At 58.8% G+C, this 57,671-nt stretch carries 47 protein-coding genes and 2 pseudogenes (1 of these 49 cut by a window edge); 23 read left to right on the top strand and 26 right to left on the bottom strand.

Annotated features, from left to right (window positions below; all coding sequences use genetic code 11):
- Positions 1-10: 10 nt before the first annotated feature.
- The gene (gene pgl, locus AABC73_RS05905) at positions 11-724 is read right to left on the bottom strand and encodes a 6-phosphogluconolactonase (RefSeq protein ID WP_341522830.1); all 714 of its coding nucleotides are present in this window, start codon (positions 722-724) and stop codon (positions 11-13) included.
- Complete coding sequence (gene zwf / locus AABC73_RS05900; protein WP_341522829.1) at positions 711-2,180, bottom strand: glucose-6-phosphate dehydrogenase; 1,470 nt, start codon at positions 2,178-2,180, stop codon at positions 711-713. Before zwf ends, pgl begins: the two co-directional genes overlap by 14 nt.
- Before the next feature lie 218 nt (positions 2,181-2,398).
- On the opposite strand from zwf, the gene AABC73_RS05895 reads away from it, so the two are divergent.
- Positions 2,399-3,265 carry a MurR/RpiR family transcriptional regulator gene (locus tag AABC73_RS05895; protein WP_065835285.1) on the top strand — a complete coding sequence of 289 codons (867 nt, stop codon included), beginning with the start codon at positions 2,399-2,401 and terminating at the stop codon, positions 3,263-3,265.
- A gap of 314 nt (positions 3,266-3,579) precedes the next feature.
- Here the strand turns inward: AABC73_RS05895 and AABC73_RS05890 are convergent, their stop codons facing one another.
- From AABC73_RS05890 to edd, 11 genes are all read right to left on the bottom strand, one after another.
- Positions 3,580-4,638, bottom strand: coding sequence for an IS110 family transposase (locus tag AABC73_RS05890; protein WP_341524163.1), 1,059 nt, complete (start codon positions 4,636-4,638; stop codon positions 3,580-3,582).
- Between the two features lie 145 nt (positions 4,639-4,783).
- Positions 4,784-5,659, bottom strand: coding sequence for a D-hexose-6-phosphate mutarotase (locus AABC73_RS05885; protein ID WP_341522828.1), 876 nt, complete (start codon positions 5,657-5,659; stop codon positions 4,784-4,786).
- Between the two features lie 165 nt (positions 5,660-5,824).
- Positions 5,825-7,180, bottom strand: coding sequence for a carbohydrate porin (locus AABC73_RS05880; protein WP_341522827.1), 1,356 nt, complete (start codon positions 7,178-7,180; stop codon positions 5,825-5,827).
- Between the two features lie 116 nt (positions 7,181-7,296).
- Positions 7,297-8,457, bottom strand: coding sequence for a sn-glycerol-3-phosphate ABC transporter ATP-binding protein UgpC (gene ugpC, locus AABC73_RS05875; RefSeq protein ID WP_331150599.1), 1,161 nt, complete (start codon positions 8,455-8,457; stop codon positions 7,297-7,299).
- 2 nt (positions 8,458-8,459) lie between these two features.
- A complete protein-coding gene (locus AABC73_RS05870; protein ID WP_341522826.1) occupies positions 8,460-9,305 on the bottom strand; it encodes a carbohydrate ABC transporter permease in 846 nt (281 codons plus the stop codon).
- Positions 9,298-10,206, bottom strand: coding sequence for a sugar ABC transporter permease (locus AABC73_RS05865; RefSeq protein WP_341522825.1), 909 nt, complete (start codon positions 10,204-10,206; stop codon positions 9,298-9,300). Before AABC73_RS05865 ends, AABC73_RS05870 begins: the two co-directional genes overlap by 8 nt.
- A 172-nt stretch (positions 10,207-10,378) precedes the next feature.
- Positions 10,379-11,665 carry an ABC transporter substrate-binding protein gene (locus AABC73_RS05860; protein WP_341522824.1) on the bottom strand — a complete coding sequence of 429 codons (1,287 nt, stop codon included), beginning with the start codon at positions 11,663-11,665 and terminating at the stop codon, positions 10,379-10,381.
- 256 nt (positions 11,666-11,921) lie between these two features.
- Positions 11,922-13,328: an ATP-binding protein gene (locus AABC73_RS05855; RefSeq protein WP_341524180.1), complete on the bottom strand. Its 1,407-nt coding sequence runs from the start codon at positions 13,326-13,328 to the stop codon at positions 11,922-11,924.
- A gap of 75 nt (positions 13,329-13,403) precedes the next feature.
- Entirely contained in the window at positions 13,404-14,141 is a 738-nt protein-coding gene (locus tag AABC73_RS05850) for a response regulator transcription factor (RefSeq protein WP_331150603.1), read from the bottom strand.
- Positions 14,142-14,409: 268 nt separating this feature from the next.
- Complete coding sequence (locus tag AABC73_RS05845) at positions 14,410-15,390, bottom strand: glucokinase (RefSeq protein ID WP_341522823.1); 981 nt, start codon at positions 15,388-15,390, stop codon at positions 14,410-14,412.
- Positions 15,387-17,213 carry a phosphogluconate dehydratase gene (gene edd / locus AABC73_RS05840; protein WP_065835045.1) on the bottom strand — a complete coding sequence of 609 codons (1,827 nt, stop codon included), beginning with the start codon at positions 17,211-17,213 and terminating at the stop codon, positions 15,387-15,389. Before edd ends, AABC73_RS05845 begins: the two co-directional genes overlap by 4 nt.
- A 219-nt stretch (positions 17,214-17,432) precedes the next feature.
- Here edd and gap point away from each other — a divergent pair, with 219 nt between their 5' ends.
- From gap to AABC73_RS05775, 13 genes and pseudogenes are all read left to right on the top strand, one after another.
- Positions 17,433-18,434, top strand: coding sequence for a type I glyceraldehyde-3-phosphate dehydrogenase (gene gap, locus AABC73_RS05835; RefSeq protein ID WP_331149712.1), 1,002 nt, complete (start codon positions 17,433-17,435; stop codon positions 18,432-18,434).
- 203 nt (positions 18,435-18,637) lie between these two features.
- Entirely contained in the window at positions 18,638-19,156 is a 519-nt protein-coding gene (locus tag AABC73_RS05830; RefSeq protein WP_341522822.1) for a sigma-70 family RNA polymerase sigma factor, read from the top strand.
- A gap of 80 nt (positions 19,157-19,236) precedes the next feature.
- Positions 19,237-20,205, top strand: a complete 969-nt coding sequence (locus AABC73_RS05825; protein ID WP_341522821.1) for a FecR domain-containing protein — start codon at positions 19,237-19,239, stop codon at positions 20,203-20,205.
- Positions 20,206-20,323: 118 nt separating this feature from the next.
- The gene (locus AABC73_RS05820) at positions 20,324-22,933 is read left to right on the top strand and encodes a TonB-dependent receptor (RefSeq protein ID WP_341522820.1); all 2,610 of its coding nucleotides are present in this window, start codon (positions 20,324-20,326) and stop codon (positions 22,931-22,933) included.
- 249 nt (positions 22,934-23,182) lie between these two features.
- Positions 23,183-23,797, top strand: a complete 615-nt coding sequence (locus tag AABC73_RS05815) for a biliverdin-producing heme oxygenase (RefSeq protein ID WP_341522819.1) — start codon at positions 23,183-23,185, stop codon at positions 23,795-23,797.
- Positions 23,778-24,268, top strand: a pseudogene (locus AABC73_RS05810) (YbaN family protein). Before AABC73_RS05815 ends, AABC73_RS05810 begins: the two are co-directional and overlap by 20 nt.
- A gap of 132 nt (positions 24,269-24,400) precedes the next feature.
- Positions 24,401-24,757 (top strand): DUF5064 family protein, encoded by a 357-nt coding sequence (locus AABC73_RS05805; protein ID WP_341522818.1) that lies wholly within the window; start codon positions 24,401-24,403, stop codon positions 24,755-24,757.
- A 236-nt stretch (positions 24,758-24,993) separates the two neighbouring features.
- On the top strand, positions 24,994-26,502 hold the full coding sequence (locus AABC73_RS05800) for a sigma-54-dependent transcriptional regulator (protein WP_341522817.1): 1,509 nt from the start codon (positions 24,994-24,996) through the stop codon (positions 26,500-26,502).
- Between the two features lie 274 nt (positions 26,503-26,776).
- Positions 26,777-27,160 (top strand): glycine cleavage system protein GcvH, encoded by a 384-nt coding sequence (gcvH, locus tag AABC73_RS05795; protein WP_341522816.1) that lies wholly within the window; start codon positions 26,777-26,779, stop codon positions 27,158-27,160.
- A gap of 10 nt (positions 27,161-27,170) precedes the next feature.
- Positions 27,171-30,035, top strand: coding sequence for an aminomethyl-transferring glycine dehydrogenase (gcvP, locus tag AABC73_RS05790; protein WP_341522815.1), 2,865 nt, complete (start codon positions 27,171-27,173; stop codon positions 30,033-30,035).
- Positions 30,036-30,142: 107 nt separating this feature from the next.
- Positions 30,143-31,267 (top strand): glycine cleavage system aminomethyltransferase GcvT, encoded by a 1,125-nt coding sequence (gene gcvT / locus AABC73_RS05785; RefSeq protein ID WP_341522814.1) that lies wholly within the window; start codon positions 30,143-30,145, stop codon positions 31,265-31,267.
- Between the two features lie 392 nt (positions 31,268-31,659).
- Positions 31,660-31,872, top strand: a complete 213-nt coding sequence (locus tag AABC73_RS05780; RefSeq protein ID WP_003175786.1) for a cold shock domain-containing protein — start codon at positions 31,660-31,662, stop codon at positions 31,870-31,872.
- 99 nt (positions 31,873-31,971) lie between these two features.
- Positions 31,972-32,457 (top strand): RDD family protein, encoded by a 486-nt coding sequence (locus AABC73_RS05775; RefSeq protein ID WP_331149723.1) that lies wholly within the window; start codon positions 31,972-31,974, stop codon positions 32,455-32,457.
- A 145-nt stretch (positions 32,458-32,602) separates the two neighbouring features.
- On the opposite strand, the gene lptG is transcribed toward AABC73_RS05775, so the two are convergent.
- Both lptG and lptF read right to left on the bottom strand, forming a co-directional pair.
- Positions 32,603-33,664, bottom strand: a complete 1,062-nt coding sequence (gene lptG / locus AABC73_RS05770; protein WP_341522813.1) for an LPS export ABC transporter permease LptG — start codon at positions 33,662-33,664, stop codon at positions 32,603-32,605.
- Positions 33,657-34,778, bottom strand: a complete 1,122-nt coding sequence (gene lptF, locus AABC73_RS05765; protein ID WP_341524179.1) for an LPS export ABC transporter permease LptF — start codon at positions 34,776-34,778, stop codon at positions 33,657-33,659. The genes lptG and lptF overlap by 8 nt, the downstream gene beginning before the upstream one ends.
- Before the next feature lie 330 nt (positions 34,779-35,108).
- Here lptF and AABC73_RS05760 point away from each other — a divergent pair, with 330 nt between their 5' ends.
- The 4 genes from AABC73_RS05760 (at position 35,109) to AABC73_RS05745 (ending at position 40,588) form a co-directional block, all read left to right on the top strand.
- The gene (locus AABC73_RS05760) at positions 35,109-36,599 is read left to right on the top strand and encodes a leucyl aminopeptidase (protein WP_341522812.1); all 1,491 of its coding nucleotides are present in this window, start codon (positions 35,109-35,111) and stop codon (positions 36,597-36,599) included.
- A gap of 59 nt (positions 36,600-36,658) precedes the next feature.
- Positions 36,659-37,087, top strand: a complete 429-nt coding sequence (locus AABC73_RS05755) for a DNA polymerase III subunit chi (protein WP_341522811.1) — start codon at positions 36,659-36,661, stop codon at positions 37,085-37,087.
- Positions 37,088-37,094: 7 nt separating this feature from the next.
- Entirely contained in the window at positions 37,095-37,538 is a 444-nt protein-coding gene (locus tag AABC73_RS05750; protein WP_341522810.1) for a DNA polymerase III subunit chi, read from the top strand.
- A 203-nt stretch (positions 37,539-37,741) separates the two neighbouring features.
- Positions 37,742-40,588, top strand: coding sequence for a valine--tRNA ligase (locus tag AABC73_RS05745; protein WP_341522809.1), 2,847 nt, complete (start codon positions 37,742-37,744; stop codon positions 40,586-40,588).
- A 100-nt stretch (positions 40,589-40,688) separates the two neighbouring features.
- Here the strand turns inward: AABC73_RS05745 and AABC73_RS05740 are convergent, their stop codons facing one another.
- Positions 40,689-42,200, bottom strand: coding sequence for a hypothetical protein (locus tag AABC73_RS05740; RefSeq protein WP_341522808.1), 1,512 nt, complete (start codon positions 42,198-42,200; stop codon positions 40,689-40,691).
- A 147-nt stretch (positions 42,201-42,347) separates the two neighbouring features.
- Between AABC73_RS05740 and rlmF the strand changes: the two genes are divergently transcribed.
- Positions 42,348-43,373, top strand: coding sequence for a 23S rRNA (adenine(1618)-N(6))-methyltransferase RlmF (rlmF, locus tag AABC73_RS05735; RefSeq protein ID WP_341522807.1), 1,026 nt, complete (start codon positions 42,348-42,350; stop codon positions 43,371-43,373).
- A gap of 176 nt (positions 43,374-43,549) precedes the next feature.
- Here the strand turns inward: rlmF and AABC73_RS05730 are convergent, their stop codons facing one another.
- Positions 43,550-43,831 (bottom strand): HU family DNA-binding protein, encoded by a 282-nt coding sequence (locus AABC73_RS05730; RefSeq protein WP_020292090.1) that lies wholly within the window; start codon positions 43,829-43,831, stop codon positions 43,550-43,552.
- A gap of 396 nt (positions 43,832-44,227) precedes the next feature.
- On the opposite strand from AABC73_RS05730, the gene yejK reads away from it, so the two are divergent.
- On the top strand, positions 44,228-45,229 hold the full coding sequence (gene yejK, locus AABC73_RS05725; RefSeq protein WP_331153176.1) for a nucleoid-associated protein YejK: 1,002 nt from the start codon (positions 44,228-44,230) through the stop codon (positions 45,227-45,229).
- Between the two features lie 12 nt (positions 45,230-45,241).
- A complete protein-coding gene (locus AABC73_RS05720; protein ID WP_331153175.1) occupies positions 45,242-45,592 on the top strand; it encodes a glutaredoxin family protein in 351 nt (116 codons plus the stop codon).
- Between the two features lie 551 nt (positions 45,593-46,143).
- Here the strand turns inward: AABC73_RS05720 and AABC73_RS05715 are convergent.
- The 5 genes from AABC73_RS05715 to AABC73_RS05695 all read right to left on the bottom strand — a co-directional run bounded on the left by AABC73_RS05715 (position 46,144) and on the right by AABC73_RS05695 (position 51,857).
- A complete protein-coding gene (locus AABC73_RS05715; protein ID WP_341522806.1) occupies positions 46,144-48,354 on the bottom strand; it encodes a hypothetical protein in 2,211 nt (736 codons plus the stop codon).
- Between the two features lie 259 nt (positions 48,355-48,613).
- A complete protein-coding gene (locus AABC73_RS05710) occupies positions 48,614-49,540 on the bottom strand; it encodes a glutathione S-transferase family protein (protein WP_341522805.1) in 927 nt (308 codons plus the stop codon).
- An 84-nt stretch (positions 49,541-49,624) separates the two neighbouring features.
- Entirely contained in the window at positions 49,625-49,951 is a 327-nt protein-coding gene (locus AABC73_RS05705) for a GIY-YIG nuclease family protein (RefSeq protein ID WP_341522804.1), read from the bottom strand.
- Positions 49,952-49,994: 43 nt separating this feature from the next.
- Positions 49,995-50,480, bottom strand: coding sequence for a nuclear transport factor 2 family protein (locus tag AABC73_RS05700; protein WP_341522803.1), 486 nt, complete (start codon positions 50,478-50,480; stop codon positions 49,995-49,997).
- Positions 50,481-50,570: 90 nt separating this feature from the next.
- A complete protein-coding gene (locus AABC73_RS05695) occupies positions 50,571-51,857 on the bottom strand; it encodes a CynX/NimT family MFS transporter (RefSeq protein ID WP_341522802.1) in 1,287 nt (428 codons plus the stop codon).
- Between the two features lie 406 nt (positions 51,858-52,263).
- Between AABC73_RS05695 and AABC73_RS05690 the strand changes: the two are divergent.
- A pseudogene (locus AABC73_RS05690) lies at positions 52,264-52,401 on the top strand (DUF3077 domain-containing protein); the annotation flags it as partial.
- Between the two features lie 238 nt (positions 52,402-52,639).
- On the opposite strand, the gene AABC73_RS05685 reads toward AABC73_RS05690, so the two are convergent.
- The 4 genes from AABC73_RS05685 to AABC73_RS05670 form a co-directional block, all read right to left on the bottom strand.
- Positions 52,640-53,404 (bottom strand): amino acid ABC transporter ATP-binding protein, encoded by a 765-nt coding sequence (locus AABC73_RS05685; protein WP_341522801.1) that lies wholly within the window; start codon positions 53,402-53,404, stop codon positions 52,640-52,642.
- A gap of 10 nt (positions 53,405-53,414) precedes the next feature.
- Complete coding sequence (locus tag AABC73_RS05680) at positions 53,415-54,512, bottom strand: amino acid ABC transporter permease (protein WP_341522800.1); 1,098 nt, start codon at positions 54,510-54,512, stop codon at positions 53,415-53,417.
- A 10-nt stretch (positions 54,513-54,522) separates the two neighbouring features.
- Entirely contained in the window at positions 54,523-55,704 is a 1,182-nt protein-coding gene (locus AABC73_RS05675; RefSeq protein WP_341522799.1) for an amino acid ABC transporter permease, read from the bottom strand.
- 73 nt (positions 55,705-55,777) lie between these two features.
- The gene (locus AABC73_RS05670) at positions 55,778-56,806 is read right to left on the bottom strand and encodes an amino acid ABC transporter substrate-binding protein (protein ID WP_341522798.1); all 1,029 of its coding nucleotides are present in this window, start codon (positions 56,804-56,806) and stop codon (positions 55,778-55,780) included.
- A 480-nt stretch (positions 56,807-57,286) separates the two neighbouring features.
- Between AABC73_RS05670 and AABC73_RS05665 the strand changes: the two genes are divergently transcribed.
- Positions 57,287-57,671, top strand: the 5' portion of a protein-coding gene (locus AABC73_RS05665) for an alpha/beta fold hydrolase (RefSeq protein ID WP_065835007.1). 272 nt of this gene lie beyond the right edge of the window; only the first 385 of its 657 coding nucleotides appear in the window; it begins with the start codon at positions 57,287-57,289; its stop codon lies off the right edge, out of view.

Here is a 57,671-nt window from a genome sequence, read left to right as displayed (position 1 = left end):
GATCCTTTGCTTATGGGCACCAGTAAATCTCAAGGGAAGAGTCAAGGAAGGCGCGAACCGGCATTTCGGCGAGGTCATCACCGGCCAGGGCCGCGCGCAGGGTGTCGAGTTTGGCCTGGCCGGAAACGGACAGGATCGGCAAACGCGCCGAAGCCAGCAGACGGCGGGTCATGGTCAGGCGCTGATGCGGCACGGTCGGCGCCAGCATCGGCAAGCAACGACGTTCGCCATCCAGCCGCAAGGCTTCATTCAGGTTCGGGCTCTTGGGAAACAACGAAGCGGTGTGCCCGTCATCACCCATACCCAGAATCAGTACGTCGATGGGCGGCAATTCGGCCAGCGCCTGATCGGCAGCGTCAGCCGCTTCTTCAAGACTCTGGGCAACGCTGTACAAACCGAGGAACTTCGCCTTGGCCGCCGGGCCTTGCAGCAGATAGCGCTGCAACAGGCCAGCGTTGCTGTCGGCATGTTCAACCGGCACCCAGCGTTCGTCAGCCAGGCTGACCACCACTTTGGACCAGTCCAGCGGCTGCTCGGCCAGGCTCTGGAAAAACGCCACCGGGCTGCGACCGCCGGAAACCACCAGGGTTGCGACGCCGTTGCTGCTGATCGCCGTTTTCAGTTGCTCAGCCACGTTAGCTGCCAGCTCACTGGCCAGCAGCGCAGGATTATCGAACTCGCGAGCGACTAAGCCCGCTGGCAGTTCAAGGTCACATATCGCCATACCACGATCTCCCGTCACGAGTAATCAATGCAATGGAGCTCATCGGGCCCCACGATCCGGCGGCGTAAGGCTTGGGCGCATCGCCTGCCTTTTTCCAGCCGGCGATCAGCTGATCGCACCATTGCCATGCGTACTCAATTTCATCTTTGCGAACAAACAGGTTCTGATTGCCGCGCATCACTTCCAGCAACAACCGCTCATACGCATCAGGGACGCGCGCGCTGCGGTAGGTGTCGGAAAAATTCAGTTGCAGTGGGCCGCTGCGCAACTGCATGCCTTTATCCAGGCCTTGGTCCTTGGTCATCACTTGCAAGGAAATGCCTTCGTCCGGTTGCAGGCGAATGATCAGGCGGTTGCTGATCTGCATGCGCTGCTCGGGAGCGAAGATGTAGTGCGGCGGTTCTTTGAAGTGGATGACGATCTGCGACAGCTTGGCCGGCATACGCTTGCCGGTGCGCAGGTAGAACGGCACGCCGGACCAGCGCCAGTTGCGAATGTCGGCACGCAGGGCGACGAAGGTTTCCGTGTCGCTCTGGGTATTGGAGTTTTCTTCCTCCAGATAACCGGGCACCGGCTTGCCTTCGCTGTAACCGGCGATGTACTGGCCGCGTACGACCTGGGTCGCCAGACGTTCCGGGGTGAACGGTGCCAGTGCCTTGAGCACCTTGACCTTCTCGTCACGAATACTGTCGGCGGACAGGTCGCTGGGCGGGTCCATGGCGATCAGGCACAGCAGCTGCAGCAGGTGGTTCTGGATCATGTCGCGCAATTGCCCGGCCTGATCGAAATAGCCCCAACGGCCTTCGATGCCGACCTTTTCCGCAACGGTGATTTCCACGTGGGAAATATGATTCTGGTTCCACTGGGTTTCGAACAGACTATTGGCGAAACGCAGGGCGATCAGGTTCTGAACGGTGTCCTTGCCCAGATAGTGGTCGATGCGATAGATGCGGCTTTCCGGCAGGAACTGCGCCACGGCATCGTTGACCCGACGTGAAGACGCCAGGTCATGACCGATAGGTTTTTCCAGCACCGCGCGAGTGCGCTCGGTAAGGTTGACCGAGGCGAGGTTTTCGCAGATCGCGCCATACACCGACGCGGGCGTAGCGAAGTACGCGATCAGGACTTGCGCATCACCAACCCGCTCAGCCAGCGCCACGTAATCCTCGGCCTTGAGGAAATCCACGTGCAGGTAACTCAGGCGAGCCTGAAAACGCTCCACGTTCTCAGGCTCAAGTTCAGCCTCCGGAACAAAGCGGCGCAGGGATTTATCGATGTATGCCAAATGCTGCTGTTCGTCGCCCGGTTCGCGCGCCAACGCAAGGATTCGCGTGTCGGCATGCAGCAATCCAGCGCGGTCGAGTTGATAAAGGGCCGGGAACAGCTTGCGCACTGCCAGGTCGCCCAAGGCGCCAAACAAGGCAAAAGTGCACGGTTCAACCGTAATCGAGAGCATAATGTTGGTTCTTTTATCAAGTTAGGCTACAAATACCTTTTTTAAAGGCGTTACTCAAGGCCAAATGTAGTAATAACCACAACATCCCGTCTAAAACCATATTCCAGTGGTGATCAACACAGGCCCTCAGTACGATAGGCCACCTTTGCTACAGGCTAAAGGGCCTCGTGATAGCTCTCGCAAAACCCTGAGCAAAACAGCCGCGACAAGGACTTTGAATGGACCGCACACGAAACCTTCTGGAGATGATCCAGAGCCGACTCGAAGAGCTGAACAAGGCTGAGCGCAAGGTCGCTGAGGCGATTCTGCTCAATCCGCAGCAAGCGACCCGTTTCAGCATCGCAGCGCTGGCCCAGGCCGCCAAAGTCAGCGAGCCCACGGTCAACCGCTTCTGCCGCTCATTCAGCGTCAGCGGCTACCCGGAACTCAAGTTGCAGCTGGCACAGAGCCTGGCCAGCGGTGCCGCGTATGTGAGCCGCGCAGTCGAAGCGGATGACGATACCGAGGCCTACACCCAGAAGATCTTCGGCAGCGCCATCGCCTCGCTGGACAGCGCCTGCCAGCAACTGGACCCGGCGCTGATCAGCAAAGCCGTGGACATGCTGATTCAGGCTCGGCAGATTCACTTCTTCGGCCTCGGTGCTTCGGCGCCGGTTGCGCTGGACGCCCAGCACAAGTTCTTCCGTTTCAACCTGGCCGTGACCGCCCACGCTGATGTGCTGATGCAACGCATGATTGCCTCGGTGGCGCACACCGGGGAATTGTTCGTGATCATTTCCTACACCGGCCGCACCCGCGAACTGGTCGAAGTCGCACGCATCGCCCGCGCCAACGGCGCTTCGGTCCTGGGCCTGACTGCGGCGGGCTCACCCCTGGCCAAGGCCAGCACCGTCAGCCTGAACATTCCGCTGCCGGAAGACACCGACATCTATATGCCGATGACCTCGCGGATCATCCAGCTGACCGTGCTCGACGTACTCGCCACCGGCATGACCCTGCGCCGCGGCGTCGACTTCCAGCCGCATCTGCGCAAGATCAAGGAAAGCCTGAATGACAGCCGCTATCCGGTTGAGGATCAGGGTTAGGAGCCGTAGGAGCGACTTTAGTCGCGAGGGCGTCAATCGCCCTCCCGGCTGAAGCCGGTCCTATGTATGGACTCGCCCACACTTTCAACCTGCTTTTGAACACTGCTACCCGGTTGCATCTATGTATAAGGCCTGTTCGAGGAAGCGTTACGGCTTCTGGCCAACATTGGGTAAGCTCGCGGTATGCCGATTACGTTAAGGCCTCAAAGGGCCAGTAGGACCGCAGGCATCTATCCGCGACGGTCTGACCTGGGGTCAATGTTCTTCAGCAGCGGTTGAGGTGACTCAGCACCCCGGTGGCAGAACTCTGTTGATTAATGATTCATCGTCGCCTCCTGGCAACCTGCAGGCTGACGACGATAGGTCTGATTGTTTTGCAGCAGCACCCAGACGATGCGCAGGTTTCTATTGGCCAACCTTACGGCTGCTCCTTTTTGACCATGCTGACTTAGCCAGCGTCTTAGCCGGCGATCATCGGGATGCTCCGAATCAGGCTTCACCTGCCTTAACACGGCGTGCGCTCCTTGAATCGACAGGCTGCGAATATAGCCATCTCCGCGTCTGCAAATTCCTCCCAATCGGATTTTTTGCCCGCTGCTGTGCTGCTCGGGCACCGTGCCGAAGTAGGCAGCAAACATTCGGGCATTGGCGAAACGCTCAGGCTCAGTCTGTTTGGCCAGCAAGGCGGTGGCGATGATTGGGCCGATGCCGCGCACTGTCATCAGACGCTTTGCTGTCTCATCTTCGCGCGCTGCTGCTTCCAGACGGCCCGTCAGTACATCGATGCGCTCACCCAGATGGCTCCATTCGCCCAGCATTTCATCAATCAGCTCGCGCAACATATCCGGCAATGGCTGGATGGCATCTTCCAATATACGTGGGACATTTCGGCTGAGGGTCACCGCCCCTTGCGCCATGGCAATGCCCTGTTCCAGCAACAGCCCGCGTATCTGATTACCCATTGCAGTGCGCCGCCTTACATACCCTTGTCGAGCACGATGCAGAGCCTGCATGGCCAGTTGTGCGGTGCTTTTGACTGGCACTGGCGCAATGTTTACATCTCGTCCTGAACGCAATATCGCCAGCACATCGTTGCGATCATTTTTGGCACCGCTACGATGTTTGGCGACATGTTGCGCCGGTAAAATTCGCGCCTGATTGCCTTGTGCTTGCAACAGCCGCGCCCAAGCCTGCGCGCCAGGGCCGGTCTCCATCAGCACCGTCACGCCTGCCGGCAGTTTTTGTAAAAAGGCCACAAAGGTTTCGCGTGACTTGATCCGCTCTTCGTAAATGACCTGACCAAGGGCATCTTCCCCGGCCACCTGGAACACATTCTTGGCAAGATCTACCGCCACTGTCGAACAAGCCGACACGTCGGCTGAAGACAAGGCGTTATTTTTGGTCGTATGCTTTTTCATGGACTCGCCCTCGCTGTCGTTGGCTTCTTAAGAATGCCACCGTGGCGCTACAGACGCCTCGGCTTGGGCGAGTCCATCCAATTACAGGTTCTGCGCACACTCAATGCACCAGATAAGCCTGCAAACTCAACTCGGCGCGCTCGCCTGGCGCCAGGCTCAGGCTTTCGCTGCCGCCTGACGCAGCCTCGACGCAGACGAACCCGCCCGCTTCGCTGCCCGCCACGCCCATCAGCGGGCGTTTGCCGGGGTGCCAGACCACGGTGTTGGCGCTGTCGCCGGTATCGATACCCAAACGCCGTTGCCAGGCTTGATCCTGTAACTGCAAAGGTCCGGTGTGATCGAACACCCGCTGACAGCCGCCCGCCACGCGCAAGTCGCCTTCTTGCTGACACGCCTGCCGGCTGAGCTGATCGTAGCCTTGCGCGCCATCCAGGCCTTCAAGCGCTACTTCCTGTACATCACTGATCCGCCAATAGGCGTGCAGCGCATGACTGAACTGACAGGGCTCACTATCCTGATGCCGGGTGGTCAAACGCAATTCCATGCCCTGCCCCAGCTCGGCGTGCAGGTCGGCTTGCCAGTCCCACAGTTGCAGACGCCAATGCAGGCTCACGCCCGCCTCGCTTTCGCGGCTGTCGATCAGTTTCCAGTCCAGCAGCCGCGCCCAACCGTGCGCCGGCCATACGCCTTCGCTCGGATGACGGCCATACCAAGGCCAGCAGACCGGAACGCCGCCGCGAATCGCACCGACCTGTGGCCAATGCGACGCACACCACAACCAGGGCTTCTGGCCCCGAGGTTGAAAATGCAGCAACTGGCCGCCCTGACGGCTGAACACCGCCTCACATTGCGGGTGGTCGATGATCAGCACGTCACGTAGCTGATAACGCTCCCACTCGAACGTCGGCCTGGAGCGCCTGGAGGTGAAGAATCGCTGCAACGGATGCTCCAGCATCCCCGCTTCCTTGATGGTCATTGCGGTCCCGAAAAAATGTTTTGCTACAACCGTAGGACCGGCTTTAGCCGGGAGCGCGCGCTCCCGGCTAAAGCCGGTCCTACGCAATGAATTGAATCCAGAAAGCCACCCAAAAAAAACGGGCAGCCAGGCCGCCCGTAAAGCACACACGACCCTTGATCGTTGTTAAAACTTGGTCTGCAGTTTGATACCGGCCACCAGCGCGTTATCCACCTGATCGACACCGCCCGGAGACTTGATGTATTGCAGGTTGGGACGAATGGTCAGCCAGTCGGTGACGTGCACGCCGTAGTAGATCTCGGAGTTGTATTCGCTTTTCTGGATCGGCAGATAACCTGGGTTGTCGTAGTCGTCGATCCCGTTGACGGCGTTGATCTGCCTGGCGCGATCACGGACGTCTTCGTTGACGTGAATGCGCGAAACGCCGATGCCGATGTCATCCTTCGGACGCGCAGCAAACGGGCCTTTGAAGACCATGCCGACCTGCAGGAAGTTGTCGACGAAGTTGGTGTCCTTGTCATGCACGGTAGCGTTGGCAAACAGGCTCAGGCCCCGGGACTGATCGCCGCCGAAGTTCATGATCTTTTGCTGCGCCACGACCCACCAGCCAGTCTTCTCGCTACGCGACTTGAATTGGCCGCCGGTGAGGCCTTGTGGCTGGCCGTTGCGATCCTCGTAGACATCGTCAGCACTCGGGCTGCTGAAGTAGTAACCCAGACGGTATTCGCCCGGCAACGAGTTGATGGTCGGCGACCACACCACTTCCACCGGCACCAGGGTGCCTTTGGCGCCACTGCCGCTCAGCTTGAAGCCGTTGCCGGTTTCCAGGTACGAAGGGTTCTGTTCGTAGACGCCGATCTGGGCGAAGACTTCAGGCGTGATGTTGTACTTCACGCGCAAGGCCCACTGGCTGACTGGCCAGTTGTACCAGGTGTTCACATAGTTGGCGGCCTGAGTACCGCAGAAGGTCAAGTTCTGGAAGTCGCAAGGGAAGCTGCCGAAATCCTCGCCCTCGCCCATCCGCCCGGCCTTGATGTCGAGCTTGCCGTCGAAATAGGTCTGCTTGACCCACATTTGCGTCAGGCGCCAGGTCTGCCCGCGACCCCAGACTTCCTGCGAGGAACTGAGCGTGCCGACACGAGGATCGCCGAGTCGGTCATTGGAAATGTTGTTGCCGCTTCGTTCGGTGATGGCCAGTTTGAACTCCGCATTCTTCCAGCCAAGGACCTTCTCCAGATCCATCTGCACGCCGAGGGCGAACTGATCGCTGTACCGCGCCGTCTTGTCGTCGTTGTAGCCGCCATGCACGTTGGCGCCCATCTCGCCGACGTATTCCAGCGAGAAGTCATAGCCCTTGTCATACAGTTCCTGTCGCAATCCACCCCAATCGCCGGTCATGTGTTCATTGGCGTGGAACGGCTCGACAGCACTGGCGGTTCCCGTAAACGCCAACGCACTCAATACAGACAAACCACCGATAAGCTGGAACTGGTTAAGCGATTTATTGCGTAGCTTCTTCATCCCTTAAATCCTCGTTTTATTGTTATTAGCTTCTAACGGCATCGACATCGGTTGCTTCGTGTTTGCCGGCTGGGCGACCTGTTACGGCAGCGGTTACCCGGCTGACTGTGCTCGGTTCAATTGCGGTTGATCTGCGTGACATTGCCCGCGCGCCCGGCGGGTTGTGGCTGGCCCAGCACGCCAAGACGCTCGCCGGTGGCGGCGTCGAAGAGCATGACTTTGGCCGGATCGAACTGCAGGGTCAGGCTTTCCCCGACCTGAGGCGCGACGTCCGGCGCCAGACGGCAGCAGACCTTGCTCTGGTTCAGGTTGACGAACACCAGCGTGTCCGGCCCGGTAGGCTCGGTAACCTGGACTTCAGCGCGAATGGTCGGCAGGCCGTTGGGTTCGCCGGGCGCCAGAACGATCTGCTCGGGACGCATGCCAAGGATGACTTCGCGATCTTCAAGCCCGGCATCCGACATGCCCATGGGCAGTTCGCAACGGGCCTGACCGCTGTCGAGCAAGGCGAACAGGCGGCCATCCTTGCGTTGCAGGCGCAGGGGAATGAAGTTCATCGGCGGCGAACCGATGAAGCTGGCCACGAACAGGTTGGCCGGGTTGTTGTAGATCTCTTTCGGGGTGCCGAACTGCTGGATGATCCCGTCTTTCATTACCGCCACTTTGTCGCCCAGGGTCATTGCTTCGATCTGGTCGTGGGTGACGTATACCGTGGTGGTTTTCAGGCGCTGGTGCATCAGCTTCATTTCGGTACGCATCTCGACCCGCAGCTTGGCGTCGAGGTTGGACAGCGGTTCATCGAACAGGTAAATCTTCGGCCGCCGCGCCAGTGCGCGACCCATGGCCACACGCTGTTGCTGGCCGCCAGACAACTGGCCGGGCTTGCGATTGAGCAGGTGTTCGATCTGCAACAGCTTGGCGACCCGGGTCACTTCTTCGTCGATGGCGGCGGCGCTCATCTTGCGGATTTTCAGGCCGAACTCGATGTTCTGGCGCACGGTCATGGTCGGGTACAGCGCGTAGGACTGGAAGACCATGGCGATGTCACGGTCCTTGGGACTCATGCCGCTGACGTCGGCGTCGTCGATCAGGATCGAGCCGTTGCTGATGGTTTCCAGACCCGCGATGCAGTTCATCAGGGTGGATTTACCGCAGCCGGAAGGCCCGACCAGAATCAGGAATTCACCGTCCTTGATCTGCAGTTCGATGTTCTTCAGCGTGTCCGGAAGGCCAACGCCGTAGGTCTTGTTTACATTGCGTAATTCGAGCGTTGCCATGTTTACCCCTTGACCGCGCCGGCCGTGAGACCGCGCACGAAATACTTGCCTGCCACGATGTAGACCAGCAGTGTCGGCAGACCGGCAATCATCGCCGCCGCCATATCAACGTTGTATTCCTTGGCACCCGTGCTGGTGTTGACCAGGTTATTCAGGGCCACGGTGATCGGTTGCGAGTCGCCGCTGGAGAACACCACCCCGAACAGGAAGTCGTTCCAGATCTGCGTGGACTGCCAGATCAGGCAGACCATGATGATCGGCGTCGACATCGGCAGAATGATCTTCATGAAGATGGTGAAGAACCCGGCGCCGTCCAGGCGCGCGGCCTTGACCAGCGCATCCGGAATGCTCACGTAGTAGTTCCGGAAGAACAGCGTGGTGAACGCCAGGCCGTAGACCACATGGACAAACACCAGCCCGGTGGTGGTGCTCGCCAGGCCCATCTTGCCCAGCGTGAAGGACGCTGGCAGCAGGACGGTCTGGAACGGCAGGAAGCAGCCGAACAGCAACAGGCCGAAGAACAACTGCGAACCACGGAAACGCCAGAACGACAGCACGTAACCGTTGAGCGCGCCGATGGCGGTGGAGATCAACACTGCCGGCACGGTGATCTTGATCGAGTTCCAGAAATACCCGTCGACGGTTGCCCAGGCCTTGACCCAACCGATGGTGCTCACCACGGCAGGCCAACTGAGCAGGTTGCCGGTGCTGATGTCTTCCGGAGTCTTGAAGCTGGTCAGCAACATGACCACCAGCGGCACCAGGTACAGCAGGCACGCAATGATCAGGACCGCGTGAATCGCGATCCGGCTGAGGCTGACGGCAGGTGTTCCGATCTGATTACTCATGACGCTTGTTCCTCAGCTCGGAATACAGATAAGGCACGACGATGGCGAGAATCGCCCCGAGCATCAGGATTGCACTGGCCGAACCCATGCCCATCTGGCCGCGACTGAAGGTGAACGAATACATGAACATCGCCGGAAGATCGGAGGAGTAGCCGGGGCCGCCCGCCGTCATCGCGGCAACCAGGTCGAAGCTCTTGATGGCGATGTGCGCAAGGATCATCACGGCGCTGAAGAACACCGGACGCAGGCTTGGCAAAACCACTTTGAGGTAGATGGTCGGCAGGCTTGCCCCATCGATTTGCGCAGCACGGATAATCGATTGATCGACACCACGAAGGCCGGCCAGGAACATCGCCATGATGAAGCCCGACGCCTGCCAGACTGCAGCGATCACCAGGCAATAGACGACGCGATCAGGGTCAATCAGCCAGTCCAGCCGAAAGCCTTCCCAACCCCAGTCACGCAGCATTTTGTCCAGGCCCATGCCTGGGTTGAGCAACCATTTCCAGGCAGTACCGGTGACGATCATCGAGAGCGCCATCGGGTACAGATAAATGGTGCGGATAAAACCTTCGCGACGAATACGCTGGTCGAGGAATACCGCCAGGACTACGCCGAGCACCAGGCTGATACCGATGAACATGCCGCCGAACACCGCGAGATTTTTGCTCGCGACCCACCAGCGGTCGTTATCGAACAGGCGCTGGTATTGCGCCAGTCCGGCCCAATTGTAGGAAGGCAGAAAGGTCGAGGTGGTGAACGACAGGACAAACGTCCACAGGATATAGCCGTAGAAGCCCACCAGGACGATGAACATGCTCGGCGCCAGCACCAATTTAGGGAGCCAGCGCTGCAGGGCATCGAACGGCGAGGCTTTGCTGAATACAGCAATAGAACTCATTGGAAGCATCCACTTGGAACATGATTTTGAAACAGGGCTATCCAGGCCACAGTCGTGCGTGAAACCGGATGAGACGGTTTCATCAGCACGAACTGCGGCTGGGGTTAACGCGCGCCCCTTTATCTACAAGGGCGCGATCTACAAAGGCACGATCTACAAGAGCGCGAAACGATTACTTCGCAGATTTGACTGCCGCGCCGAGTTTCTTCGCCGCGTCGGCCGGGTCGGCTTTCGGGTCGTTGATGTAGTTGGTGACTACGTCAAAGAACGCACCTTGTACTGCCAATGTGGTTGCCATGTTGTGCGCCATGCTCGGCAGCAGCCCACCGGACTTGGAGTCCGCCAGGAAATCTTTGGCAGCGGTTTGCGCGCAAGAGTCGAAGCCCAGCTTATCCATGTTGTTCAGCATGTCGTTGCGAACCGGGATCGAGCCTTTGTTGATGCTGAAGACTTTCTGGAAGTTTTCACCCAACGCGACTTTGGCGATGTCCTGCTGACCCGCCAGCGTGCCTTTGTCTTTCTGCTTGAACACCGCCAGGGAGTCGATGTTGTAAGTGAAAGCCTTGTCGGTGCCCGGGAAAGCTACGCACTCGTAGTCTTTGCCGGCGACTTTCTTGGCCGCGGTCCATTCGCTCTTGGCCCAGTCACCCATGATCTGCATGCCGGCCTTGCCGTTGATGACCTTGGCGGCTTCCAGGTTCCAGTCCTGGCCTTTGCCGTCGGCATCCATGTAGCTGGCGACTTTCTTCAATTCGGTCAGCGACTTGACCATTTCCGGACCGGTCAATGCAGCGTTGTCCAGATCGACCAGGGCTTTCTTGTAACCGTCCGCACCCATTACCGACAGCACGACTGCTTCGAAAACGGTGCTGTCCTGCCAAGGTTGACCACCATGGGCCAGAGGGATGAAGCCTGCGGCCTTGAGCTTGTCAGCGGCTGCGTAGAACTCCTGGAGGGTGGTTGGATTCTTGGCGATCCCGGCTTTTTTGAACACTTCCGGGTTGATCCACAGCCAGTTGACGCGGTGAATGTTCACCGGGACGGCCACATAGTCGCCGTCATACTTCACGGTGTCGGAGACTTTCTTGTCCAGCAGACTGTCCCACTTTTCTTCTTTGGCGACGTCTTTGAGAGCGTCAGTGTCGAGAAGGCCGGTGGAGGCCCACTCCTGAATGTCCGGACCTTTGATTTGGGCAACGCCAGGCGGGTTGCCAGCGACCGCGCGGCTTTTCAGCACGGTCATGGCAGTGGAACCGCCACCACCGGCCACAGCGCCGTCTTTCCAGATAAAGCCGTCTTTTTCCACCTGAGCCTTGAGCACATCGACAGCAGCTTTTTCGCCACCGGACGTCCACCAGTGGACCACTTCAACGGAACCTTTGGAATCGGCAGCAAGCGCGCTCAGCGGCAACAACGAGGCGAGAGAAATGAGAGTAGCGAGACGGGAAATTGAATTCATCGATTTAACCTTTCTTGTTGTTATGCATGAGCAAGTCTGTGCTTGCGCTGCATGGAGTCTAACCAAGGGTTTTGAAAGAACAGTAACGAAGGGATGCGCAATGGTCACCGGATGGTTACATTCGCCAGTTGCTTTGGTGGGAGCGAACTTGCTCGCGAAGAAGCAGGTACATTCTTCACATCACGCATCTGAAATGCCGTCTTCGCAAGCAAGCTTGCTCCCACAAATTCAACCTCCCGTATGTCCTGTCCGGGACTCAATCAACCGTCCTCGGCAGATACAGCGTCACCCGCAACCCGCCGCCGCGCAGGTTTTGCAGGCTGACTTCGCCGCCGTGGCTGTGGGCGATGTTGCGGGCGATGCCCAGGCCCAGGCCGTAGCCTTGCTGCTGGCTGCCCGCGAGGCGGAAATGCGGTTCGAAGACCTGTTCCATCCGTTGTTCAGGCACGCCCGGCCCTTCGTCGTCGACATGCAGCACGAACGCCTTGGCGTTATCTTCGACCCGCAGATGCGCCTTGTGCCCGTACTTGATCGCGTTGTCGATCAGGTTGCCGATGCAGCGTTTGAGGGCCAGCGGTTTGCCAGGATAAGGCGCTTCGGCCTTGCCGTGCTGGGTGGCGCTGCCGTTGCCATTGGGCGGCAGGAACGGCTCCACCAGACAGTCGAGCACGTAGTTCAGATCCACCGGCTCGATGTTCTCGTGAATATCCGTGTCTTTCACGCATTGCAGTGCGCCTTTGACCAGCAACTCCAACTCGTCCAGATCACGGCTGAATTTGCGCTGCTGGGTTTCATCCTCCAGCAGCTCGACCCGCAGGCGCAGGCGTGTGATGGGCGTGCGCAAGTCATGGGAAATGGCGCTGAACAACTGGCCGCGTTCGGTGAGATAACGACTGATACGAGTACGCATGGCATTGAATGCGCGACTGACTTCCACCACTTCGCTACCGCCGCCCTCCACCACTGACTCCACTTCCGCACCCAGCGACATGTCCCGTGCAGCACGGGCCAGCCGTTTGAGCGGACGACTTTGCCAGTGCACCAACAGGCCAATGAACAACAACAGGAAACCGCTGGTCAGGGCGATGAACCAGACTTGCTGCAAGGGCAATTCCTGTTCTTCGAGGGTGGTGTAGGGCTCGGGCAGCAGCGAGGCGATGTACAGCCATTCGCCCCGCGCCAGCTCGATCTGGGTAACCAGAATCGGCGGATTGACCGGCTCCAGGCTCAGGGCGTAATGCGCCCAGGAGCGCGGCAGTTCATCGAGTTTCAGACCGCTGTTGAAAATCCGCAGATCTTCCGGACGTACGAACCAGACAGAAATATCCGGATCAGTCCCCAGATGCTGACGCAACACTTCATCGACCACATCGAGCACGGCCTGCTTGCGCGGCGTCGGTTCGAGAGTCTGCATGTCCAGCGGACGGTCATTGAGGGACACGACAAAGCGCGTGCCGCCCATGCTGCGCAACTGGTCGAGCACCAGCGGCCGATAGGCCAACGGCAACGAACGGAAATAACTGACACTGGCCGCCATGGAATACGCCAGGCTGCGGGCGCTGGTGATCAGGCCTTCCATTTGCGTCGCGCGCAACTGCGACAGCCAGATGACGCTGGACAGCGCCTGGGCCAGCAATACCGCCAGCAAGGTCAGCAGCAACATGCGGCCCAGCAGCGAACGCGGCAGCGGCAGCCGACGCTTCGGCGCGGCGTCGCTCAACATTCAGTAACCATATTTTTAATAACCGTTGCTGACCTGGGAAATGACGTTCGCCGCCAGCAGATAACCGCTGCCGCGCACCGTGCGGATCAGACGCGGCGACTTGCCGGTATCGCGCAGGCGTTGACGCAGACGGCTGACCGCCATGTCGACGATGCGCTCAAGAGGCATCAGCTCACGGCCACGGGTCGCGTTGCCGATCATGTCGCGATCCAGAATTTGCTGGGGATTGTCGAGAAACAGCTTGAGCAACGCGAAATCGGCGCCGGACAGAATCACTTCCTCGCCATCGTTGTGAAACAGCCGATGGCTGACCATGTCCAGCCGCCATTCATCAAACACCAGCACATCGCCACCGACCCGCTCTTGACCGAACTGCGCCCGGCGCAGCAGCGCCTTGATCCGCGCCAGCAGTTCACGGGGGCTGAAGGGTTTGCCGAGATAATCGTCCGCGCCCAACTCCAGACCGATCACCCGGTCGGCTTCGTCCGAGCTGGCGGTCAGCATGATGATCGGCACGTGGGGCTGGCGATTGTGCTGACGCACCCAACGACACAGGCTGAAGCCATCTTCGTCGGGGAGCATCACGTCGAGGATCAGCAGGTCACTGGGTTCTTCGTTGAAGGCCTGACGGAAATCCGCACCGTCGCCGACCGTCCGTACCTGAAAGCCCGAGCGGCTCAGGTAGGTTTGCAGCAATTCACGAATCTCCTGGTCATCATCAACCAGCAGGATCGATTTACTGACTGAGCTCACCTGGATCTTCCTTGTCGCAATGAATCGTTATTGTTTTGAGTAATGCTCCGAATTTGTAGGACCGGCTTTAGCCGGGAGGGAGTTCTCCCGGCTAAAGCCGGTCCTACGCAGACTGTGTGAAAACTACTGCGCTCGACAATACTGCGTTAAAAACAGGCGAAAAATGCTCATTTAGAACACCTAGACTCCGCTTTTTCGCCTGTTTTTGCCTTGTCTTGTCATCGCTCGTGACGTTTTCACACAGTCTGTACGGGTTCGGTGTTGGCTCCTACAACTCTTCACCATCCAGCACGTCACCAAACGCCTGCTGCAACGCAACACCCGCCCCCATCAAGCCCGGATACTCGGCAGTCACCAGCCAGACCGGCACACCATTGAAATACTCGCTCATCACGCCCTTCTCGGCGAACGCGCGCTTGAAGCCACTGTTCATGAAAAACTCGATGAAGCGCGGCACCACACCGCCGACGATGTATACACCGCCACGCCCGCCGACCGTCAACACGTTGTTCCCGGCCACCCGGCCAAGAAACACGCAGAACTGGTCGAGCACCGCAGCCGCCACAGGATCCCCGGCCACCGCCGCCGAGGTAATCGCTGCCGGCGACTTGAGCGTTGGCTCGATATCGTCCAGGGCGCAGCTGACCTGATACAGCAACAACAAGCCAGCGCCGCTGAGGATGGTTTCGGCGCTGACGTGTTCGTGATCGGCCATCAACCGCATCCACAACAAGGCTTCACGGGCATTGCCAATGGGCAGATCCACATGGCCGCCTTCACCGGGCAAGGCCATCCAGCGATTGACGCCGACGCTGAGCAGCGTGCCGACACCCAGACCGGTGCCCGGCCCGACCACGACGCGCGGCCGGTCAGCCTCGCTGATGCCGTGGCAGACCGTCAGGTACTCGTCATCTTTCAGGCAGGTCATGCCCAGGGCCATGGCCGTGAAATCGTTGATCAACAACAACTCATCGACTTTCAGGTCGGCGCAGAACGCCGACTTGCTCAACCGCCAATGGCTATTGGTGAACTGAAATTCGTCGCCATCCACCGGACCGGCAACCGCCAGGCAAACAAAACCGACATCGCCGCGCTGCAACTCCAGATCCTGAAGATAGACCTCGATGGCCTTCTCCGGGCTGACGTAGTCGATGGTCGGGAATACCCGGATGGAATGCAGCTTTTCGTCTTCCCAAATAGCAAAACGTGCATTGGTACCGCCAATATCACCGACCAGGGCCAACTTCACTTAAGCGTCTCCAGACTAGAGGTAAAGGCGCTGGCGCCCTTCTCTGCCGAGCTGAAGGCCATGCGCATGAAATTGAACAGCTCGCGTCCAGTGCCGACACTGTTGTCGAGCTGGCCGATAGCGGGTTCTCTGGCGGCCAATTCTGCCGGTTCGACCAGAACTTGCAACGTCCCTTTTACGCCATCGACGCGCACGATATCGCCGTCACGCAAAAGTGCCAAAGGGCCACCATCAAAGGCTTCCGGGCAGACGTGGATCGCTGCCGGGATCTTGCCCGAAGCGCCGGACATTCGTCCATCCGTCACCAGCGCGACTTTGAAACCCCGGTCCTGCAACACACCGAGGAACGGCGTCATCTTGTGCAGTTCCGGCATGCCATTGGAGCGCGGGCCCTGGAAGCGCATCACGGCGACGAAATCACATTCCAGCTCCCCAGCCTTGAACGCGTCGGCCAGATCCTGCTGGTCCTGGAAAACTTTAGCTGGGGCTTCAACGATCTGATGCTCAAGGGCCACGGCCGAGACTTTCATGACGCCACGGCCCAGGTTGCCTTCCATGACGCGCAAGCCACCTTCGGGGGAAAACGGCCGCGCGACCGGACGCAGAATATCTTCGTCCAGGCTTTCGATCGGACCTTCGCGCCAGACCAGCTTGCCATCTTCAAGGAAGGGTTCGCGGGTGTAACGGCTCAGGCCGCGACCCACCACGGTGTTGACGTCTTCGTGCAACAAGCCGGCTTCCAGCAGCTCGCGAATCAGGAACGACATGCCGCCCGCAGCCTGGAAGTGATTGATGTCCGCCTTGCCGTTCGGGTAGACGTGAGTCAGGGTCGGCACCACTTCGGAAAGGTCGGCCATGTCTTGCCAGGTCAATTGAATGCCCGCCGCCTGAGCAATCGCCGGCATGTGCAAGGTGTGGTTGGTGGAACCGCCGGTGGCGTGCAATGCGACGATGGAATTGACCAGCGAACGCTCGTCGACGATTTCGCCCAACGGCATGAAGTTGCCGCTCTGCATGGTCATGCGCGTGATCTGATGGGAAGCCTCGACGGTCAGCGCATCACGCAGCGGCGTGTATGGATTGACGAACGATGCGCCCGGCAAATGCAGGCCCATGACTTCCATCAGCAACTGGTTGGTGTTGGCGGTGCCGTAAAACGTGCAGGTGCCGGGACCGTGATAGGACTTCATCTCCGAATCCAACAGTTCTTCGCGGGTGGCCTTGCCTTCCGCGTAACGCTGGCGCACATCGGCTTTTTCCTTGTTGGAAATCCCCGAGACCATCGGCCCGCCCGGAATGAACAGGGTCGGCAAATGACCGAAACGCAACGCGCCCATCATCAGGCCCGGCACGATCTTGTCGCAAATGCCCAACATCAAGGCGGCGTCGAACATGTTGTGAGATAACGCGACGGCAGTCGACATGGCGATGACTTCACGGCTGGCGATGCCCAGCTCCATGCCCGGCTCGCCCTGAGTGACGCCGTCGCACATCGCTGGCACACCGCCAGCAAACTGGCCGACCGAACCAATGTCACGCAAAGCCTGTTTGATCTGATTCGGGAAATGCTCGTAGGGCTGATGCGCCGAGAGCATGTCGTTGTAGGAAGAAACGATGGCCACGTTGGCGGCGTTCATCATGCGCAGGGTGTTTTTGTCTTCAGGACCGCAGGCCGCGACGCCGTGGGCGAAGTTGGCGCACTGTAGCTTGCCACGCATCGGACCATCGCTCGCAGCGCTTCGAATCAGTTGAAGATAGCGCTGCCGTGTGTCGTGACTACGGGCGATCAGCCGTTCGGTTACCTCAAGGACGCGGGGATGCATGTGATGAACTCCAGGCTAACGTGTGTGGTCACCCGCTCGGACTGTTCCAGAAATCGAGGCGCGAGCCTTGTCTGTAAAAGCTTGATCTCGATCAACTGTACTGGTCTTACAGGCTTCTCGTTGTAGATAAAACAAAATATTGCCATTAAAAAGGCTTGTTTTCTATTTCTATGCGAATAATCTTGTAATTCCAACAACAAATTTACTGAGGACGGCTGTATGACTCTCCGTATTGCAATCAATGGTTTTGGCCGCATCGGCCGCAACGTCCTACGCGCACTCTATACCCAAGGCTATCGTCAGGACCTGCAAGTCGTCGCCATCAATGATTTGGGCGACAGCGAAATGAACGCGCACCTGCTGCGCTTCGACACGGTTCATGGACCGTTCGGCGGAACCGTTGAATGCGACAGCGAAAGCCTGACGGTCAATGGGGACCGAATTGCAGTCAGCGCCATTCGCAACCCGGCCGAACTGCCGTGGAAAGCGCAGAACATCGACGTGGTGTTCGAATGCACCGGCTTGTTCACCGATCGCACCAAGGCCGCCGCGCATCTGACTGCCGGTGCGCGCAAGGTCATTATCTCGGCTCCCGCCAAAGGCGCGGACGCCACTATCGTCTATGGCGTCAACCACGACACCCTGCGTCAATCGCATCAAATCATTTCCAGCGCATCCTGCACCACCAACTGCCTGGCTCCGGTGGCGCAAGTCCTGCACCGTGAACTGGGTATCGAAAGTGGCCTGATGACCACCATCCACGCCTATACCAACGACCAGAACCTGATCGACGTCTACCACACCGACCCGTACCGCGCGCGCTCGGCCACCCAGTCGATGATCCCGAGCAAGACCGGCGCCGCCGAAGCGGTTGGCCTGGTATTGCCGGAACTGGCAGGCAAGCTCACCGGCATGGCCGTGCGCGTACCCGTGATCAACGTTTCGCTGGTCGACCTGACGTTGCACCTGAATCGCGAAACCACGGCCGATGAAGTCAACGCGATCATGAAAGAAGCCAGCCAGCACTCGAAAATCCTCGGTTACAACACCTTGCCGCTGGTTTCCCACGACTTCAATCACAACCCGCTGTCGTCGATTTTCGATGCCAACCACACCAAGGTCAGCGGCAAGCTGCTCAAGGTTCTGGCCTGGTACGACAACGAATGGGCGTTCTCCAACCGCATGCTCGACAACTGCCTGGCGTTGCATAACGCGCAGTAACCCCGTCAAGCGAACCTGGTGGGAGCTAGCTTGCTAGCGAAGGCGATGTTTCAGGCGCCGAAGATGTGTCGGGTTTACCGACCTTTTCGCGAGCAAGCTCGCTCCCACAGGGAATGCGCGGACAGTCAGTGATAAACATGACTTGACCGAAGGTGTGGATGATAAGCATTATCATCCACTGCTTTTTCCGGTCGGGTATTCCCGTGAGTCAGTCGCGCTTAAACGAAGTATTCCTTTCCCAACGGCCGGTCCTTTTGCGCACGCTGCAAAGGATGGTCAGCAATCGCAGTACCGCTGAAGACCTGTTGCAGGAGACCTACCTGCGCGTGACGCGGGCCTTGAGCAGTCGCGCCATCGATCACCTGGAACCCTTCGTCTATCAGACCGCGCGCAATCTGGCGCTGGATCATCTGCGGTCCCGACGCATTGTGGCGCGTACCGTCGCCGACGACACACCTCAGGCGGACATCGACAACGTCGTCGCCCAGGCCACGACCCTGGAAGATGCCACTCACGCCACGCGTATGCTCGAAGGCCTCAATGAAAGCCTGAGCAAGCTGAGCCCGCGCCAACAACAGATTTTCACCATGAGCCGCCTCAACGGTTGCAGCTATCTGGAGATCGCCGAGCAGTTGGGCGTGTCGGCCAGCACGGTGCAAAAAGAACTGAAACTGATCATGGCGATTTGCATCGCGGTGGCGGCTAGACTTGACCACGTTTAGGTGTTGCAGCAGGCTGCGGGCAGCCCGTGTACCGGCATGCGGATCGGCAGCCGATCAACAAGAACTACCGAGAATCATCCGTGAAAGATCCTGACACCCTGCGCGCGCCTTCAGTCGCACAGGATGTACTCAACGACAGCGCGATGAATCAGGCCTTGAACTGGCTGATCGAGCTGGACAGCGACGACCCACAGCAGCAGGCGCGTTTTCAGGCCTGGCTGGCGGCCGACCCTGCTCATCGCAAAGCCTTCGAGCGGGTGCACTCGGTCTGGCATTCGCAACCGGTCGAACACGCTGCCGCCGCAATGGAGCCTGTGCGCCCGGCGGTCTGGCGGCGCCGCGCGCTGGCCTGCTGGAAGCCGTTGGCCACGGCGGCGCTGCTGCTGGTCGCGGTGTTTCATTTCAGCAATCTGGGGTTGCGCTTGCAGGCTGATCATCTGACCGTGGTCGGCGAGCGCCAGCGCTTGCAGCTCGAAGACGGTTCCCGGGTGTTGCTCAATACCAATTCGGCGTTTTCCAGCGACATCACCGACAAGACCCGCGTGGCGCACTTGCTGCAAGGCGAAGCGTTTTTTGAAGTGCCCGCCGCCAGTCAAAACCTGCCTCTGGAAGTCCGCGCGGGAACGGTGAGCATGCGTACCAGCGGCAGCGCGTTCGCTGTGCGCTATCTGGATGGCGTGGCGCAGATTCACGTCGAACGTGGCGCGCTCGACGTACGCACCCCGCAAAACAATGCGCAGACGGTCATCGCCGGGAACAGCATCAGCGTTGATTCCAATGGCGCAAGTCATCGGCAGAAGCTGGATCAGAACACCGATCTGGCGTGGGTTCAGGGCCGTCTGGTGTTCGATAACTGCCCGTTAAGCGAAGTGCTGGCTGAGTTGCGGCGCTATTACCCCGGCTGGATCGTCAACACCAACGACACGCTGGAACGCGTCGCCGTCACCGGCAATTACCGTCTCGACAACCCGCTTGAGGTGGTCCGCTCCCTCGCCCACATCACCTCCGCCAGCCTGCATGAGCTGCCGGCGGTAGTCATATTGAATTGATCCGGATTATTTTTACGCGATAACCGCTCGTCGCTCGTCTAGTCATAGCCAATGCAATTGATTCGTATTAACGAACCTTCTGCACACACTATTGCCAGCGAGCCAGGGAGCTTTATCGATGTCGTCCACGTTCACACCCGCCACAGGTTTTGCCACACCGTCCACTGCGGGACTGCAAAGTTTCACGCTTTCGGTGTTGACCCTCGCTGTGCTCGCTGCAAGCCCGATGGCTTTCGCCGCGACCCCGAGCCAGACCAGCAGCGCCGAAACCGCCAGTCGCAGCAGCGGCACTTACACTTTCGCCATCGAGCAACAACCCCTGGCTGCCGCGCTTAACGAGTTCAGTCGCATCACCGGCTGGCAAGTCGGCCTGTCATCCGCGCTGGCAACCAACGTCACCTCGCCCGGCGCGACCGGCAATCTGTCCGCGGGTAAAGCCCTGGAACGCCTGCTGGCGGGCACCAATCTGGGCTATCGCAACCTGGGCAACAACAACGTCGTGCTGGAAAAACGCACCGCTGGCGCCATCGCCCTGGAGCAGATCACGGTCAGCGCCACGCGTCAGGCCCAGGACGTCACGTCGGTGCCCAATAGCGTGACGGTTCAGGACCGCGCGGATCTGGACCGGCACAACGTCAATAACATTCGCGATCTGGTGCGCTATGAGCCGGGAGTTTCAGTGGGCGGCGCAGGCCAGCGCGCAGGCACCACCGGTTACAACATTCGTGGCATCGATGGCGACCGCATCCTGACCCAGGTTGATGGTGTCGAGGTCCCGGACGGTTTCTTCTCTGGCCCCTACGCCAACACCCATCGTAATTACGTCGACCCGGAAATCGTCAAGCGCGTGGAAATCCTGCGTGGCCCGGCGTCGGCGTTGTACGGCAGCAGCGCCATCGGCGGCGCGGTCAGTTATTACACCCTCGATGCCAGCGACATCATCAAGGACGGCAAGGACGTCGGCGCACGCCTCAAGACCGGCTACAGCTCCGCCGATGACAGCTGGCTGACCTCCGCCACAGTCGCCGGGCGCCAGGGCGACTTTGACGGCTTGCTGCATGTGAGCCAGCGCAATGGTCACGAGGCCGAATCCTACGGCAGCACGGGCGGCACCGGGCTGCAACGCACCGAAGCCAACCCGGAAGACGCGCGGACCACCAACGTCCTGGCCAAGTTGGGCTGGAACTACAACGACGGCTCACGCCTGGGCCTGACCTACGAAAAGTACAAGGATGACCGCGACACCAACCAGAAGAGCGCGGTGGGCGGGCCGTTCAACGCAGGCAGCGGTTTTGGCTTCTATCGGGCGCGGACCGGCAACGACACCATCACCCGCGAGCGCTTCGGCCTGGAAAACAGCTTCGCGCTGGACAGCCTGCTGGTCGATAACGTCAAGCTGAGCCTGAATTACCAGATCGCCAAGACCGATCAAAGCACCCTTGAGCGCTACGTGCCTGGCTCGCGGGATGTCTGGCGCTCCCGGGATACCTATTACAAGGAACGCCAGTGGATTCTCGACGCGCAACTGGACAAGGCGTTCAGCATCGCTGACACCGAGCATGTGCTGACGTACGGCACCACTCTCAAACAACAGAAAGTCACCGGTCAACGCAGCGGCAACGCGACCTGCGCAGCGGTGCTTGGCACGTGTCGGGTGATCGGCGCGCGCAGCCCGACGGCATCCGACAGCCTGACGCCATCGAGTGACTTCCCGGACCCGACCATCAACACCTACAGCCTGTTCGCCCAGGATCAGATCCACTGGAACGACTGGACCTTCCTGCCCGGTGTGCGTTACGACTACATCGACCTGAGCCCGCACATCACTCAGGAATTCCTCAATACGGTCAACCCAACCGGCGGCGGCCAGGTCAGTGACGAGAACAAAACCTGGCATCGCCTGTCGCCCAAGTTCGGCGTGACCTACGCCCTCAGCGAGCAATACACCTGGTTCGGCCAATACGCCGAAGGTTTCCGCACGCCAAGCGCCAAAGCCTTGTACGGGCGCTTTGAAAACCTGCAAACCGGCTACATCGTCGAGCCCAACTCCAACCTCGAACCCGAGAAGAGCAAGAGCTACGAAACCGGCTTGCGCGGCCATTTTGATGCGGGATCGTTCGACGTCGCGGTGTTCTATAACAAGTACCGCGACTTCATCAATGAAGACGCGATCCAGCCTGCGACTGCCACCCAGGCGGTGTTCCAGTCCAACAATATCAAGCACGCCACCATCAAGGGCGTCGAGCTCAAGGGTCGCCTGAATCTGGACACCTTCGGCGCGCCGGACGGCCTGTACGCCCTGGGATCGGCGGCTTACCAATACGGCCGCAACGACGACACCGGCGAACCGATCAACAGCGTCAACCCGCTCAAGGGCGTGTTGGGCCTGGGCTATGAGCAGGAGAACTATGGCGGCCTGCTCAGCTGGACTCTGGTCAAACGCAAGGATCGTGTAGACAGTACCAACTTCCACGCCCCGGACGGTTCGTCCAGCCAGTTCAAGACACCCGGTTATGGCGTGCTCGATCTGGAAGGTTTCTACAAAGTCACCGACGACGTCACCCTCAATGCCGGTCTGTACAACCTGACCGACAAGAAATACTGGCAGTGGGACGACGTGCGCGGCTATGACGGCGTGGGCGAAGCCGGCGTTACCAGCCCGGCGTCACTGGATCGCCTGACCCAGCCGGGACGCAATTTCGCCGTCAACGTGGTGTGGGATATCTGATCCACGGCCCACTCCCGGCACGCTCTGGTAGGAGGGGACTTGTCCCCGATGGCGTCGGACTGGTCAGCATCATTTCGACTGGCCCAACGCCTTCCCGGACAAGTCCGGTCCTACAGGATCGCGTCGAGGTCGAAATTGCAGGAGCCAACTTGTTGGCGAGGCGTCGTGCCTACAGATGCCTGTTTTTACGCAAATCACACTTGCCAATCGTCTTGTTAACAAGCCCGCCGCTTTCACAAGGAAGACCCGATGACTCCCGAAAATCAAACTCTGGCTCTGCGTTCGCAACGTTTGAATCAAGTGACCCACGCGCCCCACGAGCAACTGGATAAAGCGGTCAAGGCCAATGCGCCGTTCGGCACCCTGGCCAGCTACGCTCGCTTCGTGGTTGCGCAGTATCTGTTTCAGGCGGAACTCAAGGCGCTGTACACCGATCCTGACCTGATCCGGATATTCCCCGATCTGGCGAGCCGCTGTCGCGCCGAGCAGGCGATGGCCGATCTTGGCGACCTGAATACCGACATCCCTGCGCCGGTCAGTGGTGCGTTGCGCAATCCCGCCAAGGCGCGGGCGCTGGGCTGGCTTTTCGTCTCCGAAGGCTCGAAACTCGGTGCTGCGTTTCTGATCAAGCGCGCCGCCGCGTTGAACCTCAGCGACACCTTCGGCGCCCGCCATCTCGGCGAGCCCGCCGGTGGTCGTGCGCAAGGCTGGAAGACCTTCACGCGCATCCTCGACAGCCAGACGCTCAGCTCCGAAGAGGAAGCGCAAGCCGAGCAAGGCGCCATCGAGGCGTTCGAACGCTTCAACGTCCTGCTGCATCACGCCTACGCCACGGCACAGCCCGCTGCAATGGCCGCCACCTGAAAACCGGCCCGGCCTGTTAAGCTGGCCGGGATTTCCATGACAGCCATGTCCCCATCGACCACTGACGAGACCATGACCAGCAAACCTCCAGGGTCCAGAATTTCCCGCTGTCTTTTTGGCCTGCTCGCTTACACGAGCCTGGGCATCGGCCTGATCGCCATTTTTGTGCCTGGCTTGCCCACCACCGAATTCATCCTGCTGGCTGCCTGGGCGGCGACCAAAAGTTCGCCGCGCCTGAGCGCCTGGCTGGAAAACCATCGTCTGTTCGGCCCGATCCTGAGTAACTGGCGCAATGGCAAGCTGGTCGCGAGACAAGCCAAGATCAGCGCTACGGTCAGCATGCTGGTCTGCGCCATCCTCATGTTCAGCCTGATGCCCCACAGTTGGCCGCTGTATGCCGCAGTCGCGGGCATGAGCCTGGGCAATCTGTGGATCTGGTCGCGCCCGGAGCCTTCGGCCACGGCTCAGTGATGGCGCAAGGGTTTTGTCCCACGTCACGTCCGTGTTATTCAATATCGTCTATGGTTGCATCATTTCCTGCCGCTGAACGCTGGGTAGCCTGAACGGTCTACCCTTCTCTTTCGACTTTCCTGAGGCAATGACATGTTCGAGCCAGGCCATCTCCATATCAGCCGCACTGCACTGCAAGCCTCGGACTTCAGCTACAACATCCATATTCGTTATGAAGTCTGCGAAAACCCGGTGGAAGGCAAGTCCATGCACTTCGTCATGGAAGGCGATGTGGGCGGCAATACCTTTCAGGAAGAGTTTGAACTGCCGCGCGATATGGCCTTTAACTTCGCCCATGACGCAAACCGCATCGCCCTCAAACATGGCCTGCCACCCGCTGTAACGCTACCCCTGGCGATGCACAAGGACTACGACCTGATGTTCGAAGACGTGCGCCACAAGCTGCACGCCGAATCGGGCGATCCGGTGAAGCCGGAACATTTGACCTGACAACATCTGGAACAACCGTAGGACCGGCTTTAGCCGGGAGGCATTCTCCCGGCTAAAGCCGGTCCTGCGCAGTGACGGGGTAATTCAGACAGTTATGCGATGTACGATGCGAAAACATCGCCTTCGCGGGCAAGTCGCAAGCGCCGCCTGCTTGTTCCAACGTGTTTACCGTGGCTCGGCGAGCACTATTTACTGGCATAATCGCCCCCCTCGCGGCCCGGAATTCATAGCTTGCCATGCGCATCCACGTCAGCTTCATCGACCGAGTCGGCATCACCCAGGAAGTCCTGGCCATTCTGGGCGGACGCAACCTGAACCTCGATGCCGTGGAAATGGTGCCGCCCAACGTCTATATCGATGCGCCGACCCTGAGCCATCAGGTTCTTGAAGAACTCAAGGACGCCTTGTTCCGGGTGCGGGGTGTCGAGGCGATCACCGTGGTCGACATCCTCCCTGGCCAGCGCCGCCATCTGCAACTGGATGCCTTGCTCGCCGCCATGACCGATCCGGTACTGGCGCTGGACAGCGCCGGTCATGTGCTGCTGGCCAACCCGGCGCTAATTACCTTGATTGGCCGCGAACCTGCCGGTGAATCGGTGGCCGAGCTGTTCGCCGACCCGGCGCTGCAAAACGCCCTGCTGGAAAACGGTTTTCGCCTGCCGCTGCGTGAAGTCACCCTCAACGGCGAGGCGCTGCTGCTGGACGCAACGCCGGTCACCGATGCCGGGGCGCTGCTGACCCTTTATCAACCGAGCAGGATCGGCGAGCGTCTTTCCGCGCTGCACCATGATCACGCCGAAGGTTTCGATGCCTTGCTCGGCGAATCCCCGGCCATCCGCACCCTCAAGACCCGCGCGCAACGGGTGGCGACACTGGATGCGCCGCTGCTGATCCAGGGTGAAACCGGCACCGGCAAGGAACTGGTCGCCCGCGCCTGCCACGCCACCAGCGCCCGATACAGCGCGCCGTTCCTGGCGCTGAACTGCGCGGCGCTGCCGGAAAACCTCGCCGAAAGCGAGCTGTTCGGCTATGCCCCCGGCGCGTTTACCGGCGCGCAACGTGGCGGCAAGCCGGGGCTGATGGAGCTGGCCAACCACGGCACGGTGTTCCTCGACGAAATCGGCGAAATGTCGCCTTACCTGCAAGCCAAACTGCTGCGCTTTCTCAATGACGGCAGTTTTCGGCGGGTGGGCGGCGACCGGGAAGTGAAGGTCAACGTGCGCATCCTCAGCGCCACCCATCGCAATCTGGAAAAAATGGTCAGCGAAGGCACGTTCCGCGAAGACTTGTTCTATCGCCTCAATGTGCTCAATCTCGAAGTGCCGCCGTTGCGTGATCGCGGCCAGGACATTCTGCTGCTGGCGCGGTATTTCATGGAACAGGCGTGCGCGCAGATCCAGCGTCCAGTGTGTCGCCTGGCGCCCGGAACCTATCCGGCGCTGCTCAGCAACCGCTGGCCGGGCAACGTGCGCCAATTGCAGAACGTGATTTTCCGCGCCGCCGCGATCAGCGAAAGCAATCTGGTGGATATCGGTGATCTGGACATCGCCGGCACTGCGGTTGCCGGAGTCAATGAGGGTGAGGTCGGCAGCCTGGAACAGGCCGTCGAACAGTTCGAAAAGTCGCTGCTGGAAAAGCTCTACGGCGAACACCCGTCCACGCGCCAGTTGGCAGCGCGGTTGCAGACTTCACACACCGCGATTGCCCATCGGCTGCGCAAATACGGGATTTCCGGAAAGGGTTGATCCCACTGACAGCTCACGTACCGATTTCAATACACTCGTAACGATATCGCTACGACCTCGGCATATCCATGCCCGCCTGGCCCTTGCGCAAACAAGCCATTGCCAGCGACCTCAAACTGTAGCGATTTCGCTACACCAGACCTGTGCCCGATCTGGCAAAAAACCTGCAAACCCCCGATTTCATTGACCCAAACAACCTTGGCCGCAAACTTGCTTAGTACAAGCTCATTACGCTCGCGCCTGGCACGAGCCTTTGTCCCCTTGAGGAGTTTTTATGAGCGAGTTGCGATTCACCGTTGACCACGAATGGCTGCGTGCCGAAGCCGATGGCAGTGTCACGGTTGGCATCACGCCTTATGCGCAAGAATCCCTGGGCGACGTGGTGTATGTGCAACTCCCGGAATTGCAGGCTTATCGTCAACACGCCGAGGCTTCGGTCGTAGAATCGGTGAAGGCCGCGAGCAGCATCAATATGCCGCTTGATGGCGAAGTGGTCGAGGTCAATTCGGCCCTGAACAGCACCCCGGAACTGGTCAACGAAGACGCTTTGGGCGCAGGCTGGTTCTTCCGTTTTATCCCGCAAGACGCCAGCGCCATCGATGGCCTGCTGGATCAGGACGCCTACGACCGCCTGATCAAAGCCAACGCTGAAGCCTGAGGAGCACGACATGACTGACCGTATCGAATTGAGCACCGCCAACGAATTCATCGCCCGTCACATTGGCCCGCGCGCCGCTGACGAACAGGCCATGCTCGCGACCCTGGGTTTCGACTCGCTGGAAGCCCTGAGCGCCAGCGTCATCCCGGAAAGCATCAAGGGCACCAGCGTACTCGGCATGCAACCGGGCTTGAGCGAAGCCGATGCCCTGGCGTCGATCAAAGCCATTGCCAGCAAGAATCAGCTGTTCAAGACCTACATCGGCCAGGGTTACTACAACACCCACACACCCGCGCCGATCCTGCGCAACCTGCTGGAAAATCCAGCCTGGTACACGGCCTACACGCCGTATCAGCCGGAAATTTCCCAAGGCCGTCTGGAGTCGCTGCTCAACTTCCAGACCCTGATCAGCGACCTCACCGGCCTGCCGATTGCCAACGCCTCGCTGCTCGATGAAGCCACTGCCGCCGCTGAAGCCATGACCTTCTGCAAGCGCCTGAGCAAGAACAAAAGCAGCCATCAGTTCTTCGCCTCCAGCCATTGCCACCCGCAAACCCTCGACGTGCTGCGCACCCGTGCCGAGCCGTTAGGCATCACGGTTGTGGTGGCGGACGAAGCCGAGTTGAGCGATGTCAGCGCGTTTTTCGGCGCCCTGCTGCAATACCCTGCCAGCAATGGCGACCTGTTTGATTACCGCGAACTGGTTGAGCGCTTCCACGCAGCCCATGCACTGGTCGCCGTGGCCGCTGACTTGTTGGCCCTGACCTTGCTGAGCCCGCCGGGTGAATTCGGCGCCGACGTCGCCATCGGCAGTGCCCAGCGTTTCGGCGTGCCATTGGGTTTCGGTGGCCCGCACGCGGCTTACTTCTCGACGCGCGATGCGTTCAAACGCGACATGCCAGGCCGTCTGGTCGGCGTATCGGTGGATCGCCACGGCAAGCAAGCCTTGCGTCTGGCGATGCAGACCCGCGAGCAACATATTCGTCGTGAAAAAGCCACGAGCAACATCTGCACCGCACAAGTGCTGCTGGCCAACATTGCCAGCATGTACGCCGTGTACCACGGCCCGCGCGGCCTGACACAAATCGCCAATCGCGTGCATCAACTGACGGCGATCTTCGCCAAGGGCCTCACTGCGCTGGGCCTGAACGTCGAGCAGGAATTTTTCTTCGACAGCCTTACCCTGAACACCGGCGCTGATACTGCCGCGCTGCACGCCAAGGCGCGCGCCCAGCAGATCAACCTGCGGGAAATCGACGCCCAGCGCCTGGGCCTGTCGTTCGACGAAACCACCTCGCAAGCCGCCGTTGAAAGCCTGTGGGCAATCTTCGCGGGCGAAGGCCAGAGCCTGCCGGACTTTGCAGCGCTGGCTGCCAGCGTTGAGTCGCGCCTGCCACGGGCGTTGCTGCGCCAATCGGCGATTCTCAGCCATCCGGTGTTCAACCGTTATCATTCTGAAACCGAGCTGATGCGCTACCTGCGCAAACTGGCCGACAAGGACCTGGCACTGGATCGCACCATGATCCCGCTGGGTTCGTGCACCATGAAGCTCAACGCCGCCAGCGAAATGATCCCGGTGACCTGGGCCGAGTTCGGCAACCTGCACCCGTTCGCGCCTGCCGAGCAGAGCGCCGGTTATCAGCAACTGACCGACGAACTGGAAGCGATGCTCTGCGCCGCCACCGGCTACGATGCGATTTCCCTGCAACCGAACGCCGGTTCCCAGGGCGAATACGCAGGCTTGCTGGCGATCCGCGCCTATCACCAGAGCCGTGGCGATGAGCGCCGCGATATCTGCCTGATCCCGTCTTCGGCACACGGCACCAACCCGGCCACCGCCAACATGGCGGGCATGCGTGTAGTCGTAACCGCCTGTGATGCACGGGGCAACGTCGATATCGAAGACCTGCGCGCCAAGGCCATCGAGCACCGCGACCACCTTGCGGCGCTGATGATCACCTACCCGTCGACCCACGGCGTGTTCGAAGAAGGCATCCGCGAAATCTGCGGCATCGTGCATGACAACGGCGGTCAGGTTTACATCGACGGCGCCAACATGAACGCCATGGTCGGCCTCTGCGCACCGGGCAAGTTCGGTGGCGATGTGTCCCACCTGAACCTGCACAAAACCTTCTGCATTCCCCACGGCGGTGGCGGCCCAGGTGTTGGCCCGATTGGTGTGAAGTCGCACCTGACGCCATTCCTGCCAGGCCACGGCACCATGGCGCGCAAGGAAGGCGCGGTGTGCGCGGCACCTTTCGGCAGCGCGAGCATTTTGCCGATCACCTGGATGTACATCAGCATGATGGGCGGCGAAGGCCTCAAGCGGGCGTCGCAATTGGCGATCCTCAATGCCAACTACATTTCCCGTCGCCTGGAAGAACACTATCCCGTGTTGTACACCGGCAGCAGCGGCCTGGTGGCTCACGAATGCATCCTTGATCTGCGCCCGCTGAAGGACAGCAGCGGCATCAGCGTCGATGATGTAGCCAAGCGCCTGATCGACTTCGGTTTCCACGCCCCGACCATGTCGTTCCCGGTGGCGGGCACCTTGATGATCGAGCCGACCGAAAGCGAATCCAAGGAAGAACTGGACCGTTTCTGCGACGCCATGATCAAGATCCGCGAAGAAATCCGCGCGGTGGAAAACGGCACCCTGGACAAGGAAGACAACCCGCTGAAAAACGCCCCGCACACCGCTGCGGAAATCGTTGGCGAGTGGACTCACCCGTACAGCCGTGAGCAGGCGGTATATCCCGTCGAATCGCTGATCGATGGCAAATACTGGCCGCCGGTTGGCCGCGTCGACAACGTGTTCGGCGACCGCAACCTGATTTGCGCGTGCCCGTCCATCGAGAGCTATCAAGAGGCGTAATTTTCTGATCGGGCCGTAGGAGCGGCTTTAGCCGCGAGATAAGCACTCCCGGCTAAAGCCGGTCCTACGGACGTCTGGCGCCTCGCCTCTTCAAAAGGAAATCGATCATGACCACCGAACAACTGCTCACCACCCCGCTCCACGCCTTGCACCGCGAGCTCGGTGCCAAAATGGTGCCGTTTGCCGGCTACGACATGCCGGTGCAATACCCCGCCGGCGTGATGAAAGAACACCTGCACACCCGGGAAAAAGCCGGCCTGTTCGATGTATCGCACATGGGCCAGATCCGCTTGACCGGTGCCGAAGCCGCCAAGGCGCTGGAAGCGCTGGTCCCGGTGGACATCATCGATCTGCCGGTCGGCATGCAGCGTTACGCGATGTTCACCAATGAAACCGGCGGCATCCTCGACGACCTGATGGTCGCCAACCTGGGCAACGACCAGCTGATGCTGGTGGTCAATGCCGCGTGCAAGAACGAAGACCTCGCCCACCTGCGCAAACATCTGGCTGGCCACTGTGAAATCCAGCCGTTGTTCGACGAGCGCGCCCTGCTCGCCTTGCAGGGTCCGCAAGCCGTGACGGTCCTGGCGCGCCTGGCGCCGGAAGTCGCGACGATGACCTTCATGCAATTCGCCAGCGTTACGTTGCTGGGCGTCGAGTGCTATGTCAGCCGCTCCGGTTACACCGGTGAAGACGGTTACGAGATTTCGGTCCCGGCCGATCAGGCCGAGGCGCTGGCGCGTCGCTTGCTGGCAGAACCGGAAGTCGCCCCGATTGGCCTTGGCGCACGGGATTCGCTGCGCCTGGAAGCCGGTCTGTGCCTTTACGGCCACGACATGAACACCGAGACCACGCCCATCGAAGCCGGCCTGCTTTGGGCGATCTCCAAAGTGCGCCGTGCCGATGGCGCGCGTGCTGGCGGCTTCCCTGGCGCGGAACAGATTTTCGCCCAGCAGCAATCGGCTCCGGCCCGTAAGCGCGTCGGCCTGCTGCCGCAAGAGCGCACCCCAGTGCGTGAAGGCACGGAAATCGTCGATGCCGACGGCAACGGCATCGGTACCGTTTGCAGCGGTGGTTTCGGGCCAAGTCTGGGCGGCCCGTTGGCCATGGGTTATCTGGACAAGGATTTCACTGCATTGGAAACCCCTGTTTGGGCCATCGTGCGTGGCAAGAAAGTACCCATGGTAGTGAGCAAAATGCCTTTCGTGGCACAACGTTACTTCCGCGGCTAATTACTGCCGTCAAAAAAATGTGGTTGTATAACTTTAGACCGCTTAGTTATACAACTGCATAGCACTGTTTAAATCAGCACCGTTAGAGCCCATGCAGCGCACCCTAAAAGTGCGTATGAAAGTTAAAAACTATCGATTCTGTCTTTTTGGTTAATAATTTAAAACAAGCCTTTTGGCCCAGCAAAACCGGGCCTCCGCGGGGGCTTGTTTTTGTTACAAGAGATAGCGTAGAGTTTCCTGACTGTGTTTGCATAGGTCGCTGGAATCGGGACCTGGGCAGTAGCTCTGAGTTTTGCTACATCCCGCTCTACGTTTCTTACTTCCTGCAACCAGCCCCAGTTCTTTCATGAGAAAGAAGCTGTCATTAATTTCAAGTTCCAGGGAAAAAGAAAATGTCTCAACGTCAGAGCGGTACCGTCAAGTGGTTTAACGACGAGAAAGGTTTTGGTTTTATCACTCCAGAAAGCGGACCGGATCTGTTCGTGCACTTCCGCGCTATTCAGGGCAATGGCTTTAAAAGCCTTAAAGAAGGTCAGAAGGTGACTTTCGTTGCAGTGCAAGGCCAGAAAGGCATGCAAGCGGATGAAGTTCAAGCGGAAGCTTAAATCTCTTCGTTAAAAAAGCCCCTGATACTGACATCAGGGGCTTTTTTATGGGCGTAATTCCGTAAAATGTCGGTCCTCCCCATGCCCGAGAGCTTTGCCATGTCCAAACATCTGCTGCGACCGCAAGGTGAATTTCCGGCTGCGGGCCTTGGCCGACGGCTTGCAGCGATCTGCTACGACGCCCTGCTGTGCTTTGCGCTACTGATGATGACCGCGTTTATCTACAAGCTGGTGCTGATGGCGTTCGTGGGCGAAGCCAAACTGCGCGCATTGTCCGAATCAGGTTCCCTGGATGGCGACCCGTTGCTGTCGACTATCTTGTTCTTCGTCCTGTTCGGCTTCTTTGCCAAGTTCTGGACACATTCCGGGCAGACCTTGGGCATGCAGGTCTGGGGCATCCGCGTGCAGAACGCCGACGGTACCGGCATCAGCCTGTGGCAAGCGTTGCTGCGCTTCGTGGTATCCATCGCTTCGTGGCTGTGCGTCGGGCTTGGCTTCATCTGGTCGCTGTTCGACAAGCAAAAGCGCAGCTGGCATGACATGTATTCGAACAGCCAACTGGTGCGGATTCCCAAGCAGAAGTGAATCCAACGCAACACAACCGTGGGAGCGAGCTTGCTCGCGAATGGGCCGGAACATCCAAAGTATTTCCGGCACCCAAAAAACCGCCTTCGCTAGCAAGCTAGCTCCCACCAAGCCAAGTTGGCTCCTACAGCGAGAGGACGATTCGCTACCCAGCCCTACGCAGCAGGACGATCCCGGCCAGCGCGCACACCGCCGCCGGCACCAGCACCGCGAACAATGGCGAGAAGCCGAAGACCAGGCTCGACGGCCCAAGCAGGTCCTGGGCGATACGGAAGGTGAAGCCCACCAGCACGCCGGTAAACACCCGTTGCCCCAGTGTCACCGACCGCAGCGGTCCGAAGATGAAGGATATCGCCATCAGCACCAGCGCCACGGTGACCAGCGGTTGCAGCACCTTGGTCCAGAACGCCAGCCAGTAACGGCCACTGTTCAGGCCCTGATCGGCGAGATAGTGCGCATAACCCCACAAACCGCTGATGGACAGGGAATCAGGCGGCAGCACTACGGTGCTCAGCAGTTGTGGGCTGAGGGCCACGTCCCAACGCTCTTGCGGGGTATTGATCACTTCGGTGCTGCCGTCGCGGAAGAACGTAGTCGTAACGTCTTTCAGCTCCCAGTAATCGGTCTTGAAATTAGCCTGCTTGGCGAAGCTGGACGTCAGCATATGGCGCTGATCGTCGAAGCGATAACGCGTCACGCCATACAGCAAGCCATTGGGCTGCACGGTGTTGATGTGAATGAATTCCTCGCCCTGGCGATGCCACAAACCATGCCGTGCGCTTTGTGCGTCGCCGGTGCCTTGCGCCAGCGAACGATTGGCCTGAGCCTGGTTTTCACTGACCGGCGCCACATACTCGCCAATCAACACGCCCGCGATCATCAGCACCAGCATCGGCTTCATGACAGCCCAGACGATACGGTCGATGGACACACCGGCAGCGCGCATGATGGTCAGTTCGCTGCTGCTGGCCAGACTGCCGAGGCCGATCAGACAGCCGATCAGCGCCGCCATCGGCAGCATTTCATAAAGCCGACGTGGCGCGGTGAGCAGCACGAAGCTGCTGGCGTCAAGCAAGGTGTAGCTGTCGCTGACGTCGCCCATCTCGTCGATGAAGGCAAACAGCGAGGCCAGCCCGAGAATGATCCCGAGTACCGCGAGAATCGCGACGAATACACTTTTGCCGATGTAACGATCGAGCTTAACCATGGGTCACCTCCGGTACGCTGCGACGACTCGCCATTTTCAGACGCAGCGGTTCCCAGTACAGAAGTCCCAGGCCAATCAACAAGAACAATGCGTGAACCCACCACAAGCCCAGCGCCATTGGCAGCTTGCCTTTTTCAAGGGCGCCACGGGCGGCAATCAGGATCGTCAGGTACGCCATATAAAGCAGGATCGCCGGCAGCAACTTGAGGTAGCGGCCCTGGCGCGGGTTGACCCGGGCCAGGGGCACGGCCATCAAGGTGACGATGAACACCAGGATCGGCAGCGAAACGCGCCACTGCAGTTCAGCCTTGTAGCGCGGCGTATCGTTGCCGAACAACTCGCTGGTGGGGATCGCATCGCGGTCGGTGATTTCGTCGCTGATGTCCGGCTTGGGCAGCAAGGCACCGTACGTGTCGTATTTGATGGCGCGGTAGTTGGCTTCGCCCGGATTGCCGTCGTAGCGATAACCGTTTTCCAGAATCAGGAAGCGACTGCCATCCGGCTTGATTTCCTGGTGGCCTTTTTCGGCGACCAGCACGGTGATGCCGCGATCCTTGGACTTGTCCTGAGACATGCGTTTTTCGGAGATGAACACCCCGCCGAGCTTCGATCGATCATCCGACAGGTCCTGGGTGTACGTCACCCGGCTGCCGTCACGCAGGGTCTGGAAGCGGCCCGGCACCAGTGTGTCGAATTCGGTCATCGCATCCTGTTTGTTGATCAACAGGGAAAACTGCGTCGCGCCCTGCGGCGCCAGGCTGAAGCTCAGCCAGGCAACCAGCAGCGCCACCAGCGCCGCCGGGGCCATGGTCATCCATAGCAAGCGTTGCTGGCTCATGCCGGTGGCGGCGAGCACGGTCATTTCGCTTTCCAGATACAACCGGCCGTACGCCAGCAGAATCCCCAGAAACAGACCCAAGGGCAGGATCAGTTGCAGAAAGCCTGGCAGACGAAAGCCCATGATCATGAACAACACGCCGGGATCCAGCGCACCGGAGGCCGCCTGGGCCAGGTATTTGATGAAGCGTCCGCTCATGATGATTACCAGCAGCACGGCGCTGACAGCGCTCAAGGTAAGCAGCACTTCTCGGGATAGATAACGGAAGACAATCAAACCAGACACTCCAGGGTTGCCAGGCGCAAGCGGCCGGACAAGAAAAAGGTATCAGCGGCGGTACGGTTTAGACCCGATAAACAGGGGAACCACCAAAAAAATATGCGGCATTATCCTGTGATTGAGGTGGTCTGTCACTGCGCACTCTGGATAGTTCGCACGTACGCGTCCTACACGCGGCCCCGCCCGCGCGTTTTACGGGGTTGTCAGGGGTCGTGCGCGGGGGTCAAACTGCGGGCCTTGTCGCTGGCATCGTCATGCGAAACACCTCTGCCCTGCCGCGCACGTCATTCATTTCGCAAAGCTCATCGTTTATTCGGGGACCCCGACATGGAATTGGTTGTTAAAAGCGTAAGCCCAGAAACCTTGAAGACCGCCACGCTGGTGGTTGCCGTGGGCGAAGGCCGCGCGCTCAGCGACGCTGCAAAAACCATCGACGTTCTCAGTGGCGGCACCATCGCGGCAGTGCTCAAGCGCGGCGACCTGGCCGGCAAAGTCGGTCAAAGCCTGCTGCTGCACAACTTGCCCAACCTGAAAGCCGAACGCGTGCTGCTGGTTGGCACCGGCAAAGACGCGGAATTGTCCGACCGCCAGTTCAAGAAAGTCATCAGCGGCGTGCTGTCGATTCTGAAAAGCCTGGGCGGCACCGACGCGGTCATCGCCGTCGACCAACTGGCCGTCAAGAACCGTGACACTTATGGCAAGACCCGCCTGCTGGTGGAAACCCTGGCCGATGGCGAATACGTCTTTGATCGCTTCAAGACCCAGAAAGCCGAACCCAAGGCGCTGAAAAAAGTCACCCTGCTGACCGACAAGCTCAGCGTTGCCGACGTCGAACGCGCTGCAACCCACGCCCAGGCTATCGCGGCTGGCATGGCGTTCACCCGTGATCTGGGCAACATGCCGCCTAACCTGTGCCACCCGACTTATCTAGGCGAGCAGGCCAAGGCATTGGGCAAAGCTTACAAAAACCTGAAAGTCGAAGTTCATGACGAGAAAAAACTCGCTGAACTGGGCATGGGCTCGTTTCTGGCGGTTGCACAAGGCAGCGCCCAGCCGCCACGCTTGATCGTCATGAACTATTCGGGCGGCAAGAAAAGCGAGAAGCCGTTCGTGCTGGTCGGCAAAGGCATTACCTTCGACACCGGCGGTATCAGCATCAAGCCTGCGGCCGGCATGGACGAGATGAAGTTCGACATGTGCGGCGCCGCCAGCGTGTTCGGCACCCTGCGCGCCGTGCTTGAGCTGCAACTGCCGATCAACGTCGTGTGCGTCCTGGCTTGCGCTGAGAACATGCCGAGCGGCACCGCGACGCGCCCTGGCGATATCGTCACTACCATGAGCGGCCAGACGGTTGAAATCCTCAACACCGACGCCGAAGGCCGTCTGGTGCTGTGCGATGCCTTGACCTACGCCGAGCGCTTCAAGCCGCAGGCCGTGATCGACATCGCGACCCTGACCGGCGCGTGCGTCGTGGCGCTGGGCGGTCATACCTCCGGCCTGCTGGGCAACAACGATGCGTTGATCAATCAACTGCTGGATGCCGGCAAACTGGCCGACGACCGTGCCTGGCAGCTGCCGTTGTTCGATGAATACCAGGAGCAACTGGACAGCCCGTTCGCCGACATCGCCAACATCGGCGGCCCGAAAGGCGGCACCATCACCGCGGCCTGCTTCCTGTCACGCTTCACCAAAGCGTACGAGTGGGCGCACCTGGACATCGCCGGTACCGCCTGGCTGAGTGGCGGCAAGGACAAGGGCGCCACTGGCCGTCCGGTTCCGTTGCTGACTCAATACCTGCTTGACCGCGCTGGCGCATAACTGGCCTGCATGAATGTGCCTGCCTTCGGGCAGGCACATTTTGCGTACCGGACTTCTCCATGACCCAAGTCGACTTCTATATTCTTCCCAGCGCCGAACCTTCGGCTCGTCTGGACTTTGCCTGCAAACTGACCGAAAAAGCCTGGCGTCTCGGCCACCGCGTGTACCTGCATTGCAGCGATGCCGCGCAACGTGACGACCTCGACGCGCGACTCTGGCGCTTCAAGGGCGAAGCTTTTCTGCCCCATAGCGCCGCCGAAGACGATCAGCTCTCGCCCGTGGTTCTGGGCCTGGGGGACGACCCTGGGCAACATCAGGATTTGCTGGTCAACCTTGATTTGCGCATCCCCGAGTTCTTCAAACGGTTCGCCCGCGTCGCGGAAATCGTCGTCGAAGACCCGGCAATTCGTCTGGCCGCACGAGAGAGTTTCCGTTTCTATCGTGAACACGGCTATCCTCTGCAATATCACCGGCTACAGCGTCTTTGAGCATACGATGGATACTTTGAAACCCCTGAAAGACTCCGCCAACCTGCTGGATGACCTTGAGTCGATCCGGCAACTGCTCGGCGATGACTCTCTGCAACCGCCGCTGCTAACCGACACGGTCAAAAGCGAAACCCAGATTCCGTTGCTGTTCGATGTGGTGGGCGCCAAACCGGCGTTGAACCATGATCTGGACTTCGACACCGACGAAGCCGATATCCCGGTCCTGACACCGCAACCGCCTGCTCATCAGGCCGAACCGGTTCAGGCACAAGCGTCGCCGAAACCAGCAGCCAATCCGGATGCGCTGCTGCATCTGGAAACCGAACTACGAGCTGCCGCGCAATTGATCATGCAAGACGTCATCGACGACTTCGCCCCGCACATCGAAACCGAAATCAAACGTCGCCTTGAAGCGAGGATGGAGCGCTTGCTCAGTCAGCAGCAGAATTAACACCGCTGCCCCGTAGGACCGGCTTTAGCCGGGAGAGGCCAATGCGTCCTGAACACTTCCCTGCTCAGTCCCGGCACCCTCCCGGCTAAAGCCGGTCCTACGACAAATTGTCCCGTTTGATCGCCCCGCTCTACGCCCAGCCGTTCATCCCCGTTATACTTGCCGGCTTTCCTGAATTAATGCCAATTAGGTTCCCGCCGCGCATGGACAAGACCTACCAGCCGCACGCCATCGAAACTTCCTGGTACCAAACCTGGGAGTCCGAGAATTATTTCGCTCCGCAAGGCTCGGGTGATCCGTACACCATCATGATCCCGCCGCCGAACGTCACCGGCAGCCTGCACATGGGCCACGGTTTCAACAACGCGATCATGGACGCCCTGATCCGCTTCCGCCGCATGCAGGGTCGCAACACCCTGTGGCAGCCGGGTACCGACCACGCCGGTATCGCCACGCAAATGCTGGTGGAGCGTCAGATCGAGGCACAAGGCCTGAACCGTCACGACCTGGGTCGCGACAAGTTCCTGGAAAAAATCTGGGAGTGGAAGGATCAGTCCGGCGGCAACATCAGCCGTCAGATTCGTCGCCTCGGCTCGTCCGTAGACTGGAGCCGCGAGCGCTTCACCATGGACGACGGCCTGTCGGACGCGGTCAAGGAAGCGTTCGTGCGCCTGCACGAAGACGGCCTGATCTATCGCGGCAAGCGCCTGGTCAACTGGGACACCAAGCTGCACACGGCAATTTCCGACCTTGAAGTGGAAAACCACGACGAGAAAGGTTTCCTGTGGAACCTGCGTTATCCACTGGCTGACGGCGCGAAAACCGCTGACGGCCTGGATTACCTGATCGTCGCCACCACTCGCCCGGAAACCATGCTCGGTGACGCCGCTGTCGCCGTGAACCCGGAAGACGAGCGCTACAAGGCACTGATCGGCAAGTTCATCGAGCTGCCACTGGTTGGCCGCCGTATCCCGATCATTGCTGACGATTACTGCGATCCTGAATTCGGCACCGGCTGCGTGAAAATCACCCCGGCCCACGATTTCAACGACTACGAAGTCGGCAAGCGCCACAACCTGCCGCTGCTGAACATCTTCGACAAGAACGCCAACGTGCTGCCTGTGGCGCAGGTGTTCAACATCGACGGCACCCTCAACGAAACCGTTGACGGTCACCTGCCTGCCGCCTACGCAGGTCTGGACCGTTTCGAAGCCCGCAAGCAGATCGTCGCTGCGTTCGACGCCGCTGGCCTGTTGGTCAGCGTCGACGACCACGCGCTGAAAGTGCCGAAAGGCGACCGCTCCGGCACCATCATCGAGCCGTGGCTGACCGACCAGTGGTACGTGTCCACCAAGCCTTTGGCTGAACCGGCCATTGCTGCAGTCGAAGACGGCCGCATCGCGTTCGTGCCTAAACAGTACGAAAACATGTACTTCTCGTGGATGCGCGACATCCAGGACTGGTGCATCAGCCGTCAACTCTGGTGGGGCCATCGCATTCCGGCCTGGTACGACGAGTCCGGCAAGGTTTACGTCGGTCGTGACGAAGCCGAAGTGCGCGCCAAGAACAATCTGGGTCCGGACGTTGCGCTGCAACAGGACAACGACGTTCTCGACACCTGGTTCAGTTCGGGCTTGTGGACCTTCTCGACGCTGGGCTGGCCTGAAAAGACCAAGGCGCTTGAGACGTTCCACTCCACCGACGTGCTGGTGACCGGTTTCGACATCATTTTCTTCTGGGTCGCCCGGATGATCATGCTCACCATGCATTTGGTGAAGAACGAAGACGGCACGCCGCAAGTCCCGTTCAAGACCGTTTATGTGCACGGTCTGGTGCGCGACGGCCAGGGCCAGAAAATGTCCAAGTCCAAGGGCAACGTCCTGGACCCGCTGGACATCATCGACGGTATCGAACTGGAAGACCTGGTTGCCAAGCGCACCACCGGCCTGATGCAGCCCAAACTGCTGAAGAAAATCGAAAAGCAGACCCGTGACGAGTTCGCCGACGGCATCGCCAGCTATGGCACCGACGCGCTGCGCTTCACGTTCTGCTCGCTGGCGTCCACCGGTCGCGACATCAAGTTCGACATGGGCCGCGTCGAAGGCTATCGCAACTTCTGCAACAAGATCTGGAACGCCGCCCGCTACGTGCTGGACAAGGGCGAAGACTGCGGGCAGAACGGCGAAGCGGTCGAGTTGTCCCTGGCCGATCGCTGGATCATCTCGCAGCTGCAACGCACCGAAGCCGAAGTGACCCGCCAACTGGATCAGTTCCGTTTCGACCTCGCGGCGCAGGCCTTGTACGAGTTCATCTGGAACCAGTATTGCGACTGGTACCTGGAACTGTCCAAGCCGGTTCTCTGGGACGAAACCGCGCCCGTCGAACGCCAGCGCGGCACCCGCCGCACACTGGTTCGCGTGCTGGAAGTCGCGCTGCGTCTGGCGCATCCGTTCATGCCGTTCATCACCGAAGAAATCTGGCAGCGCCTCGCGCCGCTGGCGGGCGTCGAAGGCAAGACCATCATGCTGCAACCTTGGCCAGTGGCCAACGAAGCACGCATTGATCAGGCGGCCGAAGACGACATCGAATGGCTCAAGGGCCTGATGCTCGCCACCCGTAACATTCGTGGCGAAATGAACATCGGTCCGGGCAAGCCGCTGCAATTGTTCCTCAAGAACGTCAGCGCCGAAGACGAGCGCCGCCTGAAGGAGAACGATTACCTGCTGAAGAAACTCGCCAAGCTGGAATCCATCACCGTCCTGGCACCGGGCGCAGAAGCGCCATTGTCCGCCACCGGCCTGGTCGGCGAGATGGAAGTGCTGGTGCCAATGGCCGGCCTGATCGACAAGGACGCCGAACTGGCGCGTCTGGACAAGGAAATCCAGCGTCTGCAAGGCGAAGTGCAACGGGTTGGCGGCAAGCTGTCCAACGCAGCGTTCGTCGACAAGGCGCCGCCAGAAGTCATCGCCAAGGAACGCGCGAAAATGGTCGAGGCTGAACAGGCCTTGGGCAAACTGGCGGAGCAACACGCCCGGATCGCGAGTTTGTAAACGCAGTACAGCTACCCGATCTCAACTATCGGGTAGCTGTATATCTTGCTCGCCCCTATCCGGGGCGCGCGATTTTACACATTATTATCTACCTCACCCCTCACTTTTTCGCGCCTTCTGGCGGATAGTCAAGCTCATAAAGCACGCCCTTGTTTAACGCTGGGTCTTCGAGATAACTGCAGACTTTGACTCGAGGATAAGGCACGTCAATAAAGGTCATTTCCGCAATAACTTCATAACTGTCCGAACCCACTACCGGACAAACAAAATTATCAAGCGGACCGTACGCAGAGTAAAAGCTGGAGTTCTCATTAAGAATATAGGAGTAGAATATTCTTATCGCATTGTCAGTACCCGCGAGAACTCTTACATCAGGCTGAAGCGCTGACGGTGTATTATCGACCTTGACCATAATTACATCGGCAGCAGTTGCGGTGGGACTGTCAGCAGGAAGCAAACAGTATTGATAGATACCTTCCTTATGCACAGGTATTTGTTCAAGTCGCGGATCAAAGCCGGGTAACACCACCGGCGTATAGCCCGTCATGGACTTGCATGTATCTGACGGCCCCCTGACGTCAATCATCTTCACTTTCAACCCGCCCGATGGATGCTGCGGCGTGAAATTCCAGGTCTGATTTTCACTCGCGGCACTGGCACCGGTTATTTCGTCGGGATGATTCTCGATGATCAGCCCCGTTGGCGTCGGCAGCGGACAGCCCGCATGACTCAATTGAAACAGTCCCTTATTGTCAAAACAGTCTTGTATTCCCGCTACAGGGACGATGTAGGAATGGCTTTGAGCCTGAACGAATCCTTCTGGCCTGCCGACACAAGGTTTATTGATGTGGCAAGGGGTTCCCAGCCAGATACGTTCATCTGCGGCCGTGCTCGATACAGCCACGAGCTCCGTAGGCTGCCCATCTGCTGCGGCGCTGAACGATGGTCCTCCCGACATCCCCCCAATGAGCACACAGGTCTCCTCCAGGAAATCATTGAAATGAAAGATGCCCTCCAGAAGATCAACACGCTCAGTGATTGGACACCGATCAATCATCAGCGGAGTCGCATTAGGCATACCAGCCACAACAGTCCCTTCACCGTTGACGGGGACGCGCCTGCTCAGCGTGAACGCTTGAAGATTAAGGGCTTGCAACTCACCGATCGTTTTATTCGTTCTCAATAGTGAGATATCCATGCCCTTCATGGTGGAATAGGCGATCTGGTCGATATTGACCCAGATTCTATCGCCCTGCGTATCAACAAAGTTATTGAATGCGACACTGAACTCCACGGGCTTATCTATCACAACACTGTTATCAGCCAGCTCATCAAGTTCTTGCACGCAATGCCCGGCAGATAACAGATACGCTGGCGCGGAAGGATCATCACTGGTCTTGATAAATGACGAAGTGCAGATGCCCCGCAGCAAACCAATTGCCCTGTAGAAATCGTAATCCTCACGGGCTGGATATTCCAGTTTCTTATAATGTGCTGACCCCGCCGAAACCGTTGGCATAAAAGGATCATCGATGGTTTGTTCCGCAACCGCAATGGCCGCAGTCATATACATCTCAGATAGAAGGAAGATCAAAAAGAAAGATGCTTTCATAGCAGTATTGCTCCCTGTTCGTATACTTACGCCAATCATCCAATCACAGGAAATACACCCCGTCTAGCTGGTAGAAATGACAGGTACCCCACGGGATGTGGGACAATGCTGCCCTCGCGCTAATGCCTCTCCTGAATCGACAGATCAATGACGACCCCGAGCAAACCCTCCTCTCCGCGTAAAACTCCTGCCCATCAAGCTCCGGCAAAACCCGTCGAGCCGAAAGAAAAGGCCACGCTGCACCCGCGCAACCGCCATCAGGGCCGCTACGACTTTCCCAAGTTGATCAAAAGCAGCCCCGAGCTGGCTGAATTCGTGATCATCAATCCGTATGGCAAGGAAAGCATCGACTTTGCCAACCCTTCCGCTGTGCGCGTGTTCAACCGTGCGCTGCTCAAGTCGTTCTACGGCGTGGCGCACTGGGATATCCCGGCCGACTACCTGTGCCCGCCGATTCCGGGCCGTGCGGACTATCTGCACTTCCTCGCCGACTTGCTGGCCGAGCGCAACGAAGGTGTGATCCCGCGTGGCGCATCGATCAAGGCGCTGGACATCGGCATGGGCGCCAACTGCGTTTATCCGCTGATCGGTCACAGCGATTATGGCTGGCAGTTTCTCGGTTCGGATATCGATCCGACCGCAATTGCAGCGGCCACCGCCATCGTCAAATCCAACAGCCTGAGCAAAGTCATCACTTTGCGCTTGCAAGCCAATCGCAAGCAGATCCTGCTGGATTTGTTGAAGAGCGACGAACGCTTCGACGTCTGCATGTGCAACCCGCCGTTCCACTCGTCCATCGACGAAGCACAGCGCGGCAGCGAGCGCAAATGGCGCGCCCTGGGCAAAGCTGATCCCAAGCGCAAATTGCCGGTATTGAATTTTGGCGGACAATCCCAGGAGCTATGGTGTGAAGGCGGCGAAATCGGCTTCGTGACCCAGATGATCAACGAAAGCACGCGCTTGCCCAAACAAGTGTTCTGGTTCAGCACCCTGGTGTCCAAGGCCTCGAACCTGCCACTGATTCAAAGCACCCTGAAAAAAGCCGGCGTTGCCGAAAGCCGCGTCATCGAGATGGGCCAGGGGCAAAAACAAAGCCGCTTCGTGGCCTGGACCTTCCTCGACAAGGCACAGCAAGAAGCCTGGCGTCAGGAGCGTTGGGTTCTGGATAAATAACCCCGAACCGTAGGACCGGCTTTAGCCGGGAGACTGTCGGATCACGCACAAATGTCCCGGTATCCCGATTTCCCGAGCAGTCGCCCTCCCGGCTAAAGCCGGTCCTACAAACAACGCCCACAAAAAAGCCGTGCCCGGTTGACCGGAGCACGGCTTTTTCAACAGTAAGCGTGGGCTTACTTGTTGATCGAGTCGCTCAGCACTTTAGCTGGTACGAACTTGATGACTTTCTTTGCAGCGATTTCGATGGCAGCGCCAGTCGAAGGGTTGCGGCCAGTGCGAGCTGGACGCTCTGCCACTTTCAATTTGCCGATGCCCGGCAGAGTGATTTCAACGCCGTTTTCCAGTTGATCGGCAACAATTTGGCCCAATTGCTCAAGAGCATTACGCGCGGTGGTTTTTGGCGCGTCGATAGCTTCAGCGATATCGGCGATCAATTGGTCTTTAGTCAGAGCCATGGTGGTGTTCCTTCCCTATCAAATTCATTTGGATTGCAGGATGCGGTGTCGGCCTGGGGCCAGGCAATGAACCTGGCCCTCCAGTAGCAGCCACGATTAATCGCGAAATGTAGATACTGAAACCGGGCTTTGGTTCGGCTCAATCACACACAAACTGCGGTGCTTAGCGCGCTGTAGTGCGCAAGACCGCGCAAAACTAGCACAGAGCCGCGTAAATATCCGCACTAACCTACCCGTTTGGACAGGATTAAAGTGTTTCAACTCAAAAAAACGGGGGTTTGAGCCTGATCGGAGCTAAAACCACGGGGTGCAGCGGTGTTCATGTCTTTGGTGCGTTACACTGGCCGCCGTCAAATCGAGCCACCCCGCTCGAGCTCACACACAGCCGAGAAGCCCATGCCGATCCGTCATTGCATCGTCCATTTGATCGACAAAAAACCTGACGGTACGCCCGCAGTCCTCCACGCACGCGACTCCGAACTCGCTGAGTCCCAGGCCATCGAGAACATGCTGGCCGACCTCAACGAAAGCTATAACGCCAAACAAGGCAAGGCCTGGGGCTTCTTCCATGCCGAGTCCGGCGCACATCCGTTCAGCGGCTGGCTCAAGGAATACTTCGACGGCGGCAAGGACTTCACCGCGTTCAGTCGTGTGGCGGTCGAGCATCTGCAAAAGCTGATGGAAGAGTCGAACCTGTCGGTCGGCGGTCATGTGTTGTTCGCCCACTATCAACAAGGCATGACTGACTACCTGGCCATCGCCCTGCTGCACCACAGCGAAGGCGTGGCGGTGAACGACGCGCTGGATGTCACCCCGTCGCGGCACCTGGATCTTGGCCAGCTGCACCTCGCGGCACGGGTCAACGTTTCCGAGTGGCAAAACAACAAGTCCTCCAAGCAGTACATTTCTTTCATCAAGGGCAAGAACGGCAAAAAGGTTTCGGAGTATTTCCGCGACTTCATCGGCTGCCAGGAAGGCGTCGACGGCCCCGGCGAAACCCGCACCTTGCTCAAGGCGTTCAGTGACTTCGTGGAAAGCGAAGACCTGCCGGAAGAATCCGCCCGGGAGAAAACCAAGACCCTGGTGGACTACGCCAGCAGCCAGAGCAAGATGGGCGAGCCCATGGGCCTTGAAGAATTGTCCGGGCTTATCGACGAAGAGCGCCCGCGCGCCTTCTACGAGCACATCCGCAACAAGGATTACGGCCTGTCGCCGGAGATCCCGGCGGATAAGCGCACCCTCAACCAGTTCCGCCGCTTCACCGGCCGCGCAGAAGGCTTGTCGATCAGTTTTGAAGCGCACCTGTTGGGCGACAAGATCGAATACGACGAAGCGGCTGGCACCTTGATCATCAAAGGCTTGCCGACCCAGCTCACCGATCAGCTCAAACGCCGCTGAGGGCCTGACGCGATGTTGCTGCGCACCCTGAAGAAAGTCGTGCTGATCATGCTGTTCGTGGTGGCTTACCAGAACTGGGGCAAGATCGAGCACTTCTTCACTCCGTCCCCTGCCGTCGCCACGCAAAGCCAGGCACAGGCCCGCGTCGTGCTGTACGCCACGGACTGGTGCGGCTACTGCAAACAGACCCGACGTTTTCTCGACAGCAAAGGCATTCCCTTCAAGGAATACGACATCGAGAAATCGCCGGAGGGTCGCAAGGCCTATGAAGCCCTGGGCGGACGCGGCATCCCGCTGATCGATGTGAATGGCACGATCATTCGGGGCTTCAGTGAAGAGGCGATATTGGCGGCTTTGAACTGACGATCAACCCGCGGGCGCTGCCTCGCCAACTTCAATCTGCCTGACACGGCTTCATCGCCTGCGTCAATGCCTTCCCGGACAAGTCCGGTCCTACCGGATTGCGCAAAACCTGTAGGAGGGGACTTGTCCCCGAAAAGGCAGCCCGGCGACCTCAATCTGCCTGACCCGGCTTCATTGCCTGCGCCAATGCCTTCCCGGACCAGTCCGGTCCTACCGGATTGCGCAAAACCTGTAGGAGGGGACTTGTCCCCGAAAAGGCAGCCCGGCGACCTCAATCTGCCTGACCCGGCTTCATTGCCTGCGCCAATGCCTTCCCGGACAAGTCCGGTCCTACCGGATTGCGCAAAACCTGTAGGAGGGGACTTGTCCCCGAAAAGGCAGCCCGGCGACCTCAATCTGCCTGACCCGGCTTCATTGCCTGCGCCAATGCCTTCCCGGACAAGTCCGGTCCTACCGGATTGCGCAAAATCTGTAGGAGGGGACTTGTCCCCGAAAAGGCAGCCCGGCGACCGCAATCTGCCTGACCCGGCTCGCGGCTGAAAATTCGCTGATTATTTGCCCGGTCTGGGCGTTGTCAACAATGCGCGCTCGCGGTCAAACAAGGCGTTCGACAGAGCCCGCGCCTCGATGACGGAAATAAAATTAACGTCTCCTAAACCGTCCCCCTGGAAACCTCCCGCGGGTATGAGGAATCTGGCGGATTTAGATGTCTCTCCTGATTCAAATACCAGCGGCGCATCGAAACGCATAATGCCCTGAAGCATGTGCCTTATCGGCGTATATATCCGCATAGAAATCCTGTTCGCACTCACCTCGGATAAAGTGACGTTAATCTCCAGCTCCTGCTCCAGCCCCGTCGGCACGATATGCACGTCTTCGATACTGACGAAGGGCAGGCGAATCGAACCGGTCTCTCCCAGTGATGGCTTTACGAAGGCAATATCCGACAGGTAAATATTTCCCCCTCCGGGTAGCGTGAAAGACAGGCTGTTAACCGGCATCGACATGTCGATGCGAAACTCCTTGAGCGGTACTGATATCTGTTGCTTGAGCACGGTTCCAACACCGGGATTGATTTCCGGGACAGGCCATAAGGCGGAAAGGTTTCTACTGACGTTGAATACGCCCCCTTGCAACGTTATATAGAGCTCGACGGTTTCTTGAGAATTTTCCTCCAAGAGGTGAGTGACGTGGAAACTTAAATGCGTATAACCCGAGATATCGACCGGCTCGCTCCCCTGCCAAGGGTAAAGTTCAAGCTGAGCGGGTGTCGACGGCGTGTCGCTTTTCAGATTTAAAAAGCTGTGATACGTGTTGTGCGTATAACGGAAAATATTGAATGAAGCTTTGTCCACTATTTCACCGACTCCTTGCCTGATATTCCAATCCCAGTTTCCCGGCATGGACAACGCTTCACCTGAATAAATCGTTTCAAAGCTTTGAATCATATAAATACTTGATGCTGGAAAGTGGGCAGAGCTGCGCACCTGTGCCTCTGGAAGTACCGGTATAGTCACGAGAGAACCATCGAACAGCGGCAGATACTGTAGCTCTGCACCCAGGGTCAAACGAAAAAAACCCGCGATATAAAAGGAGCCCAGCAGTTCCTGTTCCGGTTGTGTCAGGCGAGTCACCGGGACCTCATCCCACATGGCTGCGTCATCCGAACCGCCTGGAAATCCGGGCGACCATACCGGATTGAAATAGTTATGATTGCCGCCCAGCATCAAGACGACACTGCGCAGCACGTTATCGTCAAATGCATAACGAGACAGATCAGAGAACCCCTGTCCCGTTAAGCCTTGAACGTCGCCGTCCAGAAAGGGAAGAACAACCGCTGTGTGCGTATCGGGGATGGCTATTCCTTCCCGAGCAGTGCTGCCTAGAAACAAGGCGCCTTGTATCCCATAGCCCTTGTTGAAGAGCCTGTTTAGCGTAATCGCCCTCGCGATGCCCCCACCGCCACGCGAATGCCCCATGAGGCCAATATTCTGCAAGTCCAGTCTACCGGTCAGAAAAGCGAGCTCAGCTCGATTGCCTGCGTTCGCCTCGGCTAACAAATCAAGGTGCGCCAGAATCAAATGCCCACGGAGCGTGCCACCGATACTTAAAGCTCCGGCCGCCTCTATGGGAAAAATACCATTGGCAGACAGGGAAATAACCACATAGCCATGACTGGCAAGACTTGATGCCGCCAGGCTGTAGCCTTCATGACTGGGGATGGGAAGGTAATCGATACTGCAGGGCCAGGTACCTTGGAGACCACCTTCGCCATAACATGTTGTGTGTCGCCCATGTAAAAATATGACAACAGGACGAGCGCCAACGGTATCTTCCGGCATATACACGGCGGCGCGAAATTCCACGTTAGCGATGGCATCGGGCAATGCCAGCGCTTCATCACCATAATCATAGTCATAGCGAATGACATTAAACTTTCCTGGGGAGATTGAATCAGGCGCCATCATGCCTGCAGGCTTATCAAACACCCTGGTTTGAAATGAGACTTTACGTGCGGCGTACTTATTTCGAAGCGACGAAAAAAACAACCGAGGAGTCATGACCTCCTTTATTCGGTCAATATCCGCAGCAGAAATGGACACTCTTAATGTTTTCTGGTCGTCTAACAGTCGAGCCTCACGCTCCACCCCATCAATGAACAGCGTTGGATAGGCATGTCCAGGAAAGTCAGGGTCATCTGGATAAAACTCCACGTAGTATGCAGTGTCTTCACATATTATTTTCCAGTTATGTTTTTTCATTGCCGTAGACTCCTGTCTGACAAGCGCAATTTTATTTCCAATTACTGACTCGTGCACATGGGACGTTACTATGGTCCTGCCGAAACCTGCAACTGTCAGAATTGACAGACCATCATGATTTTTCGCGCTTTACAATGTTTTTTTTATCGCTATAACGGGGTCGCTGCGTGAGGCCATGCTTCCCCGTCCTATTTTGCAATGCACTCTTTATACCGATGCATTTGTCGCACCGGATCACTCTGCAGCAGATGTCAGGTGATTAATTAATCCGAAACCCAAACCGCGGAAAGTGCACATGCACCACGCCCGCGCGTTCATCTTCACGCCGCACAATCAACTCCTCACGCCCGCTGAACACCAGTTCGCCTTCGACCGGATCAATACCGTAATCAATGGCGGCAATCGTCACTTGATCGCCCGGCTGGAATCCATTCGGATCAACAAACACTTCGTCCGGCAGCGCGGCGGGCGTTGCTTTGGCAGCAATTTCAACGGCTTCGGTTGAACTCAGCTCGCTGCAAGCGCCATGACCGAAGCCCAGCACGCGACCCAGCCAGGCAACAATTTCCGGGTATTGATCCACCAGCGGCGCAGTGACCGGGGTTTGTTTGAGGAACCACAGCGTGTGCGCCACAGCGAAGTCGGCAATGGACGGCACGCCAAACAGGAAGTCGCCATTGCGTGACAGTTGCAGTTCCAGACGCGACATCAGCGTCGGCCATTGATGCCTGGCCTGCTCTGCTGGCAAACGGCTCGCATTGCCGCCGGTAAACAAGCCGGCGCGATCAGCAACGAAGGCCTTGACTGCTTCGGGCGGCACCTTGGCAAAGCGCACCGCCAGCGACTCAGGCTGGAACACCAGGCTCACGGCATGCATGAACAACACCGAGTCAGCCCACGCGGCGAAACTGGCGACGGTGAATTCCTGGCCTTCCGGGTAGAACGTCGGCGACACTTTTTCCTGCTCAAGGCGACGCGCCATCAGCGCGGTGTCGCAATAGATATCAGCGCCGATCTGCAATATCGGCGTCTTGCGATAACCGCCGGTGAGCCCGGTCAGGTCGGGTTTGGGCATGATCGACGGGATGATTACCGAACGCCACGACAACCCTTTGAAACCCAGCATCAGGCGGGCTTTTTCGGCAAACAGCGAGGTTGGGTAATGATGCAGGATGAGCTCTGTCATGTTCGGATTGTCCGGCTGATGGAAAGCAGACAGCTTAGCTGGCTGTGAGCCTGCGGCCTACCCAGTGAACCTGAAGTCACGACATCACGCGGATGGATCGGCTGCCAGCCCCTGAAAACCCGCAGCCAGACACTCCTTGGCACTCTTCCTCAACTTCTTGATCAGCCGTTCCTGACGCAACGCCTCGCCCTTGTCCGGCCAGGCTTCGACATAGACCAGCGCCACCGCCGGGCTGGAGCTGAAATAGCGTGCGCCTTTGCCGCTCTGGTGTTTGGCGAAACGCCGCTGCGGGTCGTCGCTGATGCCGCAGTACAACGAGCCATTGGCCGCGCGCACCAGATAGACGAACCACGGCTTGCTTGCTGTGGGTTCGGAGGGTGCGCTGATGGCGGCGGGAGAAGTGTCGGGCATGGCAGACGTCGGGTTACGTGAAAGCCGCGATTCTAACAGAGGCTCAACGCCCGGCCTGAAACGCCTTCAACCCCTTTTGCGCCTGGGCGCGAATCGCGTTCTGCACCATTGGCGTCCAGCCCAGCAACAGGCCCTTGAAACCCAGCGCCTGCCGCGACCAGCGCCACAGGTCAAAGTGATCGTGGTGTTCGCAGATCTTGCCGTCGCGAAACACGAAGCGTGCCTGAATATCGTTGACCACGGTGTTGCCGGTCTGGCTGAACAAGTAGGTGGCGACCCAATGTGCCCCGCCGGTGCGCTCATCGGCACGCACGCTGTCGAAGGTCAGGGAAAAGTCCTTGGCGCGGGAGGTCAGCATGCGCCACATGTCGCCGGCCTGAGCGCCGCGCAGCTCACCAAACACCGGATCGCTGAACAGCACGTCATCGCTGTAACAGGCGCTCATGGCGTCGGCGTCCAGGCGATTGAACGCCTCGTAAAAGCGGGTTATCAAGGCGTTGTTGATCAGGCGTTTATCTTCGTCACTCATGCAGGCAAGTCCGTTGGAGCAAAAGGTCTTCGCACGATAAGCGGCCGACGGGCGATTTGCCATGCCCATTCGCACGGCAAATACCGCGACTCAGATTTTTTCGCTGGTGACCTGCACGTACAGCGACCGACCAGCGCCCATGCCGGCAACGATGGCGGCGATACCGATCACGCCGAAGATCCAGCCGATGGCGTCCCAGCCGCCAGTGACGTCATGTACGACGCCCACGGCAAAAGGCCCGATGGACGCGATGGTGTAGCCGATGCCTTGGGCCATGCTCGACAGATTGGCCGCCACATGGGAATCCCGGGAGCGCAGCACGATCAAGGTCAGCGCCAGACTGAACGTCGCGCCCTGCCCCAATCCCAGCACGATCGCCCAACCCCACAGCCCATTCAACGGCGCGTACAGGCAACCGAACAGCCCCGTCAGCGTCAACGCCATCGCGAGCAGAATGCCGAGTCGCTGATCCTTGCCACGGGTCGCGAGCCACGGCGCGGTCAGGGCGCTGACCAACTGCACGATGATCGAGCCGGACAACAGCAGCCCGGCTTCAGTGGCAGTCATGCCCCGCCCGATCAGCACCGACGGCAGCCAGCCGAACACGATGTAGGCCAGGGACGATTGCAGGCCCATGTACAACGTGACTTGCCAGGCCAGCTGATCGCGCAGCAAACCTTTAACGCGATACGCCACATGATGCGCGCCATGCCCGTGGCGGGCTTGAGGCAGCCAGACGATGGCGGCCAGAACGGCGGGGATCATCCAGAAGCCCAGGCCGATGGCCCAGCTGTCATCGAAATGCTGGCTCAGCGGCACTGTCGAACCTGCCGCGATGGCCGCGCCCAGACACAACGCCATGGTGTAGACGCCGGTCATTGCCCCGGCCTGTTTCGGGAAGTCTCGCTTGACGATGCCTGGCAGCAAAACGCCAATGATGCCAATGCTGGCCCCGGCCACGAGGCTGCCGGCGAACAGCCCGACTTCGCCCAGGCAACTGCGCAAAATGATCCCCGCCGCCAGCATCAGCAAAATGCCGAACACCACCCGCTCGCCCCCAAACCGCCGCGCCAGCCTCGGCGCCAACGGCGCAAACAGCCCGAGGCACAATACCGGCAGCGTCGTCAGCAACCCCGCTTCGGCTGCCGAAAGCCCAAGGCTGGTTGAAACACTATTAAGCAGCGGCGCAACGCTGGACAACGCCGGACGCAGATTAAGTGCCACCAGCACCAGCCCCAACAGCAGCAACCATGGGCGTTTGAGCAGCGGCTGCGCGGGCGTATCGTCAGCTTCGCAATCGATCAGTTGTGCATCAATGTCGTGAGGAAGGGAGTGATTTATTGGAGTCGTGCTCGCCGATGGCGCCTTGGTCGTCATGGGATTCTCGTAAAGTGCAGTGTGTAACAGCGCATTGCGCAAAGCGTGCATCCTGTTGGAGAAGCAGGACGAATACAAGTTTCACCGGGATTGGGTACAGATGCTCGTAGAACCGTCTTGATCCTCATTGCACAACCCGTAGGACCGGCTTTAGCCGGGAGGAGGCCGATACATTCGCAGCAGTAGCGTCGTCAGACCTTGCGCCCTCCCGGCTAAAGCCGGTCCTACGAATCCTGCGTGCTGGCCGACATCGCGGTGTAAGCGACACGGTGAAATCCTCTGTTGGTCTCGGCAACCACCGTAATCCGCAACAAATCGCAAGACCCGTCTCTTTCCCTTGCGTGAAATTTCCTAGAAACTCTCAGCCGCTTGCGCCTGCCGATTCGGGTGTCTAGGCTGCGTCGGTCGCTGCGCATCAGCGACGGCGTACGAAACAGGCGATCACTTAAACGGTGCCCAACGCGACCTGGCCTTTGCTGTCATGCACTTGATTGATCTGGCGCGCGGGGCGGTGGAGAAATCGCTGGATCGATTGGACGCTTAAAAGCCCGCAAATATCAAACACTGTGGGAGCGAACTTGTTCGCGAAGGCGGCGGTACGGCCAACATCGTAATTGCCTGACACGCCGCTTTCCCGGATGAATCCGGTCCTACAATGCGCCGGCTCCTTCGCGGGCGAGCTTCGCTCCAACGGGGTTGCGTGAAGAGGCCTCGGCATCAATTACCGCACCCATAAAAAAACCCGAACACAAGGTCCGGGTTTTTTCTGTCACTTCACCCGATCAATGCAGGATCTGGCTCAGGAACAGTTTGGTGCGGTCGCTTTGTGGATTGTCGAAGAACTCGTTTGGTGGAGCCTCTTCGACGATTTCGCCTTTGTCCATGAAGATCACGCGGTTGGCCACGGTGCGGGCGAAGCCCATTTCGTGGGTGACGCAGAGCATGGTCATGCCTTCTTCCGCCAGGCCGACCATGGTGTCGAGCACTTCTTTTACCATTTCCGGATCGAGGGCCGAGGTCGGCTCATCGAACAGCATGATTTTCGGCTTCATGCACAGCGCGCGGGCAATCGCCACACGTTGTTGCTGACCGCCGGAAAGCTGGCCTGGAAACTTGTGGGCCTGTTCCGGGATACGCACGCGTTCAAGGTAGTGCATGGCGATTTCTTCGGCCTTGCGCTTGGGCATCTTGCGCACCCACATCGGCGCCAGCGTGCAGTTCTGCAGGATGGTCAGATGCGGAAACAGGTTGAAGTGCTGGAACACCATGCCGACTTCGCGGCGGATGGTTTCGATCTGTTTCAGGTCCGATGTCAGCTCGGTGCCATCAACCACGATCTTGCCCTGCTGGTGCTCTTCCAGGCGGTTCAGGCAACGAATGGTCGTTGACTTGCCGGAGCCGGAAGGGCCGCACAACACGATTCGCTCACCCTGACGCACGTTCAGGTTGATGTCCTTGAGCACGTGGAACTGGCCGTACCACTTGTGTACGCCCTCCATGCGGATCATGCCTTCGGCGCCCAGAGGCTTACTGATAACTTCACTCATCACATAACTCCTAACGCTTGTGGCCTGTGTCCAGCTTACGTTCCAAATGCATGGAATAGCGGGACATGCCGAAACAGAAGATCCAGAACACCAAGGCCGCGAAGACATAGCCTTCAGTGGCCATACCCAGCCAGGTCGGGTCGGCAGCAGCTTGTTTGACGCTGTTGAGCAGGTCGAACAGGCCGATGATGATCACCAGGCTGGTGTCTTTGAACAGAGCAATAAAGGTGTTGACGATGCCAGGGATAACCATCTTCAACGCCTGGGGCAGAATGACCAGCCCCATGGAGCGCCAGTAACCCAGGCCCATGGCCGCAGCCGCTTCGTACTGCCCCTTGGGAATGGCCTGCATGCCGCCGCGAACCACTTCAGCCACATAAGCCGACTGGAACAGGATGACGCCGATCAGGGCGCGCAGCAGTTTGTCGAAGTTCATCCCTTCCGGCAGGAACAACGGCAGCATTACCGACGACATGAACAGCACGGTGATCAACGGCACGCCGCGCCAGAACTCGATGAACGTCACGCAGACCACGCGCACCGCCGGCATGTTCGAGCGACGACCCAGCGCCAGCACGATACCCAGTGGCAATGCACCGGCGATACCGACCGTGGCGATTACCAGGGTCAGCATCAGGCCGCCCCACTGGCTGGTTGCAACGTTGGTCAGACCAAACGCGCCGCCATGCAGCAGGAAGTACGCAACAACCGGGTAGATGAAAAGGAAGCTCAGACCGTAAACAGCTTTGCGCGGGAATCGCGAGATGAACAGCGGCGCTACGCCGACAATCGCCAGGATCACGGTCAGGTCTACACGCCAGCGCAGTTCGCCAGGGTAGTAGCCGTACATGAACTGACCAAAGCGTTGCTCGATGAACACCCAGCAGGCGCCGGCCTTGGTGCAATCGGCGCGTGTGGTGCCGACCCAGTTGGCGTCGATGAACGCCCAGCTGAGAATCGGCGGCACGACCAGGAACACCAGGTAGATCGAAAACAAGGTCAGCAGCGTGTTGATCCAGCTGGAGAACAGGTTTTGCCGCATCCATGCCACCGGGCCGAACACTTTGCCCGGTGGTGGCATATCAGGTTTGAAAGTATGGGTAGTCATGGGCGCTTCCTCACCGCTCAATCAGCGCAATGCGCTTGTTGTACCAGTTCATCAGCAGGGAAATGCTGATACTGATCGCCAGGTACACGCTCATGGTGATGGCAACGACTTCAATCGCCTGCCCGGTCTGGTTCAACACCGTACCGGCAAACAGGGAAACCATTTCCGGATAACCGATACCGGCCGCCAGCGAGGAGTTCTTCGCCAGGTTCAGGTATTGGCTGGTCAGCGGCGGGATGATGACGCGCAGAGCCTGCGGGATGATGACCTTGCGCAGCGTCGGTCCAGGGCGAAGGCCCAGGGAACGTGCAGCTTCCGTTTGACCGTGGCTGACCGACTTGATACCTGATCGCACGATTTCGGCGATGAACGCTGCGGTGTACACCGTAAGCGCCAGGGTCAAGGCCAGCAGTTCAGGGATCAGCACCCAGCCGCCAACGAAGTTGAAGCCTTTGAGTTCCGGCATTTCCCAATACACAGGCGCGCCGAAGATAGCGGCGCACAAGGCAGGAATAACGATGATCAGCGCCAGGCCGACCCAGAACTTGTGGAACGGTTGGCCGGTCGCTTCAAACCGTTTGTTGGCCCAGCGGGTCATCATGACCACAGCAACAATGGCCAGCACGATGCTGATGATGAACGGCCACGCGCCATCAGCGGCGAGCGCTCTTGGCATGTTCAGGCCACGGCTGCTGACGAAAAACATCTCCTTGTAGCCATGCGCCTGACGCGGACCCGGCAGGGTCAGGAACACCGCGAAATACCAGAACAGAATCTGCAGCAGCGGCGGAATGTTCCGGAAAACCTCAACGTAGACAGTCGCCAGCTTGTTGATCATCCAGTTGGGTGACAAGCGTGCAACGCCAATGATGAAGCCCAGCAGGGTCGCCAGGACGATACCGATGAACGAAACCAGAAGGGTGTTAAGCAGACCGATGACAAATACGCGAGCGTAGGTGTCCGACTCCGTGTAATCGATCAGATGCTGAGCAATGCCAAACCCGGCACTGCGCTCAAGAAAGCTGAAACCCGAGGTAATGCCACGATGTTCCAGGTTGGTCTGGGTGTTATCGAACAAGAACCAGCCCATCGAGATCACCGCCACTATGGTGATGATCTGAAATAACCACGCGCGCACTTTGGGGTCGCTCAAAGAGAGCTTTTGCTTGGGTGCGACGATTTGCTTTTCCATTGAATGCCCCAGGAAAAATGGAACAGAACAACGCCCGACAGCCTGTTATTCAGGCTGTCGGGCGCAGGGTCAATCAGCGAATTGGTGGAGCGTACTGAATGCCGCCATTGTTCCACAGAGCATTTAGACCACGATCAATTGCCAGTGGCGTGTCTTTGCCCAGGTTACGTTCGAACATCTCGCCGTAGTTGCCCACTTGCTTGACGATCTGCACTACCCAGTCTTTCGGCAGTTTCAGGTCTTTGCCGTATTCGCCGTCACCACCGAGCATACGAGCGACGTCCGGGTTTTTGGTCGATTTAGCTTCGGCTTCAACGTTTTTCGACGTCACGCCCGCTTCTTCGGCGTTCAACATTGCGAACAGAGTCCACCTGACGATGCTGAACCAATCTTCGTCGCCTTTACGCACGACTGGGCCCAGAGGTTCTTTGGAGATCGTTTCCGGCAAAACGACGTAGTCGCCCGGCTTGGCCAGCTTGCTGCGCTGTGCGAACAGCTGCGATTTGTCGGAGGTCAGAACGTCGCAACGGCCGCCTTCCAGGGACTTGGCGCTTTCGTCGGAGGTGTCGAAAGTGATCGGCGTGTATTTCAGACCGTTCGAACGGAAGTAGTCGGAAACGTTAAGCTCGGTGGTGGTACCGGCCTGGATACAGATAGTTGCACCGTCCAGTTCCTTGGCACTTTTAACGCCCAGCTTGTTGTTTACCAGGAAGCCGATACCGTCGTAGTAAGTCACACCGGCGAATACCAGACCCATGCCAGCGTCACGGGAGCTGGTCCAGGTGGTGTTACGCGACAGGATGTCGATTTCGCCGGACTGCAGCGCGGTGAAGCGCTCTTTGGCGTTCAACTGGCTGAATTTTACTTTGGTTGCATCACCGAAAACGGCAGCAGCAACAGCGCGGCAAACGTCGGCGTCGATACCGTTGATTTTGCCCTTGGCATCAGGAACGGAGAAACCTGGCAGACCGTCGCTGACGCCGCACTGTACGAAGCCTTTCTTTTGAATAGCGTCCAGTGTCGCGCCTGCCTGAGCAAAACTGCTCACGCCGAGAACTGCTGCGGCGGCCACTACGGCCAGGGTGGATTTCAACATCTTCATTCAAACCTCCAGTTTGCTCTTTGTTGTGTCGGAGCTTGAGCCCCGCCGCACCCTTGTGAGGCACTGATGACCCGTGCTGGCTTATTTTTGGGTCATGCGGCGTAAGACCCGGATCATGAATCGAGCGCAAGATCTTCTCGTCACTCGTCATCACGACCCCAAAACGGTCTGGCAGATTCAAGCCCCATGATGTTCCTGGACCAACCCGGTACAGGACGAACCGTGCCGAAAATCCTGATGCATGGATTCCGTGCCAACCCCGGCGGTCATCAGTAATACGCTGATAGTGTTACCGACCTGGGTGAGCGCTTTCACTCCACCGTTCTTATAGCAAAGCCCGTACCAGCATGGTGGCAGAGTCGAATTAGCGACAGGTCAATAGGAAAACTTGTAACCTTGCGACATCTTCTTTCATTTTTAACAGGCCGTGCACCGCCTTAACGCACTGCAAAAGAGCGACCGCACGCTAATGGAGCACACATGAGTGAGACCCTTGTTCTAGAGCCGATTCAGGCAACCGATGCCTGCGTTATCTGGCTGCATGGTCTGGGCGCCGATCGTTACGACTTCATGCCCGTCGCGGAAATGCTTCAGGAAACGCTGTTGACCACCCGCTTCGTACTGCCCCAGGCACCGACCCGCGCGGTGACGATCAATGGTGGCTACGCCATGCCCAGTTGGTACGACATATTGGCGATGAACCCCGCACGCGCTATCGATCACGACCAACTGGAAGCCTCGGCGCTGACGGTTTTGAACCTTGTCGAGGCGCAACGCGACAGCGGCATCGACCCGGCGCGGATTTTCCTGGCGGGCTTTTCCCAGGGTGGCGCTGTGATATTGCATGCGGCCTTTCGACGCTGGC

The organism is Pseudomonas sp. G.S.17 (assembly GCF_038096165.1).
GTDB lineage: Bacteria > Pseudomonadota > Gammaproteobacteria > Pseudomonadales > Pseudomonadaceae > Aquipseudomonas.
Note: the sequence above shows the minus strand (reverse complement) of the source record. Positions and strands in the feature narration are given on the sequence as shown.

What these genes read in the sequence shown, in the direction of transcription:
- pgl (WP_341522830.1), bottom strand. Translation starts at nt 724, where the DNA reads ATGGCGATATGTGACCTTGAACTGCCAGCGGGCTTAGTCGCTCGCGAG.
- zwf (WP_341522829.1), bottom strand. Translation starts at nt 2,180, where the DNA reads ATGCTCTCGATTACGGTTGAACCGTGCACTTTTGCCTTGTTTGGCGCC.
- AABC73_RS05895 (WP_065835285.1), top strand. Translation starts at nt 2,399, where the DNA reads ATGGACCGCACACGAAACCTTCTGGAGATGATCCAGAGCCGACTCGAA.
- AABC73_RS05885 (WP_341522828.1), bottom strand. Translation starts at nt 5,659, where the DNA reads ATGACCATCAAGGAAGCGGGGATGCTGGAGCATCCGTTGCAGCGATTC.
- AABC73_RS05880 (WP_341522827.1), bottom strand. Translation starts at nt 7,180, where the DNA reads ATGAAGAAGCTACGCAATAAATCGCTTAACCAGTTCCAGCTTATCGGT.
- ugpC (WP_331150599.1), bottom strand. Translation starts at nt 8,457, where the DNA reads ATGGCAACGCTCGAATTACGCAATGTAAACAAGACCTACGGCGTTGGC.
- AABC73_RS05870 (WP_341522826.1), bottom strand. Translation starts at nt 9,305, where the DNA reads ATGAGTAATCAGATCGGAACACCTGCCGTCAGCCTCAGCCGGATCGCG.
- AABC73_RS05865 (WP_341522825.1), bottom strand. Translation starts at nt 10,206, where the DNA reads ATGAGTTCTATTGCTGTATTCAGCAAAGCCTCGCCGTTCGATGCCCTG.
- AABC73_RS05860 (WP_341522824.1), bottom strand. Translation starts at nt 11,665, where the DNA reads ATGAATTCAATTTCCCGTCTCGCTACTCTCATTTCTCTCGCCTCGTTG.
- AABC73_RS05855 (WP_341524180.1), bottom strand. Translation starts at nt 13,328, where the DNA reads ATGTTGCTGCTGACCTTGCTGGCGGTATTGCTGGCCCAGGCGCTGTCC.
- edd (WP_065835045.1), bottom strand. Translation starts at nt 17,213, where the DNA reads ATGCATCCCCGCGTCCTTGAGGTAACCGAACGGCTGATCGCCCGTAGT.
- gap (WP_331149712.1), top strand. Translation starts at nt 17,433, where the DNA reads ATGACTCTCCGTATTGCAATCAATGGTTTTGGCCGCATCGGCCGCAAC.
- AABC73_RS05820 (WP_341522820.1), top strand. Translation starts at nt 20,324, where the DNA reads ATGTCGTCCACGTTCACACCCGCCACAGGTTTTGCCACACCGTCCACT.
- AABC73_RS05815 (WP_341522819.1), top strand. Translation starts at nt 23,183, where the DNA reads ATGACTCCCGAAAATCAAACTCTGGCTCTGCGTTCGCAACGTTTGAAT.
- AABC73_RS05805 (WP_341522818.1), top strand. Translation starts at nt 24,401, where the DNA reads ATGTTCGAGCCAGGCCATCTCCATATCAGCCGCACTGCACTGCAAGCC.
- AABC73_RS05800 (WP_341522817.1), top strand. Translation starts at nt 24,994, where the DNA reads ATGCGCATCCACGTCAGCTTCATCGACCGAGTCGGCATCACCCAGGAA.
- gcvH (WP_341522816.1), top strand. Translation starts at nt 26,777, where the DNA reads ATGAGCGAGTTGCGATTCACCGTTGACCACGAATGGCTGCGTGCCGAA.
- gcvP (WP_341522815.1), top strand. Translation starts at nt 27,171, where the DNA reads ATGACTGACCGTATCGAATTGAGCACCGCCAACGAATTCATCGCCCGT.
- gcvT (WP_341522814.1), top strand. Translation starts at nt 30,143, where the DNA reads ATGACCACCGAACAACTGCTCACCACCCCGCTCCACGCCTTGCACCGC.
- AABC73_RS05780 (WP_003175786.1), top strand. Translation starts at nt 31,660, where the DNA reads ATGTCTCAACGTCAGAGCGGTACCGTCAAGTGGTTTAACGACGAGAAA.
- AABC73_RS05775 (WP_331149723.1), top strand. Translation starts at nt 31,972, where the DNA reads ATGTCCAAACATCTGCTGCGACCGCAAGGTGAATTTCCGGCTGCGGGC.
- lptG (WP_341522813.1), bottom strand. Translation starts at nt 33,664, where the DNA reads ATGGTTAAGCTCGATCGTTACATCGGCAAAAGTGTATTCGTCGCGATT.
- AABC73_RS05760 (WP_341522812.1), top strand. Translation starts at nt 35,109, where the DNA reads ATGGAATTGGTTGTTAAAAGCGTAAGCCCAGAAACCTTGAAGACCGCC.
- AABC73_RS05755 (WP_341522811.1), top strand. Translation starts at nt 36,659, where the DNA reads ATGACCCAAGTCGACTTCTATATTCTTCCCAGCGCCGAACCTTCGGCT.
- AABC73_RS05750 (WP_341522810.1), top strand. Translation starts at nt 37,095, where the DNA reads ATGGATACTTTGAAACCCCTGAAAGACTCCGCCAACCTGCTGGATGAC.
- AABC73_RS05745 (WP_341522809.1), top strand. Translation starts at nt 37,742, where the DNA reads ATGGACAAGACCTACCAGCCGCACGCCATCGAAACTTCCTGGTACCAA.
- AABC73_RS05740 (WP_341522808.1), bottom strand. Translation starts at nt 42,200, where the DNA reads ATGAAAGCATCTTTCTTTTTGATCTTCCTTCTATCTGAGATGTATATG.
- rlmF (WP_341522807.1), top strand. Translation starts at nt 42,348, where the DNA reads ATGACGACCCCGAGCAAACCCTCCTCTCCGCGTAAAACTCCTGCCCAT.
- AABC73_RS05730 (WP_020292090.1), bottom strand. Translation starts at nt 43,831, where the DNA reads ATGGCTCTGACTAAAGACCAATTGATCGCCGATATCGCTGAAGCTATC.
- yejK (WP_331153176.1), top strand. Translation starts at nt 44,228, where the DNA reads ATGCCGATCCGTCATTGCATCGTCCATTTGATCGACAAAAAACCTGAC.
- AABC73_RS05720 (WP_331153175.1), top strand. Translation starts at nt 45,242, where the DNA reads ATGTTGCTGCGCACCCTGAAGAAAGTCGTGCTGATCATGCTGTTCGTG.
- AABC73_RS05715 (WP_341522806.1), bottom strand. Translation starts at nt 48,354, where the DNA reads ATGAAAAAACATAACTGGAAAATAATATGTGAAGACACTGCATACTAC.
- AABC73_RS05710 (WP_341522805.1), bottom strand. Translation starts at nt 49,540, where the DNA reads ATGACAGAGCTCATCCTGCATCATTACCCAACCTCGCTGTTTGCCGAA.
- AABC73_RS05705 (WP_341522804.1), bottom strand. Translation starts at nt 49,951, where the DNA reads ATGCCCGACACTTCTCCCGCCGCCATCAGCGCACCCTCCGAACCCACA.
- AABC73_RS05700 (WP_341522803.1), bottom strand. Translation starts at nt 50,480, where the DNA reads ATGAGTGACGAAGATAAACGCCTGATCAACAACGCCTTGATAACCCGC.
- AABC73_RS05695 (WP_341522802.1), bottom strand. Translation starts at nt 51,857, where the DNA reads ATGACGACCAAGGCGCCATCGGCGAGCACGACTCCAATAAATCACTCC.
- AABC73_RS05685 (WP_341522801.1), bottom strand. Translation starts at nt 53,404, where the DNA reads ATGAGTGAAGTTATCAGTAAGCCTCTGGGCGCCGAAGGCATGATCCGC.
- AABC73_RS05680 (WP_341522800.1), bottom strand. Translation starts at nt 54,512, where the DNA reads ATGACTACCCATACTTTCAAACCTGATATGCCACCACCGGGCAAAGTG.
- AABC73_RS05675 (WP_341522799.1), bottom strand. Translation starts at nt 55,704, where the DNA reads ATGGAAAAGCAAATCGTCGCACCCAAGCAAAAGCTCTCTTTGAGCGAC.
- AABC73_RS05670 (WP_341522798.1), bottom strand. Translation starts at nt 56,806, where the DNA reads ATGAAGATGTTGAAATCCACCCTGGCCGTAGTGGCCGCCGCAGCAGTT.